This window comes from Arthrobacter russicus, assembly GCF_031454135.1.
GTDB classification, from domain to species: domain Bacteria; phylum Actinomycetota; class Actinomycetes; order Actinomycetales; family Micrococcaceae; genus Renibacterium; species Renibacterium russicum.
Genome location: NZ_JAVDQF010000001.1, coordinates 1534882 through 1592552 on the forward strand (window position 1 = coordinate 1534882; position 57671 = coordinate 1592552).

The following is a 57671-nucleotide window of genomic DNA, read 5'->3' on the forward strand; positions in this document are numbered from 1 at the left end:
GGCGCTGCTCAGCGCGCTGGCCAATCCGGTGCAGCCGAGCCGCTGGCATCCGGAGCAATCGACGCTCACGGTCACGGTCGCTAGGACCGGGTGCCGGGCGGGCGAAGAACGGGTTTTCCCGCTCTGCGGCGAAGCCCCCGAGCTGAGCACGGTTTCGGATAGCCGCTCGCACTTCGGATAGCCTGCTGCGCGACAAAGCGCTAGCCAAATGTCAGGTCGCTATCTGGAAGCCCCGGCAGCAGGTCCAACCGAGGTTGAGGCACGCCGAAGCTTGCGGCTGAGGAATCCCAGCCGATTCTCCCGGCCGATAACGGCTAAAGTGAGGGCTGACCCGAGGAGAGAACGTGTCTGCACACCCAGCCCAACCCAGCCCCGGACCAGCAGCCGAGCCGGAACCCACTCCGGCCCAAATCCGCCGCTGGCAGACCTACCTGGCCGACGAGCGGGCCGAAGCCGCGGTCTACCGGGCGCTGGCCACCAAACGCGAAGGCGAAGAACGGGACATCCTGCTGGCCCTCGCCGAAGCGGAAAAACGCCATGAAGCGCATTGGCTCCGGCTTCTCGGCGAGCACGCCGGAAAAACCCGCAAGGCATCGCTGAACAGCCGGATGCTGGGGTTCCTGGCCCGGCACCTCGGCTCGGTCTTCGTGCTCGCCCTGGCGCAACGTTCCGAATCGCATTCGCCGTACTCGAAGGACTTGGACGCGACCGCGACCATGGCCGCCGACGAGGCCATCCACGAAGAAGTGGTCCGCGGTCTGGCGACCCGTGGCCGCAATCGCCTGTCCGGCACTTTCCGGGCCGCCGTCTTCGGCGCCAATGACGGCCTGGTCAGCAATCTCTCCCTCGTGATGGGCATGGCCGGAGCCGGGGTCGAAACCCATCTGGTGCTGCTGTCCGGCATTGCCGGGCTGCTGGCCGGTGCGCTCTCCATGGGAGCCGGCGAATACGTCTCGGTCCGCTCGCAACGCGAGCTGCTCGACGCTTCACGGCCGACCCGGATCACGCTGACTGCGGCCAAGGCACTGGACATCAACGCCAATGAACTGGTCTTGGTCTACCGGGCCCGCGGGATGAGCCAGGCCGAAGCCGAGCACCGTGCGGCCGAACGGATGGGCACCTTCGATTGCGATTGCAATCCGAGTTTCTCACTGCAGCCCGACGACGAGTCGGAAGCGCCCGCCCACGAAACCATCGGCACCGCGTTCGGTGCCGCGTCGTCGAGCTTCTGTTTCTTCGCCTCCGGAGCGATCATCCCGGTTCTGCCGTACATCTTCGGGTTGAGCGGCTTCACCGCGATCATCGTCTCGGCGGTCTTGGTCGGCCTGGCATTGTTGGCCACCGGCGCCGTCGTCGGCCTGCTCTCCGGTGCACCGCCGCTGGCCCGTGGGTTGCGCCAGCTGCTGATCGGGTACAGCGCGGCGGTCGCGACGTACCTCCTGGGGCTGCTGTTCGGCACGGTGACCGGATAGCCGCGGTGCGGCCCGGCTGGATTCAGTCGGCCGGGCTGAAGTGCGCTGCCAGGTTCTCCAGGGTGCGTTCGATGTTCGCCGGGTTGCGCCGGGTGAACCCGGTGATCCGCAAGCCCAGCCGGCCCCGCATCCGGTGGGCATCCCATTCTTCGGTCACCAGGGTGCCGCCGTCGGCCGGTTCCAGGATGTAACGCCAGACGTGGCCGTAGAAATGCCGCCAGCCCAAGCGTCGCCCCTCTTCGAACTCGACCACGTAGTTCATGATTTTGTAGGGTGCGCCGATTTTCATGTCCATGCCGAACTTCGCGCCCGCGCTGAGCCGCTCCGGCCCGTTGGGCTGGACCCCGGTCACGGTATCCGAGCCGTCGATCAGCGGGTGCATCGCCGGGGTCGCCAGCAGTTCGAAAATCTGTTCCGGCGGCGCCGGGACGAATCGGGTGCGCGAGATGAAATACGGATCAGCCATGGCCGAAGCTTACCGGTTCAATCTGCTGGCCCGCCCGGTGCTGCGCGGCTGGCCAGATAATGCGCCGCCGCTTCCTGGATCCGGCGTTCCTGCTGCAACCGTTCCTGGAGTTCGCGGAGCTCGTGCGCCGCCTGGGATTGGGCTGCCGCCAAGCGCTGCTGTTCGCCGGCGATCATCTGGACCTCGGCCATCGCACTGCTCAGTTGGAGCTGCTGTTCGGCCAGCAGCCGCTGCGTCTGCGCCATCAGCTCAGCCGGAGTGCGCTCCGCCGTCGTGGCGGTCAGCAATCCCGGGGCCGGCAGCGGACGCGCAACTCCGGCTTCCCCGGAACGGCCGGGCAGCTGGGCCGGTGCAGCATTCACCCCTGAGTTGAGCACCTCGGCGAACTCGCGGTCGATGTCGTCCTGCTGGTTCGGGAGCTGCGGATCGTCCTGTAGTTCCACGGTCCGGCGCAGGGCGCGCTCTTTGATGAACAGCACGGAAATCAACGCGGCCACCGCGATGATCGCCGAGATCGTGAAAATCAGCGACGTGGCATCGCCGTAGGCGGCTCGGATGACCTCGCGGATCGGGGCCGGCAGGTCCACCAGATCGAGATTGCCGCCGGATTGCTGCGCCGAGGCGGGGACCCCGAGCTTGCTCAGTCCGTCGCTGGACAAACTGCTGACCCGGTTGGCCAGAACCGCACCGAGCACCGAGACCCCGACGGCGCCGCCGAAGGACCGGAAGAACGCCACCGAAGAACTCGCCGAACCGATGTCTTCGGCCCGCACCGTGTTCTGCACCGCCAGGACCAGATTCTGCAGCATCAGCCCCAGGCCCAGGCCGACAATGAAGATGAAGATCCCAACCAAGGTCAGATCCGTGGTGTGGTCGATGGTCCCGGCCAGGCCCAGTCCGCCGATCAGCAGCACGCCCCCGCTGACCAGGAACCGCTTCCATTTGCCGAAGCGGCTGATCAACTGGCCGGAAACCACCGAGCCGATCAGGTTCCCGCCGATCAACGGGAGCATGAGCAAGCCTGCCTCAGTGGGCGTCGCACCGCGGGAAATCTGGAAGTACTGGCCCAGGAACGTGGACGAACCGAACATCGCAACACCGACGGCGACCGAGGCCGCGATGGCCAATGCGGTGGTGCGCTGGGTGACGATCTTGAGCGGGATGATCGGCTGGCTGACCTTGGACTCGACGAAGAGCATCACGACCAGGAGCAGCACTCCCCCACCGGCCATCAAGGCGCTCTGCCACGACCACCAGTCGTAGTATCCGGCCTTGCCGGCGAAGGAGATCCAGATCAGGATCAGCGAGACGCCAGCGGTCAGCAGGATCGAACCGGCCCAGTCGATCTTCGCCGCCCGACGCACGTGCACCAGCTTGAGCGTCTTCTGCAACAGGACCAAGGCGATCACGGCAAGCGGCACGCAGATGTAGAAGGTCCAGCGCCAACCGAGCGTGCTGTCCACGATGAACCCGCCCAGCAGCGGCCCGCCTGCCGTGCCCACCGCCATCACGGCGCCCATGTAGCCCGAGTACCGGCCACGCTCCCGGGGCGCGATCATGGTGCCGATGATCGCCTGGGCCAGTGCGGTCAATCCGCCCAGGGCCACGCCTTGGACCACCCGGGCGGCGAGCAGCATCGGGATGCTCTGGCTCAGTCCGGCCAGCACGGATCCGACGACGAAGATCACGATGCTCAGCTGCACCAGGAGCTTCTTGTTGAACAAGTCGGCCAGCTTGCCCCAAATCGGGGTGGTGGCCGCGTTGGCCAGAAGCGCCGCAGTGACCACCCAGGCGAAATCGGTCTGCGTGCCCTTCAAATCGGACATGATGGTGGGCAAAGCATTGGCCACGATCGTGCTGCTCAAAATCGCCGTGAAGAACGCGGCCAGCAAACCGGTCAATGCTTCCATGATCTGGCGGTGCGTCATCTGCGCCGAGTCGGCCGGCGCCGCCTGGCCCGCTTTCGGAAGAATCCCGACGGACGCCGGCGCGGCCTCCGCTGAATGGTTCGCCACGTGACGGCTCCTAATCTGTGTGCATGGGGATCCCGCGGGCGGCCTTTCGAGCAGCCTTCGCGCGGATTGAATGGTCAAAAGTCGAAGCAAGTTTTTCCAGCAACGAAGCGGCCTGGGCCGCTTCGTCTTCCGCCCAGCCGGCGAGCGCCTCGGCGATCACCGCGGCCCGGCGCGCCTGGGCGACGCCGAGTTCCTCCCGGCCGCGGCCCGAAAGCGTGATCAATTGCGCCCGTCCGTCGTCCGGATCAGGACGCCGCTCCACCAGGCCGACCGCGTGCAGGTCGGAAACTTGCCGACTCAGCACCGAGGCGCCGACGCCGAGTTGTTCGGCCAGATCCGATCCGCGGGCTTCGCCGGCTTCACTGATCATCCGCAGTACCCCGATCAGCGCAATCCCTTGGTCCGCAGGTGTCACATGGGCTGCCGAGACGCAACGCACGGCCCGCTGGAAATCCACGATCCGGTTGACCAGGCGCTCCGCGGTTTCCGGTTCGACCGACACGCGACCCTCCAAATACTTGCTTGCTTAAGGCAACCATATCTTAATAAACATGCTTCGGTCAACTAAATATTCTACTGCCCGGCGCGGCCATTCCCCACAGCCTCCTGCGGCTCCGGCAACGCCGCGACCGGCAGCCGCGGGGATCCGGCCGGATCCCCGGCATCGCCAGCACGGGAGCCGCGAATTTCCCGCCAATCACCCGGCCGGCCCAAGTCCAGGCCTGGTTCGGCGCATTGGGCGTGATCCCAGCCAGAGCGCAGCCGACCTCCCCGCTGCCGGCACCCGCTCCTCCCCGGACGGGCTCCGCCTTCCACAGGCTCAAAGCTATTGATTCGGTTCTCCGATTACGCTGCGACCATTTGTCATCTTGTCCTGACAATAGGACTGCTTCTTGCTAGGCTCGGGAAGAACCCGCCAAGGAGGTCCCGTGCCGCTGAACATCCCGATCGACCGGTCGTCGCCGATCCCGCTCTACCACCAGGTGGTCCAGGGCATCGAAGCCGCCGTGGAATCCGGCGCCCTGGTCGCTGGCAGCAAGTTGGACAACGAGATCGAACTCGCAGCCCAGCTCAAACTGTCCCGCCCGACCATGCGCAAAGCGATGGACGAACTGGTCCGGGCCGGATTGCTGGTCCGCAAACGCGGCGTGGGTACGCAAGTGGTGTCCCGACAGGTGCGCCGACCGTTGGAACTTTCCAGCCTGTACGACGATTTGCTCCGCAACGGCAGCAAGCCGGCCACCCAGGTCATCGACTTCGCGCATCTGGAAGCCCCGGAAGCGGTGTCGCAGCAGCTCGGATTGCTGCCCGGCGCACAGGCCTACCATTTCAGCCGGCTGCGCAAAGTCGGCCGGAAACCGCTCGCGTTGATGGAGAACTGGGTTCGGGACGACCTCACCGCGCTGGACCCGGCGATATTGAAGGCTCAGGGCCTGTACGCGGTATTGCGCGCCGCGGGAGTGAATTTCTCCTTGGCCCATCAGCGGATCGGCGCAGCCGTGGCCAACGAATACCAGGCGGCGCAGCTGGACACCGAGGTGGGTTCCGCTCTGGTCACCATGGAACGCACTGCGGTCGACGACACCGGCCGGGCGATCGAGACCGGCCACCACGTGTACCGGGCCGACTCCTACAGTTTCGAACTCACCCTGGTGCAAAGGTAAAACATGGCTGACTGGATATACCCCCGCGGCACCGCGGCGCACCGCGAATGGGAGCTTTCCCTTGGCGCCTTCGACTCGAAGCTTCCGGCCGCCGGCTGGCAGCACACCGGACTGAAAATCTGCACGCTCGAAGCCGGGGACGCGGTGCAGATCCCCGGTGCTGCCGAGGAACGCCTGGTCATCCCGCTCAGCGGCTCGTTCAGCGTCCGGCTGGCCGGCGACGAGGGCCTGGAACAGTTCGAGCTGGCCGGGCGCGAATCGGTGTTCCTTGGTCGCAGCGATGTGGTCTACGCCGGGATCTGGACCACGCTCACCGTCGGTTCCGACGGCGGCGGCCGGGTCGCCATCGCCAGCGCGCCGGCGTCGGCGTCGTTCCCGGCACGCCGGATCGGCGCCGAGGAGATCCCGGTGGAACTGCGCGGAGCCGGGAACTGCTCACGGCAGGTGCACAATTTCGGCACCCCGGCGGTGCTGGATGCGGATCGCTTCATCGTCTGCGAAGTGCTCACCCCGGCGGGGAATTGGTCCTCCTACCCGCCGCACAAGCACGACCTCGAAGGCGAGCACGAGAGCGCCCTGGAAGAGATCTACTACTTCGAAACCCGGCCGACTGCGGGCGCCCCGGAGCAGGCCGACGCGGTCGGCTACCAGCGGGTGTACGCCTCCGACGAGCGGCCGATCGAGGTCACCGCCGAGGTCCGCAGCGGCGATGCGGTCCTGGTGCCCTACGGTTGGCACGGCCCCGCGATGGCCGCACCGGGCTACGACTTGTACTACTTGAACGTGATGGCCGGCCCCGGGCCGGTGCGCCAGTGGCTGATCAGCGACGATCCGCACCACGGCTGGGTGCGCGCCACCTGGGATGCCCAGCAGATCGATCCACGCTTGCCGTTCGGCGGCTAGCGGTCCCCGATCTTCGATTAGGCTTCATCATTGTGGGGAAGAAGATGGTGCAAAGCCGGGCGTGGGCGAAACAGCAGCTCATTTTGAATGCGGCACTCGAGGTGCTCTACACCGGGGGGCCTTCGGCCATCACCTATCGCGCAGTGGCCGGCAAAGCCGGGATCCCGGTCTCCGGAGTTTCCTACTACTTCCCCACCTTGGTCGAATTGGTACAAGCTGCTTTCGCCCATTATTTCACTCTCTTAGTCTCGAAGATCACCGGAAACATCTTGTCCGGCATGGGCGAGAGCCGCGATCTGAAACTTTTGGCGCGCCTCTTCACCGATGAAATCTTTGCCCGCGACAAGCCCTCGCTGCTCCCGCTCTACGAAACTCTGCTCATGGCTGCCCGGCACCCCGAGCTCTATTCCGCCGCGACGGACGCGATAGCACAACTTCCGCGGGCCGTGACTGCAGGCCTGAACAGCATGGAGGTGCCGGAAAGCGAGGTCTTGGGCCCCGCGATCATCGCCATCATCGACGGATTCAGCATCCGCGGAATCCAACCCGGAAACCACACCCCTTGGAACCGGGAAGCCTTCCAGCGGAGTCTGGAGTTCCTTTTCCTGGGCGCACTCTCCGGACGCTGAGTCCGACTGCGGGCGAGCGGCAAATCGCCCGTAACTTTTTGTACACCCGTACAACTTTTGCTAGAATCTTCGCTGGGGGGACAATAATCATTGCCTCAAACTGCAATCAACTCTTGAAAGGGTCGTCACAGCATGAGGCGAATACGGATCATCAGCACCATCGTCGGGACACTGGCCTTGGCTGCAGCCAGCTTGGCCGCCGCAGCACCGGCGCAAGCCGCTGAAATCGCGATTCCGGATGCAAATCTGAAGTCCTGCATCAACGAGCGACTGGGACAGCAGCCAAACGACCCAATCACCGACGCCCAAGCCCAAAGCATCACCTCGATGTCCTGCTTCCAGCGCGGGATCTCCAGCCTCGAAGGAATCAGTGCGCTGAGCAACCTCGAGTGGTTTGAAGTAGGCGTCAACAACATCTCCGACACAGCCCCGTTGAGCGGGCTGGGCAAGCTCAACGACCTCTTCATGAACAGCAATCGGATCTCCGATCTGACCCCGCTGGCCAGCCTGAAGACCTTGACTCAGCTCCAAGTGAGCGGCAACCAGATCAGTGACGTGACACCGATCAGTGTGCTGAGCAATCTGAAGTTCCTTTCCTTGGCCAGCAACCAGATCACGAACTTGGCCCCACTGGCCCAGTTGACCCAGCTCGACACCCTGTGGTTGCACCAGAACAAGATCAGCGATGTGGCACCGGTGGCCGGTTTGCCGTTGCTGCAGCGCTTGCTGCTCACCGGCAACGCGATTTCCGACGTATCCTCGCTAGGCCCCATGGCGAACCGGATCGCGAACGCCCCGGACCAGTACCTCACGGTGACCGACCAAACGGTCAGTCTTGAGAACATTCTGACTGACGTGAGCCAAAGCAATCCCTTGCGGGGGTTCAATGGCGAAGTCATTGCGCCCGCACCGGGAGCCGTTCCGGTGACTTTCGCGGCTAACGGGGAATCCTGGACGTACAGCGCACCGGGCTACAGCGTCATGTCGTTCACCCGAGCGAAGACCCACGATGCCGCAGTCACTTTTTCGGGGCGTATTGGCCAGAGCGTTCTCCCCGCCCGCCCGACCCTGAAAAACGACTTCGCCACCACCCGGCTCGAGACACCGGTGACCGTCGACGTACTTGCCAATGACGGAGCTCCCGGTGAAAGCCCGCTGGTTCCCTCCACCCTTGAAGTACTGGACGCCGACGAGTACCCGATCGACGTCTTGGTCACCCCGCAAGGGAGCTATCAGGTGGTCGATGGCAAAGTCCTGTTCACACCGGCCAAGGGCTTCACCGGCACTGCCCCCGCGGTGCTCTACCAGGTATTCAACGAAATAGGCGGCTTCAGCAACGCTTCGCTGACGGTCACCGTGACCGCTGAAGATCCAGGCACCCCGGTCGACCCGACTCCGGGAACCGGCTTGCCGGGCACTGGGGCACCGGCTCCGGCGGAACGGCTGGCCAACACCGGAACCGGTGCTGAACCGTTCCTCGGCCTGGCCGGCCTGCTGCTGCTCGGCGGCGGGGCACTGGCAGCAGCCAGCCGGCTGCGCCGCAAGCCCCGCCGGTCCCGCTGATCGACGGCGGCTGAACCCTCCGACTCAGCCCCACTCGCGCGGGATCGGGAGCGGATTCTGGATCGGGATCGGGTTTTGGAGCGGGTTCGGAGCCGAGCGGGTTCGGGATCGCTGGACCGGTCAGCGGTACAGTTCCGGCTTGGTCTCGAGGACGACGGCGGTTCGCTCCCCGGTGCGCTGAGCCGCGACTCCCGCTTCGCAACAGGCCGCGGTGGCGTATCCGTCCCAGGCATTCGGCCCGCCGATCCGGCCCTGCAATGCGGCATCGACCCAGGATTGCACTTCCGCATCATAGGCGGCTTCGAACCGCTCGATGAAACTCGGCGTGACTTCGCCGGATCCGATGTTCTGCACACCGTTTTCGAAGACCGCCTGCGTTGCCACTTCATAGCCGTACCGGGCGTTGACGAAGATTTCCACGTCGGCCAAGATCCCGGATTCGGTTTCGATCAGCACCTGCTGCGGATCCTTGATCCCCTCCGGAGCCAGGCTGGACCGTTTGCCCTTGCGCACTTGCACCGAACTGATTTCTTCGCCGGTCAGAAAGCGGATCGCATCGAATTCGTGCACCACGGAATCATTGATCAGCATCGCCTCGGTGAAACCGGCGAGGGTGTCCGGATTCCGATGCACGCAATGCAAGATCAGCAGGCCGCCCGCGGCACCGCCTTCGATCTCGGCTTTCAACGCCTGGTAGCCGGCATCGAACTGGCGCATGAATCCCACCTGGATCCGTTGCCGGCCCAGCGCCGCCTCGGCTTGGACCACTTTCCAGGCCGAGGCCGCATCCGGCGTCATCGGCTTTTCGCAGAGGATCGGCAGATCCCGCTCCAACGCCCGGTACAGCGCCGCCTCGTGCAGGAATCCCGGGGTGGCAATCAGCACCGCGTTCACCCCGTCGACCTCCAGTGCGGCCTCGAGCGACGCCACCGCCACCGCACCGACCGGCTCCGCGACCGCAGCGGCACGATCCAGATCGATGTCCACGACGACGGCGACGCTCGCGCGCTCCGTGACCTCGTGCAGTCGCCGGACGTGATCGGCCCCCATCCGTCCGGCACCGACAACAGCTACCTTCAAACTCATCGACCGGTCCTCCAATGCATCTGGCCTTTCAAACGATCCGGGTCCGGGACCCGCAAGCGAGCAAATAGTCTTTGGTGCGCCCGGCGATGGGCATCGGCTTGCTGAAATCGCAGGGGTACATGTCCTGCTCCACCACTCCGAAGATCGGCCGCTGGAGTTTTTCCACCGCATCGATCACCTCGCCGAGGTCCGGCAGCCCGGACGGCGGCTCGGTCATCACGCCGGCCAGATTCGCCGCGGCCCAGGTCAGGTCCTGTTCCCGCACGGCGGCCAGGACCGCCGGATCGATTTGTTTCAGATGCAGGTAGCCGATCCGTTCGGGATACTTTTCGATCAGTTCCAGGCTGGACGCGCCGCCGTATTCGGCGTGCCCGGTATCCAGGCAGAGCGTCACCAGCGCGGGATCGGTGTGTTGCAACAACCTCTCGATGTCCGGTTGCGCGCAGACGTGCGAATCGGCATGCGAATGGAACTGCTGCTGCAGGCCGTACTCCTCGCTGAGCACCTTGCCGAGCCGATTGTGACCGTCGAAGAGGTCCTGCCATTGCCGGTCGGAAAGCTCGCCGCTCTCCACGGCCTCGCCGGTGACGTCGTCGCGCCACATCGCCGGAATCACCACAATGTGCTCGCCGCCCATCGCCGCGGTCAATTCGGCCACCCTGCGGGCCGGCTGCCAGGCGGTTTCCCATTCCGCCACTCCGCGGTGGAACGCGGTGAACACGGTTCCGGCGGTGATTCTCAAATCCCGCTGCGCCAATTCGTCGGCCAATCGGGCCGGATCGGTGGGCAGATAACCGTAGGGACCCAACTCGATCCACTTGTAGCCCGACTCGGCGACTTCGTCGAGGAACCGCGGCCAAGGCGTCTGCAGCGGGTCATCGGCGAACCAGACGCCCCAGGAATCGGGCGCGGTGCCGATGGTCAAAGCATTTTCGATCACGGTTTCCTTTCCGTCCCGCCCAACAGCGGCCGTTGCTTGTGCTTGTTTTCCAAGTAGGCCCGGTAAGCCTTCTTGGTGCTTTCCAACTCCGATTCGGCCGCGACCGGAACATCCCACCAGGACTCCGAACCGGGCGCGTCCAGCAAAGGATCGGCCTCGATCTGGATCAGCACCGGGCCGCCGGTTTCAGGCAATTCCTTGGCTTCGGCGATCGCTGCCGCCAATTCGGCCAGCCCCGGGGCCTTGAGCACCCGGACGCCGAGCGAAGCGGCATTCGCGGCCAGGTCGACCGGCAGCACCGGCCCGTCGTCGAAGCTGTGCGCGGCCTGGTCCAAGGCCCGGTATTTGGTCCCGAAACGCTGCGAACCGAGCGATTCCGACAAGGCCCCGATCGAGGCGTAGCCGTGATTCTGGATCAGGACCACGATCAGTTTGATGCCCTCGGCGACGGCGGTGACCAGCTCGGTGTGCATCATCAGGTACGAACCGTCGCCGACCATGACCACGACGTCGCGCGGTTCCCCCGCGGCGAGCACCGCACGCTTAACGCCCAGACCGCCGGCAATCTCATAGCCCATGCAGGAGTAGGCGTACTCCACGTGGTAGCCGAAAGGATCGCGGACTCGCCACATTTTGTGCAGATCTCCGGGCAAGGACCCCGCTGCGCAAACCAGCACGTCCTGGTCCGCCAGCGCCGCATTGACCGTGCCGACGATCGCGTTCTGGCTGTTTCCACTGGTCGGCCGTTCATCGAAAGCACGCTCCACGATGACGTTCCAGCGTTGCTTCTGCCGATCGGTCTCGGCCAGTTGCCCGGGATCCACCCGGAATCCGGCCAACGCTTCGCGGAGTGCGACGAGCGCCTTCCGGGCATCGGCGACGATCGGCAGCGGACTGCCCAGTTTGTAGGCGTCGAAGGCTGCGACATTGATGTTGACGAACCGCACCCGCGGATGTTGGAAAGCAGTCCGGGAAGCCGTGGTGAAGTCTTCATACCGGGTCCCGATGCCGATCACCAGGTCGGCTTGGGCCGCGGCCGCATTGGCCGCCGTCGTGCCGGTCGAGCCGACTGCGCCGACGGATTGCGCATGGTCCCAGGCCAGTACCCCGACGCCGGCTTGGGTATTGGCCACCGGAATCCCGGTCTCCGCAGCGAGGGCAGCCAACTGGTCTTCCGCATAGGCGTACAGCACGCCGCCGCCGGCGATGATCAGTGGGCGCTCCGCCGCGCGGATCAGCCGGGCGGCTTCGGCGATGTCTTCCCGCTCGGCATCCGGACGGCGGATCCGCCACTCCCGTTCCGCCAGGAATTCCAGCGGAACCTCGAACGCTTCGGCCTGGACGTCCTGCGGCAGGCTGATCGTCACGGCACCGGTTTCTGCCGGATCAGTGAGCACTCGGAGTCCGTTCAACATGGCCGATGGCAATTGTTCCGGCCGGGACACCCGATCGAAATACTTAGACACCGGGCGGAAGGCATCGTTGACCGACACGTCGCCGGCGTCGGGCCGTTCCAGTTGCTGCAGCACCGGATCAGCGACTCGGCTGGCGAAAATGTCCGAAGGCAACAGCAAAGCGGGCAACCGGTTGGTGGTGGCCAGAGCGGCACCGGTGACCATATTGGTGGCTCCGGGGCCGATCGACGTGCTCACCGCGAACGTGGCGCGCCGTCGGGTATGCCGGGCATACCCGACCGCTTGGTGGACCTGCGCCTGTTCGTTGCGCCCCTGGTAGTAAGGCATGGTCGCCGGATCGGAAACCTGGGCCTGTTTCAGAGCCTGGCCGATGCCGGCCACATTGCCGTGCCCGAAGATGCCGAACATTCCGGGAATCAGGCGGGCCCGGTATTCTCGGCCGTCGATCCGGTCCACGGTGTATTGGTTGGCCAGAAAGGCCACCAGGGCTTGGCCTACCGTCAGCTTCATCGGCCGGTCTCCTTCTGCAAAAGCGCGGCTGCGGTGGCGACCGCGGCGGCAACGTCGTCATCGGGCGGATAGAGCAGGCTCCGGCCGACGGTCAGCCCTTGGACCCCGGGCAGGGCCAGGGCTTTCTGCCAGCGGGCAAAGGTCTCGTGCTGGTCGCCGTCGGGGTCCCCGCCGAGCAGCACGATGGGCAGCGTGGTCGCCGCGACCACGCGTTCCATCTCGGCCACGACCGGGATCTTGAGCCAGGAGTACGCGCTTGTCGAGCCCAGCCCGGAGGCGATCGCCATCGACTTGATCACGGCGTCGGGGCGCAGGTCATTGCTGATGCTCCGATCCCCGTTGCGGACCGAGATGAAAGGTTCGACCATCGCGATGAGCTGTTCCTCCGCGAGCGCGTCGATGGCCTGGGCGCACGCCTCCAGAGCCTTCGGAGTGTCCGGATCCTGGAAACAGATCCGGGTGAGCATTTTGCCGCCATCCGCGCCGAGCCGCTGCAGCGCGCGGGCCGTGTGCGCAGTGAACCGGTCGTCGATCTCATTGACCAACCCGGCGAGGCCGCCGCGGTTCATCGAACCGAAAACCAGTTTGCCGTCGAGTGCGCCGAGCAGCAGCAAATCGTCCAGGATGTCCGGTGAGGCCAGGACCCCGTCGACGTCGGGGTCGGCGAGCGCGGTCTGCAATCGGTCCAGCAAATCGCCGCGGTCCGCCATCGCGGCCGGGTTCGCCCCGACGGCGAGCGCACCGCGCGCGGGATGGTCTGCCGCGACGATGAAATTCTGCCGGCCGGCCGTGATCCCGGGGTGTTTGCGCCGGGAGCACGCCGCCCGTGATACCGCGGCGGGGTCTTCCAGTCTGATCCGGGTGAGTTCTCGGTAGTCGGCCATGCTCAACTGGCTCCGGCGCCGTGAAGCCGGCCGCGTTCGGCCAGCAACGAGTTGACCTCGGCCGACGTCGGCATGGCATCCGCGCAGGACAGCCGGGAAGCTACGATCGCGCCCGCTGCGTTCGCGAAATCCAAGGCCCGGCCGAGCGGCCAACCGGAAAGCAGTCCGTGGCAGAAAGCGCCGCCGAAGGAGTCTCCGGCACCCAAACCGTTCAGCGTCTGCACCGGAACCGGAGCCGAGACCACCCGCTCGGTGGCGGTTTTGGCCAACACGCCGTCCGCGCCGAGCTTGACCACGGCGATCTGCACTCCGGCGGCGAGCAAGCGGTCCGCCAATTCGTCCGGAGTCCCCGGGCCTACCGCCACGGTGCACTCCTCGACATTTCCGATCGCCACCGTGGCCCGGCCGAGGACCCGGTTGATCTGTTCCCGGGCATCCGCCGCGGAGGGCCAGAACATCGGCCGGTAGTCCAGGTCGATGATGGTGTGCTGGTCTTCGGCCAGTCCGTCGCGAGGCCGTGCATCCAGTGCGAACAGGTGTGAATCCCGGCTGGGTTCTTGGCAGAGTCCGGTCACCGTGAACCAGAAGATCCGAGCCGCCCGGACGGCATCGGTGGGAATATGCTGCTTTTCCAACTGCAGATCCGGAGCCGTCGGTTGCCGGTAGAAATAGAGCGGGAATTCGTCGGGTGGCTTGATGGCGCAAAAGGTGACCGGAGTGGGCCAGCGCGGATCGGTGACGAGGTATTCGTCGGATACGCCGAATTTCCCGAGTTCCCGGTGCAGGTAGTGTCCGAACGGATCGGCTCCGGTGCCGGTGATCACCGCCGAGGCCCGGCCGTGCCGGGCAGCGGCCACTGCGACATTGCTGGGCGACCCGCCCAGGTATTTGCCGAAGCTGGACACGTCTTCGAGGTCCACGCCGATGTCATTCGGATAGATGTCGACGCTGATACGACCGATGGTCAGGAGTTCGTGTGGCACACCACATACTTTGCCGCAGAACACATGTCCTGTCAAAGGTTTGTCAGGACATACTGACATCGCTACTTCTCGAAAGTAATCGCCATGCGCCGCACCCCTCGCCGAGGCAGGCCGATCGACCCGCGGCCGCCATCTGGAAGTCCGCTTTCACATAAAGTTATTTGCGGATTTTCCTACTAACCGCTTGGATCTAACGAAAATTTCGTAAGCCTTAAGTATCGTTACCGCTTTGTTATCTTATTTTGAGCAAGCTTCCAGCATTTTTTACTCGAATTGGTATCGTATCAAGATCTCATCACCGATCACGGCTCAGACCGTCTGATGATAGACAATTGGGGATTCATTGAAAATGGCAATCGGCTGCGATACGACAAGTACAACTTTGGCGACTCTCTGTCGCATTTTCTAAATTTTCCCATCCCGGGTATTTGATTTCGGCGTACTCGTGGACTCCGCCAGGTCATCGTGACCAAAATTTTTAGGCGACTTTTCCTGGCAAGACAATGGCCATTAGTGCGCCCACTTACCCTCATCTATTAAAGCAGGCGTCGATCGGTGTAATGAGTGAATTTATCATCAACTTTTCAAAAATATAACTAGTAGAGGGTTGAAACTACCGATGAAAGCCTACCTACCAAATAAAATTGGCGTTTTTGGACTGACCTGCCTACTCGCTCTGGCTTGGACTCAGACAGCAGCGGCGGCCACTACCCCAGAGACGGCGCCTCCTCCGCAACAAGCGCAGGCGGCTGGCTGTCCCAGCTGGCAGACACAGTTGAGCGAGCTGACAACGGGCGCCATCAAAAACAACGACAAGGTCGTTACAGCCCGGCATCGCGGCGAATTCACCGACTCGATCCCAGAAAACAGCCTCGCCGCATTCGCCGGTGCCTACCAGAATTGCCGTCCAGCGGTGGAGACTGACGTACGCTCCACGAGCGATGGGAACATGGTCGTCTTCCACGATGCAAACGTCGGCAAGATGCTCGAACCCGCGTACGATCCAATCAACGATTCCGGTCCGAACGAAAAAATCAACAACCTCAATCTCCTCGACCTTCAAAGTAAACGGTTGGTCGACGTAAATACTCGTCAACCAACCGCAGAGCGCGTACCCACCGTGACGCAGATGTTGCAGGACTACCTCGACAAAAACGGCCAATCCCTGATACACCTCGAAATCAAGGAAGCCGCACTGATCATGCCCGCTGCGAAACTGATCACCGAGATGGACAGAGCAAATCCCGGCAAAAATTTGAAGCAGCGAATCATCGTCAAGTTCAATATGGCCGAGTATCCAAGCCCGCAAAAGTGGCAGGCTGGGCTATCGGGCGCTGGAGCAGCGACAGACATCATGGGCATGCCCGTCATCACGCCTTTCGCGGCAGAACGCATCAAAGACATTTCGCTGCCGAACCCGCCAGATAAAAACTATGTGTCGAATGTAGAAAGGGCCGTGGCCTTGTGGTCCAGCGCTCCTGGCTCGGTGGCGCCAATCGTCGAAGTCCTGATCAAAGACAGCACCGACTTCGTTAAGACGGAAAGGAAGTCCGGACCGCAGGGACTCTATACGGCACCCGCCAACCTCGACTACGGAAATGCCTTGACCGACTCGATGGCCGATATGGTCACCATCGTCAAGCGGTACCAAAAACCCCTTGGCGTCTTCGTACCGGTGCCGGACTACATCATGTGGCGGACCGGCGTCGTTACCGGATTCACTGTACCGAACACCTTCGGTGACAAAAAGCCAATGGATGTGGCCACGGCGTTCTTCAACAATACGTCGTCATGTTGCTACCGGCTCCCGGATCGCCTCGGCGACGTCGGCGCCACACACGAACGTGAAGACCTACGAATGAATCTTTCCTGGAACCGGGATATCGGCGCCAACATGATCACCGCCGACGACACGGACTCAGTGGACACTTTCTACAGCCGGGACGGGGCTCTGGACACCGCAACCACGCCCTCGGCCAAATCGCCTTCGCCCCGAATGCAGTCCACACTCTCCTGGCAGCTCGGTTACGTCCCCAACCCCGCCCCGCAAAAGATCAGCCTCAAAGGATGGAACGGGGCTTCCTCAGGTTTTTGGGGTGGCCAAGTATGCATCTACAACAATCCTTACGGAAATCACTATGCCTGGGTCTACAACTGCAATAACGGCAGCGCTACCGAATCTGGCTACAGCGATATTCTGACGTCCGAAGTCGTTGGCGACAAGATCCGCATCCGGGATCCGGAAGGAAAATGCCTCAGCGATAGCAGTGAACGCGACGATATCTTCTGGTCAGACAGTTGCCAAGATTCGTGGTCACTGCTCAGCTACAACAGCAAAGGAAACATCATCAACAAAGAAGGCAAGTACGCTGCTTTCCAGACTGCGAAGTTGCTTTACAAGGGCCAGCCCTATTCGAAGATCTACTGGGTCTCGAACCCCGAAGACTACGGAACCTGGACACTGTGGAAAATGGATCTGCGCTGATCACCGAAGGCTGACAAGACTCCGCTGAACAAAGTCAGAAACTCGGGTAGCCGGGTCCGTCAAGACGGGCCCGGCTACCCCTGCGCACCTTAAGAGCCGGCGCAGCTGCCTAAGTAGGTACTATCCACATTTTTGTGCAAATCGGTGAAAATACCGCACGGGCTCTTGAAAAGGCCCCCCTGGAACGAAAGACTTTTGCTAACAATCACCGCACTTCAGGTAAAACCCATTCTGACCTCATTTTGAATGTTCGAAAGGATCACCTGCAGTGAAGAAACTCCTCGCCCTGCTGACGGCATCCGCAGCCGCAGCACTCCTCCTGGCCGCCGCACCCACGGCCGCCCAAGCAGCAACGACCGGCACGATCACCGGCATCGGCGGCAAATGCATCGATGCAGCCGCCGCCAAATCGGACAACGGCACCGCAGTGCAAATCTACGATTGCAACGGCACCAATGCCCAGCAAGTGACCATCGGCGATGATCAGAGCATCCGGATCCTCGGCAAATGCCTGGACATTGCCGATCGATCGACCAGCAACGGAGCCAAGGTCCAGCTGTGGGACTGCACCGGCAGCGCCAACCAGAAATGGGCGTTCTCCAACGCGAGCGACATCGTCAACCCGGCCGCGGACAAATGCCTCGACTCGACTGATCAGAGTTCTGCCAACGGCACCCGGCTGCAGATTTACACCTGCTCCGGCAACGCCAACCAGAAGTGGACCGTGCATCCCGGCGGCAATCCGCCGTCGAACGCCGGGTTCCCGATCAGCGAAGCGCAATTCAACCAGCTCTTCCCGAACCGGAACGCCACCTACTCCTACCAGGGCCTAGTCAACGGCGCCAAGAAATACCCGGCCTTCGCCACGACCGGCGATGACGCCACGAAAAAGCGTGAAATCGCAGCCTTCTTGGCCAATGTGCAGCACGAGACCGGCAGCTTGCAATACTTGCGCGAGTTGAACACCGCGAACTACCCGCACTACTGCGACCGCAGCCAGTCCTACGGCTGTCCGGCCGGCGGCGACCAGTACTACGGCCGCGGCTCGCTGCAACTGAGCTGGAACTACAACTACAAAGCCGCCGGAGATTCCCTGGGCTACGACCTGTTGAACAACCCGGATCAGGTGGCCACCAATCCGACGCTCGCCTGGGGTACCGGACTCTGGTACTGGAACACGCAAAGCGGTGGCGCCAGCACCTCAAGCCACAACTCCATGGTGCAGAACCGGGGCTTCGGCGAGACCATCCGCTCGATCAACGGCGGCCTGGAATGCAACGGCAACGGCGCGGATTCCCGCAATGCCCGGATCAACTACTACAAGAACATCACCAGCATGCTCGGCGTCGACCCCGGCGGAAACCTGGGCTGCTGACCCTTCCAGCCCGACGAAAAGGTGCGCTGAACCTCAGGTTCAGCGCACCTTTTCGTGATTCGGACGTCCGCCCGTCCGTACCGGACCGGTTACAACGACGCTTTGCTCTGCGCTTCCACATCGTCGATGTCGGTCTCGCCGGCGAACTGCGACTGGTAGAGCCGGTAATAGGCCCCTCGTGCCGCGAGCAGATCGTGGTGGCCGCCCTGTTCCACGATCCGTCCGGCTTCCATCACCAAAATGGTGTCCGCATCGCGGATGGTGGACAAGCGGTGTGCGATCACGAAGCTGGTCCGATCCGTGCGCAACGCCGCCATCGCCTTCTGCACCAGCACCTCGGTCCGGGTATCCACCGAACTCGTCGCCTCGTCCAGGATCAACAAGGACGGATTGGCCACGAACGCCCTGGCAATCGTGATCAGCTGCATCTCGCCGGCGCTCACGTTTTCGCCTTCGTCGTCGAGCACTGTCTGGTACCCGTCCGGCAGAGCCCGGACGAACCGGTCCACATAAGTGGCCTTGGCCGCCTCCATGATCTGCTCTTCGGTGGCGTCCAGATTCCCGTACTTGATGTTGTCGTAGATGGTTCCGCCGAAGAGCCAGGCGTCTTGCAGCACCATGCCGACCTTGGAACGCAGTTCGGCCCGGCTCAGCTCGGTGATGTCGACGCCGTCCACCGTGATCCGGCCGGAATTCAACTCGTAGAACCGCATCACCAGGTTGACCAGGGTGGTCTTCCCGGCCCCGGTGGGGCCGACGATGGCCACGGTGGCACCTGGCTTCGCCGAGAACGAGAGGTCCTCGATCAGCGGTTTGTCCGCGGTGTAGCTGAAGGTCACGTTTTCGAACTCGACGTGGCCATCGGTTTTCGCCGGGAGCCGGCGCCGGGCATCCTCAGGCTCTTGTTCGTCCTCGTCCAGGAACTCGAACACCCGCTCAGCCGAGGCGACACCGGACTGCAGCATGTTCGCCATGCCGGCAATCTGGGTCAGCGGCTGGTTGAACTCGCGCGAATACTGGATGAACGCGGTGGCATCGCCCAGGGTCATCTGGCCGGAGGCCACCCGCAGGCCGCCGATCACCGCGATGCCCACATAGCTCAGGTAGTTGACCCACTGCATGATCGGCATCATCAGGCCCGAAACGAACTGGGCGCCGAAGCTCGCCCTGTACAACTCTTCATTGCGTTCGTCGAAGCGCTCGAGCATGTCCTGCTCCCGGCCGAACAGGGTCACCAGGGCGTGCCCGGAAAACGACTCTTCGATCTGGCCGTTGAGTGCACCGGTGCTCTTCCACTGCGAGGCGAAGAGTTTTTGGCTCCGGGTTCCGATCACCCCGGCGACCACCCCGGAGAGCGGGATCGCGATCAACGCGATGAGCGCCAGCTGCCAGGAGACCAAGAACATCATCACGGTGAAGCCGGCCAGCAGCAGCACCGAACTCACCAGTTGGGAGAACGCCTGCTGCAGGCCTTGCTGCACATTGTCCACGTCGTTGGTGACCCGGGACAGCACATCGCCGCGCTGGCCGGTGTCGAAGTAGTTCAACGGCAAGCGGTTGAGCTTCGCCTCGACGTCGCTGCGCAGTTTCCGGATTGCCCGCATCACGATCACGTTCAGCACATAGCCCTGGAACCAGTTGAACACCGAGGCGACCAGATAAATCGAAAGCACGACGACGATCAGGAAGGAGAGCGCGTTGAAGTCGACGCCCTTCCCCGGCACCACGTCCGATGCCGCGAGCATGTCCGCGAAATTGTTGTCCCCGCTGGCCCGGGCCCCGGCGATGACCTGGTCTTTGCTGACCCCCGCCGGCAACCCGGCGCCGATCACGCCGTTGAAGATCACGTCCATCGCCCGGCCCAAGATCTTCGGACCGATCACGGTGAGCACCACGGATACCGCGACGGCGCCGAAAATGGCGGTCAACGCCAGCCATTCGTGCCGGAGCAGCCCGACCAGCCGCTTCGCCGAGGGCCAGAACGCTTTGGCCTTCTTGGCCGGCGCACCGCCGAACATGTCGCCGTCGGCTTCGGTCGGTTTGAATTCTTCCTCGACGAAATCATCGTCGTCGAGCAGCGCCGTCTGGGCTTGCTCGGTCTGGGCTTCGGGCTTCGCCGCGCCTCGCCGGGGTCTCCGTCCGGGCCGCGTCGGCTCGGCCGCGGCTTGCCCGTCCTCAGCTTGCTTGCTCATGCTGCATCCTCCGCACTGATCTGGGAAGCAACGATTTCCTGGTAGGTCTCCGAGGTGTCCAGGAGCTCCTCGTGGGTTCCGCGAGCCACGATCTCACCGTTGTCCAGGACTAGGATCTGGTCGGCATCGGTGATCGTTGCCACCCGTTGCGCGACGATGATCACCGTGGCGTCGGCGGTCTTCGCCTTGAGCGCCTTGCGCAGTTTCGCATCGGTGGTCACGTCGAGTGCGGAAAACGAATCGTCGAAGAGGTACACCTTGGGTTCGGTGACCAAAGACCGGGCAATGCACAGGCGCTGCCGCTGCCCGCCGGAGACGTTGGTGCCGCCTTGGGCCACCCGGGAATCGAGGCCACGGCTCTTCTGCCGGACGAAATCCGCGCCCTGGGCGACGGTGAGCGCCTCCCAGAGCTCGTCGTCGCCCGCATTCGGCTTGCCGAAGCGCAAGTTCGATTCGATCGTGCCGGAGAACAAATACGGTTTCTGCGGCACCATCGACACCCGTGAGGTGATCGCTTTGCGGCTCAGTTCGGTGACCGGCACGCCGTCCAGCAAGACCTCGCCGGAGGCCACGTCGTAGAGCCTCGGCAATAGCGAAAGCAGCGTCGTCTTGCCCACCCCGGTGGCTCCGATGATCGCGACGGTCTGCCCCGGGCTGGCGGAGAACGAGATGTTCTTCAGCACCGGTTCCTCGGCTCCGGGGTAACTGAAGCTGACATTGCGGAATTCCACTTCGCCGCGGCTGGCCGCTGGCTCGGTGGGGGTTTCCGGAACTTTGATGCTCGCCTCGACGTCGAGCACTTCACCGATCCGCTCGGCGCAGACCACGGCCCGCGGCACCATCATCGCCATGAACGTGCCCATCATGACCGCGGTCAGGATCTGCAGCAGGTACTGCAGGAACGCCGTCAGCGAACCGATCTGCATCTGCCCGGCGTCCACCCGCTGGCCGCCGAACCAGAGCACCGCGGCGGTCGCCAGGTGCAGAATCATGGTGATCAGCGGGAACATCAGCACGAAAATCGAACCGACCCGGAGCGAGACCTTGGTCAGATCGTCGTTGGCCGCGTCGAAACGTTTGGTCTCGTACGGCTCGCGGACGAAGGCCCGGACCACCCGGATGCCCACGATCTGCTCCCGGAGCACCCCGTTGATCTTGTCGATCTTCGCCTGCATCGATTGGAACAAGGGCATCAGCAAATAGACCAGATAGCCCACCACTACCAGCAGCAACGGCACCGAGACCCAGACCAACCAGGACAAGCTGAGATCTTCGCGCAACGCCATGATGATGCCGCCGATGCACATGATCGGTGCGGAAACCATGAAATTCAGCCCCAGCAGCAGAACCATCTGTACTTGCTGGATGTCGTTGGTGCCCCGGGTGATCAGCGTCGGCGCACCGAATTTGCCCAGCTCCTGCGCGGAGAAGCCGGAGACTTTGCGGTAGACGCTGCGCCGGAGGTCACGGCCGACCGCCATTGCGGCTTTGGAGCCGAAGTAGACCCCGGCGATCGCAGCGAGCACCTGGACCAGGGCCACGCCGAGCATCACGCCGCCGACGCGCCAGATGTAATCGGGGTCTGCTTTGGCAACGCCCTGGTCGATGATCTGGGCGTTGAGACTGGGCAGGTAGAGGGCGGCGATGGTCGCCGCCAATTGGAAAACGAAAACAGCGATGATGTACGGCACATACGCCCCACCGTATTGCCGCAAAAGCTTGATCAGCATAAGGATTCCTCGTCGCAGATCTGCGAGTATTCAAGATTGGATAGCAATAAGCCTAGACGAGGATACCGACAATATGTCACAAAAAACAGGTCCAAGCCGGTGAAACAGGTGCAAACATCGACCTGTCTCACCGGCTTGGACCTGCCAAACGCGAAGAGTTTTAGAGCGCGGCGTAAACCTCGCGCAGCAGCTTGGCAGTCTCGGACGGCGTCTTGCCGACCTTCACGCCAGCGGCCTCGAGCGCTTCCTTCTTGGCCTGCGCGGTGCCGGCAGAACCGGAGACGATGGCACCTGCGTGGCCCATGGTCTTGCCTTCCGGCGCGGTGAAGCCGGCGACGTAGCCGACAACCGGCTTCGTGACGTTCGCCTTGATGAAGTCTGCGGCACGCTCTTCGGCGTCGCCGCCGATTTCGCCGATCATCACGATCGCCTTGGTCTCCGGATCGGCTTCAAATGCAGCCAGCGCATCGATGTGCGTGGTGCCGATGACCGGGTCGCCACCGATGCCGATCGCGGTGGAGAAGCCCAGATCGCGCAGTTCGTACATCATCTGGTAGGTCAGGGTGCCGGACTTGGAGACCAAGCCGATCGGGCCCTTGCCGGTGATGTTGTTCGGCGTGATGCCGACCAAGGACTCGCCCGGAGTGATGATGCCCGGGCAGTTCGGCCCGATGATCCGGGTGACCTGGTTCCCGTCGGCGTCGAGCTTGGACTGGGCCAGCGCCCAGAACTCAGCCGAATCCTGCACTGGAACGCCCTCGGTGATGATCACGACCAGGCCGATGCCGGCCTCGATCGCTTCCACCACGGCGTCTTTGGTGAATGCCGGCGGGACGAAGATGATCGACACATCAGCGCCGGTCTTCTCGATTGCTTCAGCCACGCCACCGAAAACCGGCAGTTCGACGGCGTTGCCGTCCTTGTCCGTGTGGCTCACCGTGCTGCCGGCCTTGCGTGCGTTCACGCCGCCAACAACCTGCGTGCCGGCCTTGAGCATCAACGCGGTGTGCTTGGTGCCCTCGCCGCCGGTGATGCCCTGGACGATGACCTTGGAATCTTTGTTGAGGTAAATAGACATCTTCTGCTATCCCTTACTTCGCAGCGTGGGCGAGCTCGGCAGCCTTGTCAGCGCCCTCGTCCATGGTTGCAGCCTGAGTCACCAAGGGGTGATTGGCCTCGGTCAGAATGCGGCGGCCTTCTTCGACGTTGTTGCCGTCGAGCCGGACCACGAGCGGCTTGTTCGCCGCGGTGCCCAGGATTTCCAGAGCCTTGACGATGCCGTTGGCCACTGCGTCACAGGCGGTGATGCCACCGAAGACGTTCACGAACACGCTCTTGACCTGCGCATCGTTGAGGATCACGTCCAGGCCGGCCGCCATCACCTCAGCGGAAGCTCCACCGCCGATGTCCAGGAAGTTCGCCGGTTTCACATTGCCGCGGCTCTCGCCGGCGTAAGCGACGACGTCCAAAGTGGACATCACCAAACCAGCGCCGTTGCCGATGATGCCGACCTCGCCGTCGAGCTTGACGTAGTTGAGGTCGTTCTCCTTGGCCTTGGCCTCGAGCGGATCAGCAGCGTCTTTGTCTTCCAGCGCTTCGTGGTCCGGGTGCCGGAAATCGGCGTTGGCGTCCAGGGTGACCTTGCCGTCGAGGGCCAGGATGCGGCCGTCTCCGGTCTTGACCAGCGGGTTGACCTCGACCAGGGTGGCGTCTTCCTTCTCGAAGACGTCCCAGAGTTTTTTGATCGTCTCGATCACGCCGTCGCGCACATCCGCGGCGAAGCCTGCGGTGTCCACGATCTCTTCGGCCTTGGCCTGGTCGATGCCCACGGCCGGGTCGACGGCGATGCGAGCCAGCGCCTCGGGACGCTCAACCGCGAGGACCTCGATCTCCATGCCGCCTTCCACCGAGCACATGGCCAGGTAGTTGCGGTTCGCGCGGTCCAGCAGCACCGAGAAATAGTATTCTTCGGCGATGTCCGCGCCCTGGGCGATCATGACTTTGTGCACGGTATGGCCCTTGATGTCCATACCGAGGATGTTGCCGGCGTATTCGAACGCCTCGTCTGCGGTCTTGGCGACTTTGACGCCGCCGGCCTTGCCGCGGCCGCCCACCTTTACCTGTGCTTTGACAACGGTCACGCCACCGATTTTCTCGGCTGCGGCCTTGGCTTCTTCTGCGGTGTTGGCGACGATGCCAGCGAGCACGGGGACTCCGTGTGCTTCAAACATGTCGCGCGCCTGGTATTCAAACAGGTCCACGGGCTCAAGTCCTTCTACGTCGAAGTAGTTTTCGTTTCAATCGGGTGATCATCTGCACCTGACCCAGGGCATGTTGCAATGCCCCATGGGGAACTTTAGTGCAGCGGCCTAAGCGGCCGCCTCCAGAGTACCTGTTTAGTGAGTAACCCCACATTCCGGGCCGCTACTGTTGCTTGCCGCCGAAAAGCTGGTATTTGTCCTGGGCTACGAAGAACCCGGCGCCATTGCCCAGGTTGGCGCAGGCCACTCCGGAATCCATCGGGACGCAACGGTAGCCTTTCGCGTCCAGGGCGGATCCCTCGGCGAGCACCGGCAGCCCGGCCAGGAGTTTTTTGCTGCTGCTGGCGTCGTCGCCGGAGGCTTCGATCCCGGTCAACCCGGCCCGGCACGCACCGTAAACCGCGCCGTCCGGTGCCAGTTGGGCCACCCCGCCCAGGTATCCGATCCCGGTGCCGCCGCAGTCGTCACGGATATCTTCGGCCCGCGGGGCCGGATACTTCGCCAGCTCGCAGAGCACCACCGGGATCACCGGCTGCGGCTGATTCGCGGCATCGGCGAAGTTGTTCGGTTCGAACGGGGTATTGACGTGCCCATTGCGCGAATCGGTCAGCACACAGGCGATCCCCCGATCCGCGACGGCGAAGCCGCTGACCCCCTCGGCGAGGGTCTTGGCCGCCGAAGCCGTCGGCTCGACGGCCTTTGCGGCCTTGAGTCTTTCCAGGTACGACGGCGGCGGCCCGGAAGCAGCGTTCGGGTCCGGACTGCTGATCGAGATGCACCCGGTACTTGCCAGCAGCAGCGCCAGCACACCGAGGAGCACACTGGCCACGGTCCGGGGTGCGCGGTTCATGCCCTTAGACTGCCGTACGAATTCCGCGGGTGCAAACAGTGTGAAGAGGTTCCGCTGTCCACCAGTTTTTGCCGTTTTCAGCCGCCCAACCCATGGTCAGACTTTGCTCAGCGGCGCATAGCGCAACAGCAGCCGCTTTTCCTCGCCGGCGAAGCGCACTTTGGCCACTGTCTTGTCGCCGGCGCCTTCGAGCGCGATCACGGTTCCGGTGCCGAAGCTGGTGTGTTCGACCTGGTCCCCCACGGAGAGCTGCGGAACTTCTTTTTGCGGTTGCACCCGGGCCGCCCGGGTGGAAAGACTCGGCGGAAGCTGCCCGGAGTCTCGGCCGCCGACCGCTGAACCGGCACCCCAGTAAGAGCCTTCGTAGCGGTCCCGGCCGAAGCCCGACGATCCGATCGACGGAATCATCCGGGCGCTGCCTTCGCGCTTCCATTCGATCAACTCCGCAGGCACTTCGTCGATGAACGGACTGGCCGGGTTGTACTGGCTCTGCCCCCACAGGCTGCGCACCTCGGAGCGGGTCAGGTACAACCGTTTGCGTGCCCGGGTCAGCCCCACGTAGGCCAGCCGGCGCTCCTCGGCCATTTCCTTGGCGTCGGTGGCCGAACGGGCATGCGGGAAGATCCCGTGTTCCATTCCGGTGAGGAAGACCACCGGGAACTCGAGGCCCTTGGCAGTGTGCAGCGTCATCAGCGTCACCACGCCCAATCGACGGGCCTCGGCGACCGCGGCTTCGGTATCGCTGCCCGGGGCGTCGGGGATCTGATCGGCGTCGGCCACCAGGGCCACGCCTTCCAGGAAATCGGTCAGCGAGCCCTCCGGGTTGTCCCGCTCGTATTCGCGGACCACCGCGACCAGTTCGGCCAGGTTCTCCACCCGGGATTCGTCCTGCGGGTCGTTGCTGGCGCGGAGCGTTTCCAGGTACCCGGTCTGCTCCAAGACTGCTTCCAGCGCAGTCGCCGCTCCGGAGGTCTCCGCAACCTGGCTCAGGTCATCCATGAGTTTGACGAAACCGTTGACCGCGTTCAAGCTCCGGGTAGCCATCGCCGGCGCTTCATCGGCTCGCCGCAAGGCCGCCATGAAGGAACTGCGTTCCCGTTCGGCGAGGGCCGCGACCGCGCCCTCGGCCCGGTCGCCGATGCCGCGCTTGGGCTCGTTCAGGATCCGGCGCAGGTTGACGTCGTCGTCCGGGTTGACCAGCACCCGCAGGTAAGCGAGTGCATCCTTGATTTCCTTGCGTTCGTAAAACCTGGTGCCGCCGACCACCCGGTACGGCAGACCCACCCGCATCAGGATTTCTTCGATCGAGCGGGACTGCGCATTGGTCCGGTAGAAAATCGCCACGTCGCCCGGGCGCAGGTCTTCGTCGTCTTGCAGCCGGTCGATCTCCTCGGCGATGAACCGCGCTTCTTCGTGTTCGTTCTCCGCGACATAACCGATGATCTTCTCGCCGTCGCCCTCGGCGGTCCAGAGCCGCTTCACCGGCCGGTCCGGATTCTTCTCGATCACTGCGTTTGCGGCGCTGAGGATGGTCTGCGTGGAACGGTAGTTCTGCTCGAGCTTGATCGTCCGAGCGTTCGGGTAGTCCTTCTCGAACTCGACGATGTTCCGGATGTCCGCACCCCGGAAGGCGTAAATCGACTGGTCCGAATCGCCGACCACGGTCAGCTCGGCCGGCACCTGGTCCGGGCCTTCGCCGGGCCCGACGATTTCCTTGACCAGCGCGTACTGCGCGTGGTTGGTGTCCTGGTATTCGTCCACCAGAACATGCCGGAAGCGGCGCCGGTAATAATCCGCGACTCCGGGGAAGGCCCGGAACAACCACACGGTCTGGGCGATCAGGTCGTCGAAGTCCAGGGCATTGGCCTGCCGCAACCGCTGGGTGTATCCGCGGTAGACCTCTGCCACGCCTTGTTCAAAAGGATCGGTCGCCGTCGAGGCGTAGGCATCGTCGTCGATCAATTCGTTTTTCAATGCGGAGATCTTGTGCTGCATGGCCTTCGGCGCGAACCGCTTGGGGTCCAAGCCCAGGCCTTTGGCGATCAAGGTGATCAGCCGGAGGCTGTCCGCCGAGTCGTAGATCGAAAAACTCGTACTCAAACCCACGGTGCTGGCCTCGCGGCGCAGGATCCGCACACAGGACGAGTGGAACGTGGAGATCCACATGTTTTTCGCGGTGTCACCGATCAGCGCACCGATCCGATCGCGCATTTCCGCCGCGGCTTTGTTGGTGAAAGTGATCGCCAGAATCTGCCCCGGGTGCGAACGCCCGGTGGCGAGCAGGTAGGCGATCCGGTGGCTGAGCACGCGGGTTTTTCCGGATCCGGCGCCCGCCACGATCAGCAGCGGCGAGCCGGTGTGCACCACAGCCGCTTCCTGCTGCGGATTGAGTCCGTGCAACAACTCTTGGGCGTCGATCTGCGGGTTGCCGGATTCCTGGGGCGCACTGCGGCCAAAGCGACCGGCGTCGAAGAGCATGTCCATGATCAGCTAAGTCTAGTTGTCGGCACCGACAGCCGAGGCATCGCCGGCCGCCGGGGATGCCCCGGGGCCCAGCTCCCCGGATGCCAGCGCCGCGCGCAACCCGGCGACTGCGGCGGCTCCGCCGGCGACGAACCAGTTCAGCCCGTTCACCCGCAGGACCTCGGTGACCCCGCCGGCTGCGGTGACGATCGCTTTCCCGGGCAGCCAGTCCCAAAGCGGCGTCGAGTGTTGGAACCAGCAGCCCCATTCGCCTTGGGCCACCCTGGAGAGATCGCAGGAGCCCGAGCCTAGCAACCGGAAAGTCGCCAGCTCGGCGACTGCGGCAAGCCACGGGGCAGCAGCTTCCGGGCGGGCCAACCAGGTCGGGTGCAGATAGGTCGCGGCGCTGAGCTGGTCCAGTGAGGCCTGCGACGGAACCGGCAAACGCTCGCCATTGAGCGTCGCCGGAATCTGCTGCCCGCCGAGCCAGAGCTTCTCTTCCTGCGGTTGGTAGACCGCGCCGAGTAAGACCTGCGGATCGACCGGGTCCCCGCCGTCGACCCGCAGTGCGATCGCGGAACACCAATAGCTCGAACCGGAGAGGAAATTGTAGGTGCCGTCCACCGGATCGATCACCCAAGTGCGTCCGGAGCTGCCCGTGAACTGGGCGCCCTCCTCGCCCAGGATCCCGTCCTCAGGACGGCAGTTCCGCAATTGCTGCAGCACGTATTTTTCCGCAGCCTTGTCCGCCGCAGTGACCACATCGGACACCGACGTCTTCCGTTCTCCGTTCAGTCCTTCGGCGCGCATCGCCAGCGCCATCCGGCCGGCATTGCGGACCAGCGCCGAAGCCAGCTGGGCATCATCGAGGGCAGGGTCGAGGTCTTCGTAGACTGGCATGCTTCCACTCTACTTATCCACAAGCCGGAACTCCCCATGTACCCTCAGGGCGGCCCCGGACTATGCTCGTCTCACTTTTCCGCGACTCCTGGAAAGGGCTTCTGATGGGCACCGCCGAATCACCCCGGAACCCGGCCGACGGCGCGGTATCCGACCGGATGTCCGGCTTGCGGAGCCGCGATGTCCGCAGCCTGGCGGCAACCATGGAAAGCCTCGCAGAGGACTTGGATTCGACGTCGGGCCGGCTCGGGCGCGGTATTGCCGGCTGCGCTTGGGCCGGTCCGGATGCGGCCGGGTTCCGCGAGCGCTGGGCGGGCCGGCAGCGCCCGGCGCTCGGACTGGCCGCAGCCGACCTGCGCCGGCATGCCGAAAACCTGCTCGGGCAGGCGGCCGAGCAGGAATACACCAGCCGGGCCCGCGTGCTGGCGCAGTCCGGAACCGATCGCAACGTCGAAGGCCCGAACGGATTCCTGCCGACCGCCGCGCCATGGGACGGCTCGGCCACGCCGGCTCCGCGCGGGCCCGGAGACGGGACCGCCCCGCAGCCGCGGCACGCGATGCAGAACATCGCGGCGGCGGGGCGCCAAGCCGCAGCGGATCAGGTCTATCTGGCGGGCATGCTCGCCCGAATGGCCCGCGGCGAACCGGTCCCGGTGTCCGCTCTGGCCGCAGCGAAACTCCTGGCTGCCCAGGCGGCTGCGGAATTCAGCACGGTGCTGGCCAGCGGCGGAGCCGCGGAACCGATCAGCAGCAGCCTTCCGCAGTTGGGCGAACCGCTGCCGGTATCGGCCAACCGTGCCGGGATTCCGTCCAGCCGCACCCCCAGAACGGTTTCCGATCTGCTGAAACTGACCACCGACGCCTATGCGCTCACCGGGCGTCCCGGAACTTTGGAGGGCGCGCTCCGGATCACCTGGGTCTCCGCTGCGGGCGGCCGGGGCCGCTACATCGTGAGCATCCCGGGCACCCAGCAGTGGGCCACGGTCGGGAACCCGAGCGCTTTCGGCATGCGGGGCAATCTGGTCACCGCCTCCGGACAACGATCGGTGCTCAGCCAGGCGGTCATCGATGCGGTAGGCGCCACCGTTCCACCGGGTTCCGAGTTGCTGCTGACCGGCCATTCGCAAGGCGGGATGACCGCGATGAATCTGGCCGCCGATCCGGCCGCGCTCGCCGGGTACCAGCTCACCCATGTGGTCGTTTACGGCAGCCCGGTGGACAACGACCGGCCGGATCCCGGAGTCACGGTTTTGGCCTTCGAACACGCCAACGACGTGGTTCCGAAAACCGACCTCGGAGGTCTGCTCAGCAGCGGACTGCGTCATCCGTTGCCGAGCAATCTGCACAAAATCCAATTGCCCGACCCGCCGGGAGTCGACCGGCTGGACGTCGCCGGGAATCACCAACCGGGCGGCTACACCGCTTCGGTGCAAGCCATGGAAGACTCACCCGGTGCTGCCGGGCTGTTCGGCGTGCCATCGCTCGCCGACTACCTCGGCGGCGATCCGGCCGAGACCAGCGCGGTCGATGTTCCGGTCCGCAGCCGGATCCGGCATTGAGCTGCCGGCCGGGTCTGTGCCGGGCCCGGATTCAGCCGGCCAAAACCTGGTCGATCGGATTTTTGAGCGTGGCATAGTCGCTGGAGTCCACCGAAAGCAGGCTGCCATTGAGCACCACGGACGGGGTGCCCTTCAAGCCCAACGCCGTAGCGTCCTGCAGGTCTTGCGCGACCCGGTTCTGGACCTTCGCCGAGGCGAAGTCCGCATCGAAGCGTGCCATGTCCAGGCCCAGCCCCTGAGCGAATCCCCGCAAGGTCTCACGCTGGCCTTCGGTCGCCTTCGCCCAACTCTGCTGGCCCAGGAAAACCGCCGAGGCCATGGGTTCGAGTGCCCCCTGTTCTGCAGCAGCCTCCACGGCCTGCGCGGCGAGCGGGGCATTCTGGTGCATCGGCAACGGGTAATTCCGGACCACGATCCGCACCGAATCCGCGTATTCCGCCTTGGCCTTCTGGATCAGCAGGTCCATTTTCGCGCAGTACGGGCATTGATAGTCGGTGAACAGCACCAAGATGGCCTTGGCACTGGCTGGGGCGTTGACCTCACGGGAGTCCGCGCGGACCAGTTCGGTCGGCACCGCCTTGGCCGTGGCAGGCTGCGGTTGGCTGGCCGAACTTTGGCTGCTCGCGCTTTGGCCGCCGGACGCTGCTGTCTGCCCGCAGCCGGCAAGCAGCACTGCGGTCAGCCCGGCTGCGACCACCGAAGCAGCGATTTTCACACGTGTCATCTCATCCCCCGAAGTAGATCTGCAATCTGGGAAAGCCTATCCGCGCCCGGCCGGGGACACCTTGTTTCGTGATCGGCCTAACAACTGCACCGCGATGCCCGGCGCCCGGACACAGCCGGGGATGCCAGAATGGAGGGATGGCGAAAACCCCTGCCCAACGCGCAAAAAAACATGGCGACAATGCTAGCCCCGGCCCAGGGCTGCCGGCCCGCGCCGGCGGCAATCCGTCGACGGCGCGCACCCCGGAAAAAGCAAAAAGCAACGGGAATCTGATCGTGATCGCCGGGGTGGCGGCAAGCGCTTTCTTGTTCTGGTACTTCCATCTGCTGACGCTCAATCAGATGACCCAACTCACCGACGGCTTGGCCATGCCCGACTCCATGGTCTTCGGCTTCGACGCCGATTATGTGGCCACGCTCAAAGGCCTGCTCAACGCCGACGGCCTGGGACAGCTGCAATACGTGCACAAAACGGCGGGCACGCTGTTCCCCTTGATCTTCGGTTTCAGCTGGCTTTTGCTGATCGGCCTGAATGTCGCCTCCCGGAAATTGCGTTGGATGCTCTGGGCCGCCCCGGTGCTGTTCGCCGTCGTACAACTGGTGGCCAATGTCCAGATCGATGCGATGCTGGCCAGCCCGACGACCGACGCCGGCCAGGTTGCTTGGACCAGTATTTTGGTAGTCGCCTCCTGGGCGCTCCTGGTGCTCTCGCTGATCGCGGCCGCGATCGCCATGTTCGGCCGCCGGAAGAAGTCCAAGGCCGCGGCCGCGGAGGCTCAGCCCGAGGCTTGAGCCGCTTGGGCCTTCCGTTCGGCGCGGACCCCGCGGGCCACGGTCATGCCCACCACCGCAAAGCCGATCACCACTGGATAGACGATCAACCGCTCCACCAAGCCGCCCGGGAACCCGGGGACATCGAGCCAAAGCGAAAAGACCGTGAACAGGATTGTCGCAACGACCGCGACGATGCCGCTCAGCAGCAGGATCCAGCTTGACCAGCTGCGGCGGTACCAGATCCACCAGAGCAAGAACTGGGCGATCGAACCGCAGACGAAGAACAACGCCGCGCCGAGGTAGTGCAACGGGCCGATGGTGTCCTCCGGAAAGATCCCGACCGCCATCACGCCGATGCCGCAGACCACCAGGAATCCCCTGACCCAGTGCGCGGCGCGCAGTTGCGGCGGCTCCGCCCCATGGAAGTGCGCGGCAACGCCCAAAAGCGTGCTGCTGAGCAGCAGGCCGCCGAGCAGCATGCCCAAGCCCTGGAGCACGAACGAACCATTCATCACCCAATTCAGCGGCGAGCACACCGAGCGTCCGTTGTAGATCCCGCAATGCGCCGCCCCCAAATCGCTGATCACATTGAAGATCGGGCTATACGCACTGCGGCCCGCCCAGGCCAGGCTGACCACGAACTCGGCCAGGAAAATCTGCAAAACGCTAATCACCGACCAGGCGCCGAATAGCGCCTTGGTCGTCGATCTCGTGTCGAATGCCCGGTCTGGGATGCTTCGCGGCGCGTTCATGATTCCAGCCTAACCAGCCAGGCTGACAAAACTCCTGCGGCCGGACCGCAGCCGTGGCGGGTGTACTGTCGGGGTACGGAGTCACCGCGGCTCCCCGATGAGGGAGCAACCATGGCCGATAAATCACCCAGACAAAGCGCGGCTAAAAAATCCGGCAAATCGATTAAAGAAAAACGGGCCGATAAGCGGGCCACCGAGGCCGGCAAGAATGCCGCCACCCTCGCGGAAAAGCTGACCCAGCCCAAGAAGCGCTGATCCGTGGTTGCGGATTTGTCCCTGGGCGTCATTGCGGGATCACGCAAGCCGGACGAACGGCGGCTGCCGATCCACCCGCTGCAACTCGAACGGATCGACGAGGCATTGCGGATGCGGATGCGCCTGGAAACCGGGTACGGCGAACGGTTCGGCGTATCCGACGCCCAGCTGGCTCCGCTGGTGGCCGGACTCGAATCGCGCGAAAAGCTGATCGAGACCTCGGACATGGTGCTGCTGCCGAAGCCGCAGGTCTCGGATGTCGCGGATCTGCGCGACGGACAAGTCCTCTGGGGCTGGCCGCATTGCGTGCAGGACCGTGCGCTCACCCAGTTGGCCGTGGACAAGAAGCTCACCCTGATCGCGTTCGAGGCGATGAACCATTGGGCTTCCGACGGCGGCTTCGGCCTACATGTCTTCCACAAGAACAACGAATTGGCCGGCTACTGCTCGGTGCTGCACGCCTTCGCGCTCCGCGGCATCACCGGAGACTACGGCCCCCGTCTGCGCGCGGTCGTGATCGGTTTCGGGGCCACCGCCCGCGGCGCGGTGACCGCCTTGAACGCGCACGGCGTCCATGACGTCCAGGTCCTGACCAATCGCGGCGTCGCCGCAGTCGGCTCGCCGATCCACTCGGTGCACATCGTGCAATTCGACCACGATGAAAATGCCCCGTTCCTGAGCCATGCGATCACCGACGCCGGACGGGTGCCGCTGGCTCCGTTCCTGGCCGACTTCGACGTCGTGGTCAACTGCACCCTGCAGGACACCGCGGCGCCGCTGACCTACTTGGACTTGACGGACCTCGACGGATTCCGGCCCGGAAGCCTGATCGTGGACGTCTCCTGCGACGAAGGCATGGGCTTCAGCTGGGCCCGGCCGACGTCGTTCCAGGAACCGATCTTCGAGGTCGGCGACCACATCAGCTACTACGGCGTGGACCATAGCCCGTCCTATCTGTGGAACTCGGCCAGCTGGGAAATCAGCCAAGCCTTGACGCCCTTCCTGGAACCGGTGCTGTCCGGCCCGGAAGCCTGGGCGGCCAACGAAACGATCAGCCGGGCGATCGAAATCCAGGACGGCCGGATTGTCAATCCGGCGATCCTGTCCTTCCAGCACCGGTCCGCGGAGTACCCTTACCTTCCGGAGCCTTCGGCACCATAGACTCTTGGCATGCCCAATCCAGCGATCCTCCTCGTTTCGGACCAGTACGCCGAGATCCTCGAAACCCAGTTCTGGCGATATCAACGCGAGTACGATCTGCACGTCGCGCACAGCGCGGAGGAGGCCATGGCGGCGACCGAACGGATCCACGCCGCCGGCGGACAGGTGGCGCTTTTCGTGGCCGATTCCAGACTGGCGGACGTGCATGTGCTCAAGGCATTCCACGATTGGCGCTCGATTGTGCCAACGGCGCGGCGCTTGGTCACCGCGAGCTGGGAAAACTTCCTGGAAGATTCAACCGCCTTCCGGCCGGGCCTGGCGAAGGGCAAATTCGATGCTTTCCTGCTGATGCCGCGCGGCATCAGGGATGAAGAGTTCCACACCGCGATCACCGAGATGCTCTCCGACTGGGGATCGACCAGTGCCACGCCGGAGGTCGATTCGGTGCGGATCGTCACCCCCACGGTCGACGGGTCAACCTTGTCGATCCGGGACTTCCTGTACCGGATGGGCATGCCGACCCGGACCTACGGTCCGGAGAGCCCGGTGGGCCAGGAAATCCTCGCGGAGCTGGCCGACGCCGGGGTGTCCGGTACCGAGGTGCGCTTTCCAGTAGTGAAACCGATGAACGGCACGCCGGTTTGTGCCCCGACGGTGCATGATGTGGCGATTTCGATCTATGGCGCACCGAGCGACATCGACGTCGACCAAGTGGTGGATTTGGCCATTGTGCGCGGCGGCCCGGCCGGCCTGGCCGCCGCGGTCTACGGAGCTTCCGAAGGGTTGAGCACCGTGGTGGTCGAGGCCGAGGCGATCGGCGGCCAAGCCGGCACCAGCTCGATGATCCGGAACTACCTTGGCTTCCCCCGGGGCATCTCCGGGATGCGGCTGGCGCAACGGGCCCGCAGCCAGGCGATCCGTTTCGGCACCCGATTCTTCACCGGGTGGCCGGTGGAGAAACTGACCCTGGGCGAGGACCACCACGTGCTGAGCACCGGCGGCGGCGAATTGCGTGCCCGGAGCGTGGTGATCGCCAGCGGCGTCGCTTACCGGAAGCTCCAAGTGGAAGCTGTGGACTCGTTGGTGGGACGCGGCGTCTTCTACGGCGCGGCGATGACTGCGGCACGGGAAATGGAAGACCGCGACGTGTTCGTCGTCGGCGGCGGGAATTCCGCCGGCCAGGCTGCCGTGCACCTCTCCCGTTTCGCCCGTTCGGTGACCATCCTGATCCGTCGCCCGTCATTGGCGGAGACCATGTCCAGCTACCTGATCAATGAAGTCGAGTACAACCCGAGAATCACCGTCCGCGGTTGCGGCGAAGTGGTCGACGGCGGCGGTGAAGGCCAGCTGGACTGGATCGAGATCCGGGACACCACCAACGGCACCCTGAGCCGACACCAGGCCGGTGGGCTGTTCCTGCTGCTCGGCGCCGAACCGCACTGCGAATGGCTTCCGGACGGCGTAGTCCGCGACGCGAAAGGCTTCGTGCTCACCGGGCGCGATGTGCCGAAGGAAACCTGGGTCAACGGTTTGCCGCCCGGAAACTTGGAAACCACCGCGCCCGGGGTGTTCGCGGTCGGCGACATCCGGGCGGACTCGATGAAACGGGTGGCCTCGGCCAGCGGAGAGGGCGCCAGCGTGGTCCCCTTGGTCCATGCCTGGCTGGAGCCGCGGCGCTGAGCCGACGCCACTGGACCGGAAGCTTCGCCTGCCGCACCGGCACTCCTGTAAGCTGAATCCTGTTGTTTGACCGGGTTGGCCGCCGCCGCGCAGCCGCCCTGGCCTCTGTAGCTCAGCAGGATAGAGCGTCCCTCTCCTAAAGGGAAGGCCGCCGGTTCGAATCCGGCCAGGGGCACTTGCCACCGCTCGGCCGGAGCATTCCGGTCCGGCCAAGCGGCAGGCCGACGCCGATGAATCGTTCAATGGGAACCTGCCACTCATGTTCGCAGCAAGGCCAAACCAGGGGGACGATTGGGAAACACCATTGGACCGATGGTCGCGGGATTGTTTGCGATTGTCATCGGATTTTTGGTCTTCAAGTTCCGAGAAAGAATTGGCACCCTGCAACACGAGGCGTTGCAGATAATCCCGCTTTACCGGACTCTGTACAAGGAAACTCTTATTCTCTGGTGCGGATTCGGTTCCGTGATGTTCATGATTTTCGGAGCCGTCTTCATCGTTTTGGGCATAGCGAATGCTTTTCGATAGGGCATCGAGGATTTAAAGGTCGGCCGCCGTCGGCCTTGTCCGTGACGATGCCTGGAACCCGGATGTCTGGCCTAATATGTCCTCATGACACCAGCACGCCGCCATGGGGACACCAGCGAGCTTGCTGACCGGTTGCCGGGGTTGCGGGATCTGAGCGTATTCCTGCAGGGCAGTTGGCGCGTCGAGCGCAGCGTGCTGGACCGCAGCCGCAGCCTCAGTGGCGGCTTCAACGGCAGTATCGACTTTTCGCCGGCCGATGGCGGCCTGCACTATCGCGAAACCGGGCTATTGTCCTGGAGCGGATCGATCGCTCCAGCGACCCGGGAGTACTTCCTGCGACGGACTGGAGACCCCGCCGGCCTGGACTGGTATTTCGTCGACCCGGACGGATCGCCGAGCTATTTCTTCCACCGCATGGACCTGCGAACCGGCTCCTGGCAAACGGAGCACCCCTGCTCCGCCGACCTCTACCGGGTGGACTACGCCGTAGCGGACCAGAACACTCTGTCCGCGGTCTGGGACGTCTCCGGACCGAGCAAGGATCAGCTATTGAGCAGCAGCTGGCATCGACTCGGCTGAGCCGCTAGCCCCGCCGGTTCCCTGATCGGCCTGGGCGAACTGGGTTTCGTACAGTTCCGCGTAGCGGCCCTGCGCAGCCAGCAGCTCGCTGTGCGTACCGCGCTCCACGATATTGCCGCCTTCCAGCACCAGAATCGCATCGGCCTCGCGGATCGTGGACAGCCGGTGTGCGATCACGATCGCCGTGCGGCCGCGCAATGCCTCGCCCAGAGCTGCCTGGACTGCCGCTTCGTTCGTCGAGTCGAGCGCCGCCGTGGCCTCGTCCAGAATCACCACCGCCGGTTGCACCAGCAGCAGCCGGGCTATCGTCAAGCGCTGCCGTTCACCACCGGAAAGCCGGTAACCGCGTTCGCCCACGACGGTGTCCAAGCCGTCGGGCATGGATTCGATCAGCGACTCCAATCGCGCCCGGCGCAAGGCCGACCACAGATCGGCTTCACTGGCCTCCGGCTTCGCGAGCAGCAAGTTCGAACGGATCGTCTCGTGGAACAGGTGCCCGTCCTGGGTCACCATGCTCAACGCGGAGCGCAACGAATCGAAGGTCGAATCGCGCACGTCGAGGCCGCCGATCCGCACCGCACCGGAATCGACGTCGTAGAGCCGGGCCAGGAGCTGCGCGATGGTCGACTTGCCGGCGCCGGAGGAACCCACCAGGGCAATGGTCTCCCCCGGTTTGGCCGTGAAGCTGATCCCGTGCAGGACTTCTTCGCCCCCTCTGGCGTCCAGAGTCGCGACGTCTTCGAGCGACGCCAGGGAGACCTTGTCCGCTGCCGGGTAGCCGAACCGGACATTGTCGAATTCGACGCCGAGCGGACCGGTTGGGAATTCCTTCGCCTCCGGCTTCTGGTCGATCAGCGGCTTCAGATCCAGGATTTCGAACACCCGGGCGAAGCTCACCAGTGCACTCATCAGATCCACCCGGGCACTGGCCAGCGCGGTCAGCGGCGCGTACAACCGGGTCAACAGCAGCGCCAAGACCACGACGTCGCCGGCTGCCAGATCGCCGCGCACCGCATAGAACCCGCCCAAGCCGTACACCAGGGCCAGCGCCAGCGCGGAGACAAAAGTCAAAGCCGTGACGAACACGAACTGCATCATGGTCGACTTCACGCCGATGTCGCGCACCCGGGCAGCGCGCACGAAGAACTCCTTCGATTCATCCGCGGGACGGCCGAAGAGCTTGACCAGGGTCGCCCCGGGCGCGGAGAAACGCTCGGTCATCTGGGTGCTCATGTCGGCATTCAGATTCGCGGCTTCTTTGCGCATGCTGGCAATCCTGGAACCGAACCGCCGGGCCGGGATCAGGAAGATCGGCAGCAGCACCAGAGCCAGCACGGTGACTTGCCAAGAGGTGCCGAGCATCACGATCAAGGTGAGCACCAGGGTGACCAGGTTGCTGACGATGCCGGAAAGCGTGCCGCTGAATGCTTGCTGCGCCCCGATCACGTCGCTGTTGAGCCGGCTGACCAGAGCCCCGGTACGGGTCCTGGTGAAAAACGCGATCGGCATCCGCTGCACGTGGTCGAACACCGACTTGCGCAAGTCCAGGATCACATCCTCACCGAGCTGCGAGGAGATCCAACGGACCAAGAGCCCGACGCCGGCTTCGGCGACTGCCACCAGGGCAATCATCCCGGCCAGGAAGATGATCAGTTGCAAATCGGTCCGGGCCACGATCGCATTCACGATCTGCCCGGCCAACAGCGGCGTCGCAACCGCGATGAAGGCCGAAATCACCGAAAACACCACGAAAACCACAAGCCGGGCCCGGTACGGCTTCGCAAACGCGATGGTGCGCCGCACCGTTTGCCGGGTGACACCGCCGTTGTCTTTCTGCGCACCTGCGGTGCTCCACAGCGAATGCCAAGCAGCGCCTTCCATGCTCATGACTGAAACTCCTCCTCGATCGCCCCGCGATCCCTTGTGTCCGCCTACCCTAGCGCCGGTTACTGACAGTTTGTTCCCATAGAATTCGGGGCACAAGGAAGGGCCGCCTGAGCCCGCTCCGTCATCCGGGGAAATACAACCGGGGCCGCTAGGCGTTTGGCCTGGTAACGTCGAAAAGCTAGACCGCCAAGAACAAAGGAATTCTGCATGAAACGCCGCCAGATCGCCCTCCTCGGCCTGCTCACCAGCCTCGCGCTCCTGGTGGCCGGTTGCGGTGCCTCATCGAGCGGATCGAGCTCCGGGGCCGACAGTTCGTTGAGCGATGTCCAGCGCAAGGGCGAATTGGTCATCGCCACCGAAGGCACCTATAAGCCGTTCAGCTTCCATGAGAACGGCGGCTCCGGGGCGTTGACCGGTTACGACGTGGATGTCGCCCAGGCGGTCGCGGACAAGATCGGTGTGAAGGCGAACTTCCAGGAGACGCAATTCGACGGCATTTTCGCGGGCTTGGACGCCAAACGGTTCGATGTCATCGCGAACCAGATCTCGATCAACCCGGAACGCCAGCAGAAATACGAATTCTCAACCCCTTACACGGTCTCTACCGGCGTAGTGGTGACCAAATCGGACAATTCCTCGATCACTTCCGTCGCCGACCTCAAAGGCAAAACCACGGCGCAGTCGTTGACCAGCAATTGGTACAAGATCGCGACCGATGCCGGCGCCAACGTGCAGGGTGTGGAAGGCTGGGCGCAGTCGGTGGCACTGCTGCAACAGGGCCGGGTGGACGCCATCGTCAACGACAAGCTGACCTATTTGGATTTCGTCAAAACCACTCCGGATTCCGGGCTCAAGATCGCGGCTGAAACCACGGACAAGTCGCTGAGCGCATTCGCCTTGTCCAAGGGTGCCAGCACGCTGACCGCAGCCATCGACAAGGCCCTGTCCGAACTCGCCGCGGACGGCACGCTGGGCAAGATCTCGGACAAGTACTTCGGCACCGACGTCTCCAAGTAATCCTTGGCGTACAACCGGCTGGGGCCGGGTTAGGCTGAACCATGAATTGGGACTTGGTCTTGAGTTCGCTCGGGCCGCTTCTGCTGGGCGCAGTGACTGCCACGATCCCTTTGGCGATCGCCTCCTTCGCGATCGGCTTGGTGCTGGCATTGGCCGTGGCCTTGCTGCGGTTGAGCCGGAACGCGCTGCTCGCCGGCATCGGCCGGTTCTATGTCTCGGTGATCCGCGGCACTCCGCTGCTGGTCCAGCTGTTCGTGATCTTCTACGGCCTGCCGAGCCTCGGCGTGCGCTTGGAGCCTTGGCCGAGCGCGATCATCGCATTGTCCCTGAACGTGGGCGGCTACGCGGCCGAAGTGATCCGGGCGGCGATCCTCTCCGTGGCCAAAGGACAATGGGAAGCTGGCCATATGATCGGCATGTCCCGCGGGCAGACGCTGTTCCGGATCATCCTGCCGCAGGCTGCCAGAGTGTCCTTGCCGCCGCTGTCCAACACCTTCATCTCTTTGGTGAAGGACACCTCATTGGCTTCGTTGATCCTGGTCACCGAACTTTTCAAGGAATCCCAGAAGATCGCCGCGGTGAGCGGGGACTTCATGGTGCTGTACCTGGAGGCAGCGTTGATCTACTGGGTGATCTGCCTGGTCCTCTCCACGATCCAATCGCAACTCGAGAAGAGACTGGACCGTTATGTCGCCCACTGAACGGATCGCCCGGGATCAGCCGTCCACCGGAGAAACCGTGCTGTCGGTTTCCGGGCTGCGCAAAGTCTTCGGTGCCAACGAGGTGCTTAAAGGCATCGACCTGAGCGTGCGCCGAGGATCCGTGGTGGCCCTGATCGGACCCTCCGGATCCGGCAAGACCACAGTGCTCCGCTCGCTCAACGGCTTGGAAACGCCCGACGCCGGAGTGGTCGAGATCGGCGATGTCACGGTGGACTTCGCCGGCAAGCCGGGCAAGCGCGAAATCGCCGCCTTACGGGACCGCTCCGCGATGGTCTTCCAGCACTACAATCTTTTTCCGCACAAGACCGTGCTGGAAAACATCATCGAAGGCCCGGTCCAGGTCCAGAAACGGCCGCGGTCCGAGGCGGTCGCCGAGGCCGAATCATTGTTGTCCAGGGTCGGTTTGCTGGCGAAGAAGGATGCCTACCCGTTCGAGCTCTCGGGTGGTCAGCAGCAGCGCGTGGGCATCGTCCGGGCTTTGGCCCTGCGTCCGCAACTGCTGCTCTTCGACGAGCCGACCTCGGCATTGGACCCGGAGCTCGTGGGCGATGTGCTGACCGTGATCAAGGAGCTGGCTCTCGAAGGTTGGACCATGGTGCTGGTCACCCACGAATTGGCTTTCGCCCGGCAAATCGCCGATGACGTGGTGTTCATCGATGGTGGAGTGGTCGTGGAACACGGCCCGGCCGGGCAAGTATTGGTGGATCCCCGGGAGGCCCGGACCCGGCAATTCCTGAAACGGATTTTGCGCGAGGACTAGACGCCGAGCATCGGCACCAAGTACTTGGCCACCATGCCCTGCACTTCTGCTTCGTCGTTGAAATCGACCTTGATCGCCGGAGTGATCACGAAGGACACGGTCAACCGAACCAGCAGCTCGGCCACTACATCGACTTCCAAATCCGCCGGTAGCCTGAGCGTTTCCTGCTCCCGACGCATCAGCCGGGCCACGAAATCGATCACGAAGACGATGATCGATTCGTCATAGGAACGGCCCTGGACTTCGGCGTCGGGACCCTGCCCCCAGAGCAGCGCTTCCTTGTACAAGGGATTGCCGTTGATCGAGCGGAGGATGATGGCCACTCCGTCCACCACCACGTCGGCGGCTTTCCCCGGCTTGGAGACCGCGTCTTCGAATCCGGTCATCAGCTTCTGCAATTCACGGATGATGACCTGCTCGATCAGCACGTCCTTGTTTTTGAACCGCCGGTAGACCGTGATCCGGGATACCCCGGCGCGCCGGGCGACATCTTCGACGCTCGATTTGCGGATGCCCTGAGCACCGAACTGTTCCGATGCGGCAGCGAGGATGCGATTGCCGATCAGATCCGTCACCGGTTCGACGGCCGGTGGTTGGACGCTGTCCAGGTCTCCTAATACGTTCATTATTGCCGAAGTATATCCCCAGGTGGCATCGCGAGTCCTGGTCCACGCCGGAATATGACCCGGGCCGATTTCACAACCTGTGAGCTGCGTCATATTCAAAAGCGCCGCGAAAAAGTCTTGCCTGCCTGGTTTTCCTGATTGATACTTAGAAACACTTGTTGTGTCAATGTGTCATCAACATTGGGGTTACGAGCTCTGCAACGTACATGGGATCAAGGAGGAACCTATGAAAACCAGCACCAGCTCTGCACGTGGCGGCCGCACCAAGTGGCGCCGTTCGGCCGTTCTCTTCGTACCATCCATCGCCGTCGTCGGCGTCTTGGCGGTCGGCATGGCGCAAGGCGCCTTGGCCGCTTCGTTCGGCGTCTCCGGCGGTAACGTCAAGCTGACTGCCGAGTCCGTCTCGGCAGACGGCATGTCCGCCTATATGGGCACCGCAAGCAGCACCACGGGGGCCGGTCATCCGGTGATGCTGGCCGGCATCACCTCGGCCAGCCTGCGGAACATGTGCGCTTCCGCTGTCGTGGACGTGCCGATTTTCGGCCCGGTTTCCATGAATCTCTTCGCCGGCAAGGATGCTCCGGTGGAAGGCAGCACGATCACCGCTGATGCGTCATCGCTCCTGGGCGGCGACGCCTCGGTTTCCGGCATGCAGGCCGGGCGGGATGCTTCGACCCTGGATGCCGCACCGGGCTTCACCGGCACCCCGGGAGCCTTCGGTTTCCAGGCCAAGAACTTGAGCGCCAACAACTTCAAGGCCACCGCCTGGCAAGCCACCGGCGGCACCATGAAGATCTCCGGACTCGAGCTCTCGATGAGCGCAGGCGTCAAGGAATGCTACTGAGCCGGCAATGAATTGCCGCTAGCCGATTGGACCAGGAGGGGGTGCGGAGCTTCGAATCCGCACCCCCCTTCCGGTTCGACCTTGATCCAAGGCAACAACTGATCGAAGGATTGTACCGATGTCGCTACGTTCCGCAGTCAACACCGTCAAAGAATCCAGGGTCCGCGCCGCCGACTGGTTGGACCGGATCCTGCCTTTCCCCCGCGCCCGTCACTGGTTCCGCGAATGGCGGCGGAGCCGTCCGTTTTGGGCCGGGATCTACCTGTTGATCAGCGGCGGCATCATCCTTTCCTTGCCACTGGCGCCGCTGCCCATCATGTTGACGGTGGGCATGGCGGCGATTTCCGGTGCGGCCATCGGATTCATCATCATCGTCGCCGGCCTCTTCGTCTGGTTCGCCCCGCAACAACGCAGCTTCATCGCGGTCGTCGCGGCGGTATGCTGCGCGATCTCGTTCGTCACCTCGAATCTGGGCGGCTTCGGCATCGGCTTGATCTTCGGATTGCTCGGCTCGAGCATGGCCTTCGGCTGGCAACCGCCGGAAAACTCTGCCGAGGGACGGCGCCAGGCAGCCCGCCGTCGGGCCATTGTTGCCCGTCGCGCAGCCCGCCGGGCCGCGGCGACCGAACCCGACGCCGCAGTCGAAACCGCTGCACCGACCATGCCGTTGTCCGTGGCAACTGCCCAGGTACCGGCGATTTCCGCCGCAGCGGAGACCGCTGAATCCGCGGTCTTGGACCCGGAGCCCCTCGATCCGGAGACCGTCGAGGAGGAGACCGATCCGAGCCTCGAGGCCGCAGACGACGGCGTCCGGCCGGATCAGGAACCCAAAACCGGACGCAAACACCGGGTGTTGCCGCTCGCAATGCTGCTGCTGGCCTCGACAGTGACCGCCGCCTTGCTGGTGCCCCTCGGCGTGGCTTCGGCCCAAGCCAGCACCTCGAGCGCGGCATGGCCCACCTGGTGGCCGACCTGGCCCACCTGGCCCGGCCAGAGCAAAAGCCCCTCGCCGAGCACCCCGGCCCCGACACCGCGGCCGACTTCCCCGCCGACCAATCTGCCGACTAATCTGCCGAAGCCTTCGGTGCCGGGTACTGGGCCTTCGGTGCCGGGCACCGCACCTTCGGCGCCGGGCACTGGGCCTTCGGCTCCCGGAACGCCCGGAGCCTCGCCGGATCCGGCCGCAAACGAGCAGGGCGCCCCGGCGGCGGACTCGCCGGACGATTCCACCACTGCGCCACCGGTGATTTCCGCTGCGCCGGCGCAGGAAACCGTCAACGTGAACATCTCAAAAGTGACGGTCAAGAACCTGTCCGCCGATCTCTTCACGGTCAAAGGCAGCAAATACGTCAATACCGTCAATGGACCGCTCAAAGTTCTGGTCTTGACCGCGAACTCCCTGACTGCCAAGGCCTACTCGCTGGCCAGCACCGACGCCGGCCCGAGAGTTACCTGGAACAGCGATATCGTGGGCCGGAACATGGAAGTCTACGTGACCCAGCTCGATGCCTGGGTGGGCGTCCTCGGGTTGCCGGTCGCGCCGATTAGGCTGACTCCGGATTCGGTGCCGAGTTGGCTCAGCGTGCCGATCCCGCTGTTCGTGGCGAGTGATATTTCGATGGACCAAGTACTCATGAAGATCGACATCAGCAGCGCACCGAATCTGAAGATCAACGTCCTGCCGGCCGCCTGACCACGAACTGGCCGACCCAGAGCACCAGCAGCGCCAAGCCCGAAAGCAATGCCGCCGCGACGCCGGCTGCAGTGCCCAGCACCAGCAGGGAAAAGAAGTTCCCGGGTCCGAACCCGCCCACGAAGGAAAGCCGTTCCAACGGCAGCCCAACCGCGACGACTTTCGACTGGATGTCGGATTCCGCGATTGTCCCGGACTGGTTCTGCAACTGCGCCCGGGAATCCAACGAAGCGTTCCGGTTGTCGCCCAGGAGGAAGACCCGGCCGGCCGGAACTTGCGCCGTGAACGGAGTCGCAGATGCCACGGTCGGCTGGCCCGGCACCTGATTCAGGTAGGGCTCGGGCACCGCCTGCCCGTTGACCCCGAGTTGCCCGCCCACGGAACAGCAGCTCACGGAATCTCCGGCCACCGCGAGCACTCGCTTCACCTCGGTCGAGGCAGCTGCTTGGGCCCCCCAGTCCCTCGCGTTGAAAATTACGAGGTCGCCGGCCTTCGGACTCCGGTCCCAGGTATCGGCGATCATCCGGTCCCCCACTTGCAAAGTGGGGACCATCGAAGGACTGGGCACCACGTAAACCCGGTAACGCACGAAGAAAAGCACCGCACCGGCCAGGCAGAGCACCAGCCCGCAACCGAAAACCACACCTAACCAGACCGGCGCCCTGCGCTCATTGCTCGATTCCATCTGGCCTCCGATCATCCCGGCAAAGATTCTCCGGCTCCCACGAGCTATTCCAGAATACCGGTCGGCGAGCTGGAACACTTCTGCACCGATAATGTGACTGAAGTTTCCAAAGTTGTTGCCGAGACCAATTTCCTCGGCTCCAAGTAAGCCATCTGTGCAGATCTGTTCTCGCAGGTCTGAAATACTCGGCGTAAATCAGCGTTTGAAGCGCAGGGTCACCAACTGGAACGGCCGCAAGGTCAGTTCCGCCGAATCCGCCCCGAGCACGACGCCGGCCGGCGGGTCCACGCGGTCTTCCAGCAAGTCGGTGACGCTGACCTCGGAGACCGGGAAATTGGCCCGCAGCAATCCCGTCGAGCGTTCCCCCAATGCCTCGTAGAGGCGCACTACCACGTCGCCGGATCCGTCTTCGGCGAGCTTGACCGCTTCGATCGTCAAGGCCGCGTTGAAAACCGAGAACAGCGCCTCCACCGGCTGTGCCCCGGAGACCACACGGGGGGCGAGGTTGGTCCGGTAACCCTCCTCGACCGCATCCGCGATGCTGGCGCCGGGTCGGATCGAGACCGTCAGTTCATGCGCTCCCTGGTCCGCGGTGGGGTCCGGGAACTTCGGAGCGCGCAGCAGCGACAGCCGTACCGTCGTCGTTGTTCCGTGGTCCGCACCGCGCACTGCCCGGGTCACATCGTGCCCGTAACTGGAGGCGTTGGAGACCGCGACCCCGTACCCGGGTTCTGCCACGTGGATCCAGCGGTGCGCGCAGATCTCGAACTTCGCAGCTTCCCACGAGGTGTTCGTGTGGGTCGGTCGGAAAATGTGGCCGAATTGGGTCTCCGAGGCGCTGCGCTCGGCCCGGACGTCCAGATCGAAGCCGAGTTTGAGCAGTTTCTCCCGTTCCTGCCAGTCGATCCGGTTGACGATGGTCAACGACGGCGATCCGGCGGCCAGGCTGATCCGCTGGGTCATCGGCGAGGATCCCACCAGCCGCTCGACCACCACCACGGCGTCCCAGCCACCGCGTTCCAGGGTGACCGAACGCACGTCCGAGCAGAAGCTCACATTTCGCCGGTAGAACTCGTCGATGTCCCAGCCGTCCCAAGCATTCGGGGTGTCCCGGTGCAGTTCGAGTTTGTTGCCGGCCCCGCCCGGAGCGATCGCCTCGCGACCGGTGGCGAAGTCCATCAGGGAAGTCACCAGGCCGCTGCTGTCGATCACGGCGCGGATGATCCCGTTGTCCAGCACATAACCGCCGTCCAGCTCGGTCACCTGCACCGGGGACTCGCTGCGCACTGCGGGAGCGGCGGCGAGCGCCGGAACCCCGTCACGTTCGTGCGGAGCGGCGTTGAAGCTGAAATCGGTATCCCCCTCGCCGACCAGCGCCTGCATCGAGTCCGCGATGATCTGCTCCAGGGAAACCGCGATCGCGGCGTAGTTCCGCTCCGCATCCTGATGGACCCAGGCGATCGAGCTGCCGGGCAGGATGTCGTGGAATTGCTGCAGCAGCACCAAGTGCCAAAGCCGCTTGATTTCCGCCGCCGGGTATTCGGTGCCGCAGCGCACCGCGGCGGTGGCGGCCCAGAGCTCGGCTTCGCGGAGCAAGTGCTCGCTGCGCCGATTGCCCTTTTTGGTGTTCGCTTGCGTGGTGTAGGTGCCTCGGTGCAGCTCCAAATACATCTCGCCCAACCACACCGGTGGAGCCGGGTAGTCAGCTTGGGCCTGCTCGAAGAAACTCTTCGCACTGGCCATCCGGACCGCCGGGGATCCCTCAAGGTCTGCGGTGCGCCGGGCTGCGGCGACCATTTCCCGGGTTGGTCCGCCGCCGCCGTCGCCCCAGCCGAACGGCACCAGGGAAACGTTGCTGCGCCCCTTCTCCCGGTAATTGCGCTGCGCGTGCGCCAGCTCGCGGCCGTTCAACTCGGAGTTGTAGGTGTCCACCGGCGGGAAGTGGGTGAACAGCCTGGTACCGTCGATGCCTTCCCAGAGGAAGGTGTGGTGCGGCATCACGTTCTCCTGATTCCAGGAAATCTTCTGGGTCAGGAACCAGTCGATCCCGGCCGCCGCCACGATCTGCGGCAAGGCTCCGGAGTAACCGAAGGAATCCGGCAACCAGGCCTCTTTCGCGTCCACGCCGAACTCGTTCCGGAAGAAGCTTTTGCCTTCCAGGAACTGCCGCGCCATGGCCTCGGAACCGGGCATATTGGTGTCCGATTCGACCCACATGCCGCCCACCGGGACGAACTGGCCCGCAGCGACCTTTTCCTTGATCCGGCCGAACAGCTCCGGATAGAAATCCTTGATCCATTTCAGCTGCTGCGCCGAGGAGCAGGAGAACACGAAGTCCGGGTATTCGTCCATCAGGGCGATCACGTTGGAAAAGGTGCGCGCGCACTTGCGGATGGTTTCACGGACCGGCCAGAGCCAGGCGGAATCGATGTGCGCGTGGCCGGTCGCCACCAGCTGGTGCGCCGAAGCGTATGCGGGTTGCGCCAGTACCTGGGCCAACTCGGCCCGGCCGGCCGCTGCGCTGCCTGCGACGTCGTCCGGGTCCAAGACGTCGAGCATCCGTTCCAGCGCGCGCAGGATTTCGTGCCGCCGCGGCAACTCGGTGGGCAGCTCGTGCATCAGTCCGGAGAGCGTCCAGATGTCCTGGCTGAGCTCCCACACTTCGGTGTCCAGCTCGGCGAGCTCGATCCGGCCGATCCGGTAGATCGGATCCGTGCCGGAGGTGGCTTTGTCGCCCAAGGCCGTCGGTTGAAACTGCCAGTCGCCCGCGACATTCGGATTCGCCGCTGCTTCGACGAAGAAGTCGATCGTGCCGTCCGTACCCTTCAGCAGCTCCAACGGCACGTACTTGTTGCGCGGCGAGAGCGCCTTGACGATGCTGCCGTCGCGCCGCCAAGCAATTCCTTCGCATTGGAAGCCCGGCATTTCATTGTCATAGCCGAGTTCGACGACGACTTCGGCCTTGCTGCCCGGGCCGCCGAAGCCCTCGGGAACCATGCCGGTGATGTGCAGCCACTTGGTGCTCCAGGCCGCACCCCACGCTTCGCCTTCGGCAACCGGCGCGAAATCCTGCCCGACGGCTTCGTCGAACGGTACCGGTTCTCCGGGGACATCCCAGCCGGTGACGGTCAGGGGAACGGATTTGCGGTAACGGGCCGGGGCGATCCGTTCCCGGACGAACCGGTCCAGACGCGCTTCAGTCAGCCGACGATCGTCGTGCACGGATTCTCCTCATTTGGCCAAGGTTTTGAATTATTTGTCTCAGGTTTTGACTTACAAAGCCTAGCGGTGCGCATAACCGCTGCCAAGCCTGCGGCGACTGATTTGGAATCCTTTCCACGGTTGCTTCGAGTAGATCCCGAACCGCTGCCGCCTTACCTGCGCTTCAGAGAGCAACCCAGCCCTGCGCTAGCAAGAAGACCAGTCTTCTTGCTAGCGCTCGAGGGACCCGACGCTGGCTTCAGACTGCTGCGGCAGAGCCCCCGCGTACACGTTCAGCGAGCTGCCCCGGTTGAATCCGATCAGGCCGACGCCGCTCTCCTGGGCCAGCTGGACGGCCAACGACGACGGCGCGCTGACCGCGGAGAGCAGCGGGATGCCCGCCATCGCGGCTTTCTGCACGAGTTCGAAGGATGCCCGGCCGGAGACCTGCAATACCGTATCCCGCAACGGCAGCCGCCCTTCCCGCAACGCCCAGCCGATGACTTTGTCCACCGCATTGTGCCGGCCCACGTCCTCCCGCAGGCAGAGCAGCTCCCCATTGCTGCGGTACAGCCCCGCCGCGTGCACGCCGCCGGTCTTGTCGAAGATCCGTTGCCCGGTACGCAATTGGTCCGGCAGAGCCAGCAGCATTTCCAGCGCGAACCCGGGCGCCGCTTCGGCCGGAGCGAACCGGGACGATTTGCGTACCGCATCGATCGATGCGGTACCGCAGATTCCGCAAGAACTGGTCGTGTAAACGTGCCGGTGCAGATCCGGCAACACCACGTCCGGGCGCAACTGCGCCTGCACCACGTTGAAGGTCTGTCTGCCGTTTTCATCTTCCCCGGCGCAGAACCGGAGCGAAATCAACTCGTTGGTGGCCGCGATCACCCCCTCGGAGACCAGGAACCCGGCCACCAGGTCGAAATCCGCACCCGGGGTGCGCATCGTGACGCTGAACGGCTCGTCGCCGATCCGGATCTCCAACGGCTCCTCGGCGGCCAGCACGTCTTCACGCCGTCGCGATCCGCCGTCGGCGTTCATTCTGGTGACTTTGCTTAGCGAAGTGAGCCTGCTCATGCCTCAAGCCTAGGCCCACGCTTACTATGGGGTATGAGCAACGCTCCCGATGAAGGCATCAACGAAGCTGACCTGAAGGTCGGCGAACCCAAAACCAAGGCCGCCGGCGTTCCGGGGGTGCTGCACGCGATGGAGATCGCGCTGAAGCAAATGGGGCCGATCCGCACCGCTGAGACGCTGTTGCGGTTGAACCAGAAAGACGGCTTCGACTGCCCCGGTTGCGCTTGGCCGGAAGCAGACAAGCGGCACCTCGCCGAATTCTGCGAAAACGGGGCCAAAGCAGTAGCCGAAGAAGCCACCAGGCGGCGGGTTTCGCCGGAGTTCTTCGCCGAGCATTCGATTGCCGATCTGCTCGAGCGCGATGATTACTGGCTCGGCCAGCAAGGCCGGCTGACCCACCCGATGCTGCTCGACGACGTCGGCGCAGCGGACCCGGAACGGCATTACCGGCCGATCGAATGGGCTGAGGCCTTCGCCCTGATCAAGTCCGAGCTGCAGGCCATGGACTCGCCGGAACAGGCGATTTTCTACACCTCCGGCCGGACCAGCAACGAAGCCGCTTTCCTCTACCAATTGCTGGTCCGCGGACTGGGCAGCAACAATCTTCCGGATTGCTCGAACATGTGCCACGAGTCCTCCGGCTCGGCGCTCGGGCAGACCATCGGCATCGGCAAAGGATCGGTGTCGCTGGAGGACATCCACGAGGCGAAATTGCTTTTGATCGCCGGCCAGAATCCAGGCACCAACCATCCGCGGATGCTCTCCGCCCTGGAGAAGGCGAAGCGCAACGGCGCCCGGATCATCGCGATCAATCCGCTGCCCGAGGCCGGTCTGCTGCGGTTCAAAAACCCGCAGAACATCAGCGGCGTACTGGGCGACGGGACCGAAATCGCGGACGAGTTCCTGCAAATCCGGATCGGCGGCGACCAAGCGCTGTTCCAGTTCTTGGGCAAGCTGCTACTGGAAGCCGAGGCGGCCGGCCGCGAGGTCCTGGACCACGGGTTCATCAAACAGCACACCACCGGTTTTGCGGACTATTCGGCGGCGGTAGCGGATCTGGACTTGGCCACCGTTTTGGCAGCCACCGGCCTGACCGAAGAGCAAATTCGCTCGCTTGCCGCCGATCTGATCGCCTCCGACCGGACGATCGTCTGTTGGGCGATGGGCCTGACCCAGCACAAACACTCGGTCGCCACCCTGCGCGATGTGGTCAATCTGTTGCTTTTGCAAGGCAATATCGGCAAGACCGGCGCCGGCGTCTGCCCGGTGCGCGGACACTCCAATGTGCAAGGCGACCGCACCATGGGAATCTTCGAGAAGATGCCGGAATCGTTCCACGACGCGCTCGACGCGGAGTTCGATTTCGCCTCGCCGCGGAAACACGGCTTCGACACCGTCGCGGCAATCCACGCCATGGAACAAGGGAAAGCCCGGGTTTTCATGGGCATGGGCGGCAATTTCGTCCGGGCCGCCCCGGATACCGACCGCACCGAAGCGGCACTGCGCAGGACCGCGCTGACCGTGCAGGTGTCCACCAAGCTCAACCGCTCCCATCTGGTCACCGGAAGCCGGGCACTGATTCTGCCCACCCTGGGCCGGACCGAGCGGGACCGGCAATCCGGCGGAGACCAGAAGGTCACCGTGGAGGATTCGATGAGTGCGGTGCACGCCTCGCACGGACGGCTCGCCCCGGCCTCGGAGCAATTGCTTTCCGAAGTGGCGATCATCGCCCGGCTCGCGCAAACCATGTTCCAGGACGACGACGGCGCCCGGTTGCCGAACACCCCGGTGGCGGACTGGGCGGCTTTGAGCGGGGACTACACCCGGATCCGGAAACACATCGCCGCCGTGGTACCCGGATTTTCGGACTACGAGGCGAAGATCGAGCGGCCGGGCGGCTTCGTGCTCCCGCACGGCCCGCGCGACGGGCGGCGGTTCGCAACGCCCAGTGGGAAGGCCGTGTTCACCGGGAATGAGCTGGAATTCCCGGAGATCCCGGCCGGGCGCCTGTTGTTGCAGACCCTGCGTTCGCACGACCAGTACAACACCACGATCTACGGCAAGGACGATCGCTACCGCGGCATCTACGGCGGCCGTCGGGTGCTCTTCATCAACGAGGTCGACCTGGACACCCTGGGCTTCGCCGAGGGCGATGCGGTAGACCTGGTCTCCGAATGGACTGATCCGAAGACCAGAGTCTGCACGGAGCGCCGTGCCGAGGAATTCCGCCTGGTCGCCTACCCGACGCCGGTGGGCTGCGCGGCAGCCTACTATCCGGAAACCAACGTCCTGGTGCCGCTGGAATCCACCGCGGACGTGAGCGGCACGCCGACCTCGAAATCAGTGATCATCCGGTTGGCAGCCAGGACTCCGGTCGCTGTCGGCTAGTTCCAGGGAAAGCTGAACGCAGGAACCGCTTCGCCCAGTTTGACCCCGTGCGGCGGAACCACCAGGACGCCTTCGGCCTGCGCCAAACCGTGCAGCATGGCGGATTCGGTCTTCGCCACCGGTGAGGCCAAACCATAGAAATCCCGGTACGGCAGCAATCGGCTCCGGCCGGGGTCCGGTTCGTGGGCTGCCCCGGAAAGCACCTCGATCGCGGCCGGGCGGGGCAACCCGGCCAACCCGGCGAGCAACGGCTGCGCTACCGTGGCCAGAGCCATGAATGCGGCCAAAGGATTTCCCGGCAAGCCGACCAGGAACCTGCCGCCGGGCAATCTGGCCAAGAACACCGGCCCGCCCGGTCGCATTGCGACGCCGTCGATCATCAAGTCCGCGCCGAGTTCGTCGATCGCCCGGCGGACTTGGTCGGCCGCGGAACGCCCGGTACCGCCGGTGCTGATGAAGACTTCGGCGTCCGTCGCGGAAAGCGCGGCGACGGTTTCCGGCAGCCGATCCGGCAGCCTCGCCTCGCCGACGACCTCCGCGCCCAGCGCCAGCACCGCTGCGGAAAGCTGGGGAGCGAACACGTCCCGGACCCGACCCGGACCCGGGATACCCGAATCGACCACTTCGTCGCCGGTGAACAGCAGCCGGACCCGGGCCCGTCCGGCGACGCTGAGCGAGTCGGCACCGGACAGCGCCGCGAGGGCGAGCCGGACCGGGTTCAGGATAGTTCCGGCGGCCAGCAGCTGCTCCCCGGCGACGGCCTCTTTGCCGCTCGGCCGGATGTGCTGCCCGGCCCTGGGTTCGCCCGGCTTGGCCTCGGAACTGAGCTGCAGCACCGGCAGCCCTTCGGCATCCGCGGACACCCGCCCGCTCTCGCTGCGCAATACCGCCTTCGCGCCGGGCGGGACCAAGCCCCCGGTGAGGATGTCGCTGGCCTGCCCGGGGTACAGCCGTTCACCCGGGGAAACGAAAATCCAGGGCGCCGAGCCGTTGACCGCCCAACCGTCCATCGCCGCGGAGTCGAAATGCGGAATGTCCTGCAAAGCGACTACCGGTTCGGCGAGCCTCCGCCCGCACAGATCCGGACCGAGCGGCAATGCCGTTTCAGGCACCGGTTCGGCGGCGTCGAAGGCTGTTTGCCGGGCTTCCGCCCAGCTGTGCCGGATCCGGTGCTCACGCATCAGGTGCCGCAGCGGCCTTCCACGCGACGATCCGATTCGCGGCGGCGATCGCGGAGCTCAGGGACACCGCATCGGTGGCCTGGCCGCTGCCGGCAGCCAGACCCGCGGCGTAACCGGCGATGAAAGTGGTCAGCGGCGCCGCCGGCCGGACCACGGTGTGGGCGGCTTTGCCGGCCAAGGCCAAGACCGCATCGATGTCGACGGGTGTGTCCGCGATCTCCAGCTGCGCCAGCAATTCGGCACACCACGCTTCCAATACCTCGGCTTGGTTCATGGTGTTCCTTTCGCAATTCCCCACCGGGCCGCGTCAGCCCAGTCGTCGATGTCCGCGGTGGCCTGCTCCGGGGCAGGAATCCGGGCCAGTTCCAGACTAGCAATGACGCTGCGCAGGCTCGGCCCCTTGCCCGGGTGCGCACCGGTACCGGACCCCGCGCGTTGCACTGCGTCGCGCAATGGCGCGACCCGATAGCGGCCGAACAGCTGTTGCTCCCGTCCGGCCACGTCCACCAGCAATCCGCCGTCCGGCCCGGGAACGGCCTGGAACAGCGCCTGCAGCCCCGCCGCAGGCTCCGGGAGGTCGGCAGCCAGCAAGAGCAGCCAGGGCTCTTGGATCAGCTCCAGTGCGGCCTGCAGGCCGGCCACCGGTCCACCGAACGCCGGTTCTTCGCGGGTCCAGCGGATTTCGGCCGCCCCCGGCAGCTTTCCGGTCAATGGCTGCAATCGCCCGGGATCACCGACCACGACGGTCGGCAGTCGCCGGTCGGCGATCCGCCAGACGGCAGCGATCACCGAAGTCAGCAGCGGCATCCCTCGGTATTCCAGCGCCGGTTTGAGTTCGCCGTCGAGCCTGCTGCCCCGGCCCCCGGCGAGCACTACCAGAGCGGTCGCTTCTGCAACGGCTGTTCGTTCAGGCAGCGGATTCACTCAGGAACGGGTCCCAGTCCGGCGTCGGGCGCTCCAACTCGCGGATCTGCCAATGCCCGCCGCGCGGCGGCTTCGGCACAATGCGCAGCCGCCAGCCCATTTCGCCCGGAGTATGGTCGCCCTTGAGGTTGTTGCAGCGCAGGCAGCAGGCCACCAAGTTCTCCCAGCTGTCCACACCGCCGCGCGACTTGGGCTGTACATGGTCGATGGTGCTGGCGGACTTTCCGCAGTACGCGCATCGGTGTTCATCCCGACGCAACACCCCGCGCCGGCTCACCGGTGACTCCCGGTCGTACGGCAGGCGGATGTATCGATTGAGCAAAATCACCGAAGGACGGCTGAGGATTTCCTGCGGTCCGATCACCGGGTCATCGCCTTCCGCGAGGATCGAGGCCTTCCCGGCCAGCACAAGGATCAGCGCCCGGCGGAAGGTGACTACCGCCAGCGGTTCGTATCCAGCATTCAGCACAAGGGTTCGCATATGCGTTCCTCATTCAGGCTGACCCGGAGTCTTCTCGGCGGAGCCGGCTGCCCTGCCGCAGCCCCGGGTCGTGAACTCAATCCAAGCCTAGGCCGAACCCGCGCATTTGAGCGAATCCCCAGTCCGGAACGGTCCACGTGTCGGGAAGAATTCACCCCGCGGCAACCTTCACCGGCTTTGCTGCCGGGCAGTGGAACCGGAACGTTCTGTCCCACTGAGTTCGCCAGCTCGGTGGGACATACCCGCTTTGTCCCACTGAGTTCGCCAGCTCGGTGGGACATACCCAACCGAAAAACTAGCCAATACGCCAGCAGGCCCGCACCGTTGCCGGTGCGGGCCTGCTGATGGAATAAGCGGACTAGCGTCCGATGGCGATGTAGTAGTCCGGCGGGCCGGTCGGGATGTTGACCGAGGCGACAACCGTCTGGTTGCCGAGCCAGCCACCGTGCACGGCCTGGCCGTTGCCGATGTAGATGGCCACGTGCTGTCCGCCGTAGCCGTTGTTCGAGTAGTAGGCGACGTCGCCCGGCTGCGCTTCGGCGGCGCTGATGACCCGGCCCAAAGACGCGAAGGCCGAGGGGCCCATCGGGGTGGTCGGCAATCCGGCAGACCGCAGGGCGGTCCGCACCAACGCGGTGCAGTCCTGGGTGACGCCGAGCTGGGCGAGCGCCGAAGCAACCACCACAGCGCCGGCACCGCTCGCCGCGACGTTAGCCGGGGCAGCTTGGCTGGGCGCCGGGGCTGCCGGTGCAGCCTGGCTGGCGGCGGCCGGAGCCTTGCTCGCGGTGTTGCTCTGCGGCGCCACGGTCTGCTTGACCTTCACCGGAGCGGGCGCCGAAGAAACCGTGGGGCTTTCGAACGCGATCTGGACCGCAGCCGAGGCGGTGACCGCCGGAGCCGTCGCGATGTTGAGCGTGGTCGGAGCCGACTCGCGCTGGCCGACGGTCGGCTCTGCCGCGTTCGCGGCGATACCGGTGGTCAGGACCAAGCCGGAAGCGGCGGCGATGACAGCGGCCTGGCGACCCACTCCACCTGCGTTTTCGCTGACCGCTTTCGCGATCACTGCGATGGAGTTGGTTTTGGTGTCCGCGCGGTGCCGCGCAATTCCTACTCGACTGCCCATTGAGTTTCCTCTTTCAATTTACTCAGTTTTGGTACTTCCCGGCGGTTGTCGTAGCGGGTCGCCGGCCCCGTGCTGAAGCTTTGCGGTTAGCGCAGCGTGTAGAAAACCGAAGATCCGACTTCGGCGACCGAGGTGATCAAGGTGCCCTGCGAGGGGTTGAGTGCGCCGATCTCCATGCCGTTGCCCAGGTAAATGGCAACATGGCTCCCGCCGTTCTGCACCACCAAGTCGCCCGGCTGCGGGGTGGAAGTCTGCTTCATCACGTTCCACTGGTTGGTCCGCGGCAACGAGATCCCGGCCTGGGCATAGGCCCAACCGGTGAAGCCCGAGCAGTCCCAGCCGTTGGGTGTGGTGCCGCCCCAGACGTAGGGCTTGCCTTTTCCGCTCAGTGCATAAGCGACGACGGCAGCAAGGCCGGCACCTGCCTGGACATCAGCGGCTTCCGTGGCAACGGGCTTCTCCGCCGTGGCCGTGGTGGTGGCAACCCGGTCCGACTGCACTGCGGTCCGCGTGCTGATCGCCGGCTTCGGCGTAGAGCTCGTGGCCGGACGGTCGAAGACTACCGTGGCGTCTGCTGCTGCGGTGACCGTCTGCGCGGCGATCTTGAGGCTGCTACTGGCGTTCTCCGCAGAGGCCCGACCGGTGTCTGCGGCTTCAGCCGGCAGACCCAGGCTGGTCACGAGCCCGGTGGCAACCACTACTACTGCGGCCTGACGGCCGAAGCTGCCCGCATTGGACGCTACTGCTTTTGAAACTGCAGTCAGCGGATTAGTGCTGACGTTGGCCGCGCGATGGCGACCGATAGACGTCTTAGACGACACGTTTAGCCTCTCCCAAAGCCTGCGAGGTAAGCTGTCGGATTCGGATGGGAGTCACCCGGCCGCATCAGCTCCTTCCGGAGCATCTGCGACTTCACCCCAAGGACTTCCTAAGAAGCCCGCATGTGGTTCCCCCGCCTCTGCCAGACGAATGTTGCGAACGGACCTCGAGCGGTGGCAGAGCTAGGCAATCTGCTCGAGGACACCAGCTTCTGGAAACGCCGGTGCAGATAAGACGCTACAGCAGTTTCCATCGAATGTCACATTCCGGTTACGGAAATTTCATTCCAAGGGATGATTTCGTGACCTATCGTTATTTAGTACAGTGGGCAGCGCAAATCCGCCCGGCATGCGGCCGGCCAAGGGAGCAGCTGCTCAGAGCCAGCCTTGCGGGTCTACGGTCTTGTCATTGACCATGACCTCGAAGTGCAGGTGGCAGCCGGTCGAGTTGCCCGTGGTTCCGGTCAGCGAGACCACATCGCCGCGACTGACTTTCTGGCCCACCTTCACCTGCAAGGACGAATTGTGGTTGTACGTCGTGGACAGCCCGTTCCCATGGTCGATCACCACCCGGTTGCCACCGCCGAAGGGATCCCAGCTGGCGAAAGTCACGGTGCCGCCGGCAGCGGCGTAAGCCTGGGTGCTGCATGCGGCGACCAGATCCTGGCCGGTGTGCAATTCCCCGCTGGCTCCGGTCAGCGGACTGACCCGGTACCCGAACGGCGAGACGACGGTCATCGACGCGAGAGGCGCGGACAGCGTTCCCTTGGCGGCAGCCGGCGCCACCTTGCTGGCCGAGGCGGAAAGCAGCTGACGCAGTTTGCCGTCCGGATCCGCCTTGCTCGTGGTTTTGGTTTCGCTGAAGTCCAGGACCGCATCCGCCGCGGCGCTGATCGGCGCGGAACTCAGCGGAACGCCGTCGGCCACCGGCACCGTGGCCGGCGCGGTTCCCACCGTGCTCGGCGCCACGAACGCCAGCGCCAAACCGGCTGCGGCCAGGGCGATGCCGCCGCGTTGCGCGGTTTTGGCCGAACGCAGACCGGGCCGGGACGCCGGGACGGCCGCCCGGCGTCGGACCCGGCGCGCTGCTGCCCGATTCAACTCCTGGGCGGCCACGCTGGGCGTGGCAAGAGAGCGGTTGGAGTTCGACGCCGGTGCGGTGGCCGGCGCAGGCGGGATCACCGGCGCCGGACGGCTGCCGGCTTCCGGCGCGATTGCGCCCAAGCGGGCCCGCCGGGCAGCGTCCCGGGGGCGGAGCCCGGAAGCGCTTGCCGTCGCCTGGAACGGAGTCTTCGGAACCTGCGCGACGGGTGCGGTCACCGCCTCGGCCGCGGCGAAGGGTGCCGTTTCGGAAAGTGGCTGCGCCGCGCTGCGCCGCCCTCGCGGGCGGAGCTCCTGACTGCTCACTGACATGGAATCCTCTCTCAGGCACTTGCGAGGTTAG

Annotated in this window: 49 protein-coding genes, 1 tRNA gene and 2 riboswitches (2 of these 52 only partly in view); of the genes, 21 read left to right on the forward strand and 29 right to left on the reverse strand. The window is 64.3% G+C overall.

The annotated features are described in order from the left end of the window. Both JOE69_RS07205 and JOE69_RS07210 read left to right on the forward strand, forming a co-directional pair. Positions 1–181 carry the 3' portion of a hypothetical protein gene (locus JOE69_RS07205; protein ID WP_309797340.1) on the forward strand. 104 nt of this gene lie to the left of the window's left edge, so the window shows 181 of its 285 coding nt (coding positions 105–285); its start codon lies off the left edge, out of view; the stop codon is at positions 179–181. A gap of 163 nt (positions 182–344) precedes the next feature. Beyond that, entirely contained in the window at positions 345–1472 is a 1128-nt protein-coding gene (locus tag JOE69_RS07210) for a VIT1/CCC1 transporter family protein (RefSeq protein ID WP_309797342.1), read from the forward strand. Positions 1473–1494: 22 nt separating this feature from the next. Here JOE69_RS07210 and JOE69_RS07215 read toward each other — a convergent pair whose 3' ends face one another. From JOE69_RS07215 to JOE69_RS07225, 3 genes are all read right to left on the reverse strand, one after another. Then, positions 1495–1938, reverse strand: a complete 444-nt coding sequence (locus tag JOE69_RS07215) for an SRPBCC family protein (protein ID WP_309797344.1) — start codon at positions 1936–1938, stop codon at positions 1495–1497. Positions 1939–1955: 17 nt separating this feature from the next. Next, positions 1956–3866 carry an MDR family MFS transporter gene (locus tag JOE69_RS07220; protein WP_309801203.1) on the reverse strand — a complete coding sequence of 637 codons (1911 nt, stop codon included), beginning with the start codon at positions 3864–3866 and terminating at the stop codon, positions 1956–1958. Positions 3867–3963: 97 nt separating this feature from the next. Then, entirely contained in the window at positions 3964–4455 is a 492-nt protein-coding gene (locus JOE69_RS07225) for a MarR family winged helix-turn-helix transcriptional regulator (protein WP_309797347.1), read from the reverse strand. Positions 4456–4882: 427 nt separating this feature from the next. Here JOE69_RS07225 and JOE69_RS07230 point away from each other — a divergent pair, with 427 nt between their 5' ends. From JOE69_RS07230 to JOE69_RS07245, 4 genes are all read left to right on the forward strand, one after another. Next, positions 4883–5617, forward strand: a complete 735-nt coding sequence (locus JOE69_RS07230; RefSeq protein ID WP_309797349.1) for a GntR family transcriptional regulator — start codon at positions 4883–4885, stop codon at positions 5615–5617. Positions 5618–5620: 3 nt separating this feature from the next. Further along, on the forward strand, positions 5621–6520 hold the full coding sequence (iolB, locus tag JOE69_RS07235) for a 5-deoxy-glucuronate isomerase (protein ID WP_309797351.1): 900 nt from the start codon (positions 5621–5623) through the stop codon (positions 6518–6520). A 32-nt stretch (positions 6521–6552) separates the two neighbouring features. Beyond that, positions 6553–7149 carry a TetR/AcrR family transcriptional regulator gene (locus tag JOE69_RS07240; RefSeq protein WP_309797353.1) on the forward strand — a complete coding sequence of 199 codons (597 nt, stop codon included), beginning with the start codon at positions 6553–6555 and terminating at the stop codon, positions 7147–7149. Between the two features lie 132 nt (positions 7150–7281). Beyond that, the gene (locus JOE69_RS07245; protein ID WP_309797355.1) at positions 7282–8712 is read left to right on the forward strand and encodes a leucine-rich repeat domain-containing protein; all 1431 of its coding nucleotides are present in this window, start codon (positions 7282–7284) and stop codon (positions 8710–8712) included. Positions 8713–8832: 120 nt separating this feature from the next. On the opposite strand, the gene JOE69_RS07250 is transcribed toward JOE69_RS07245, so the two are convergent. From JOE69_RS07250 to iolC, 5 genes are read right to left on the reverse strand one after another with little or no spacing between them, the layout of a single operon-like run. After that, positions 8833–9798, reverse strand: a complete 966-nt coding sequence (locus JOE69_RS07250; RefSeq protein ID WP_309797357.1) for a Gfo/Idh/MocA family protein — start codon at positions 9796–9798, stop codon at positions 8833–8835. A gap of 28 nt (positions 9799–9826) precedes the next feature. Further along, positions 9827–10738 (reverse strand): sugar phosphate isomerase/epimerase family protein, encoded by a 912-nt coding sequence (locus tag JOE69_RS07255; RefSeq protein ID WP_309797360.1) that lies wholly within the window; start codon positions 10736–10738, stop codon positions 9827–9829. Next, on the reverse strand, positions 10735–12663 hold the full coding sequence (iolD, locus tag JOE69_RS07260) for a 3D-(3,5/4)-trihydroxycyclohexane-1,2-dione acylhydrolase (decyclizing) (protein ID WP_309797362.1): 1929 nt from the start codon (positions 12661–12663) through the stop codon (positions 10735–10737). Before iolD ends, JOE69_RS07255 begins: the two co-directional genes overlap by 4 nt. Further along, positions 12660–13547, reverse strand: a complete 888-nt coding sequence (locus JOE69_RS07265) for a Cgl0159 family (beta/alpha)8-fold protein (protein WP_309797364.1) — start codon at positions 13545–13547, stop codon at positions 12660–12662. The genes iolD and JOE69_RS07265 overlap by 4 nt, the downstream gene beginning before the upstream one ends. A gap of 2 nt (positions 13548–13549) precedes the next feature. Beyond that, positions 13550–14530, reverse strand: a complete 981-nt coding sequence (iolC, locus tag JOE69_RS07270) for a 5-dehydro-2-deoxygluconokinase (RefSeq protein ID WP_296364452.1) — start codon at positions 14528–14530, stop codon at positions 13550–13552. A 619-nt stretch (positions 14531–15149) separates the two neighbouring features. On the opposite strand from iolC, the gene JOE69_RS07275 reads away from it, so the two are divergent. Then, positions 15150–17015 carry a glycerophosphodiester phosphodiesterase family protein gene (locus JOE69_RS07275; protein ID WP_309797367.1) on the forward strand — a complete coding sequence of 622 codons (1866 nt, stop codon included), beginning with the start codon at positions 15150–15152 and terminating at the stop codon, positions 17013–17015. Positions 17016–17283: 268 nt separating this feature from the next. Beyond that, positions 17284–18390: a glycoside hydrolase family 19 protein gene (locus JOE69_RS07280; protein ID WP_309797369.1), complete on the forward strand. Its 1107-nt coding sequence runs from the start codon at positions 17284–17286 to the stop codon at positions 18388–18390. An 89-nt stretch (positions 18391–18479) separates the two neighbouring features. Here JOE69_RS07280 and JOE69_RS07285 read toward each other — a convergent pair whose 3' ends face one another. The 7 genes from JOE69_RS07285 to JOE69_RS07315 all read right to left on the reverse strand — a co-directional run bounded on the left by JOE69_RS07285 (position 18480) and on the right by JOE69_RS07315 (position 28786). Continuing rightward, the gene (locus JOE69_RS07285; RefSeq protein WP_309801204.1) at positions 18480–20408 is read right to left on the reverse strand and encodes an ABC transporter ATP-binding protein; all 1929 of its coding nucleotides are present in this window, start codon (positions 20406–20408) and stop codon (positions 18480–18482) included. Positions 20409–20578: 170 nt separating this feature from the next. Continuing rightward, positions 20579–22312, reverse strand: a complete 1734-nt coding sequence (locus tag JOE69_RS07290) for an ABC transporter ATP-binding protein (RefSeq protein ID WP_309797371.1) — start codon at positions 22310–22312, stop codon at positions 20579–20581. A 160-nt stretch (positions 22313–22472) separates the two neighbouring features. Beyond that, positions 22473–23390, reverse strand: a complete 918-nt coding sequence (sucD, locus tag JOE69_RS07295; RefSeq protein ID WP_296364447.1) for a succinate--CoA ligase subunit alpha — start codon at positions 23388–23390, stop codon at positions 22473–22475. A gap of 13 nt (positions 23391–23403) precedes the next feature. After that, positions 23404–24573 carry an ADP-forming succinate--CoA ligase subunit beta gene (sucC, locus tag JOE69_RS07300; RefSeq protein WP_309797373.1) on the reverse strand — a complete coding sequence of 390 codons (1170 nt, stop codon included), beginning with the start codon at positions 24571–24573 and terminating at the stop codon, positions 23404–23406. A 163-nt stretch (positions 24574–24736) separates the two neighbouring features. Then, on the reverse strand, positions 24737–25423 hold the full coding sequence (locus JOE69_RS07305; RefSeq protein ID WP_309797375.1) for a hypothetical protein: 687 nt from the start codon (positions 25421–25423) through the stop codon (positions 24737–24739). A gap of 96 nt (positions 25424–25519) precedes the next feature. Beyond that, positions 25520–27907 (reverse strand): DNA helicase PcrA, encoded by a 2388-nt coding sequence (pcrA, locus tag JOE69_RS07310; RefSeq protein WP_374709684.1) that lies wholly within the window; start codon positions 27905–27907, stop codon positions 25520–25522. Between the two features lie 12 nt (positions 27908–27919). After that, positions 27920–28786: an inositol monophosphatase family protein gene (locus tag JOE69_RS07315; protein ID WP_309797378.1), complete on the reverse strand. Its 867-nt coding sequence runs from the start codon at positions 28784–28786 to the stop codon at positions 27920–27922. A gap of 62 nt (positions 28787–28848) precedes the next feature. On the opposite strand from JOE69_RS07315, the gene JOE69_RS07320 reads away from it, so the two are divergent. Next, the gene (locus tag JOE69_RS07320) at positions 28849–30345 is read left to right on the forward strand and encodes an alpha/beta hydrolase family protein (protein ID WP_309797381.1); all 1497 of its coding nucleotides are present in this window, start codon (positions 28849–28851) and stop codon (positions 30343–30345) included. A gap of 31 nt (positions 30346–30376) precedes the next feature. Here the strand turns inward: JOE69_RS07320 and JOE69_RS07325 are convergent, their stop codons facing one another. Beyond that, the gene (locus JOE69_RS07325; RefSeq protein ID WP_309797383.1) at positions 30377–31069 is read right to left on the reverse strand and encodes a DsbA family protein; all 693 of its coding nucleotides are present in this window, start codon (positions 31067–31069) and stop codon (positions 30377–30379) included. Positions 31070–31206: 137 nt separating this feature from the next. Between JOE69_RS07325 and JOE69_RS07330 the strand changes: the two genes are divergently transcribed. After that, positions 31207–31860, forward strand: a complete 654-nt coding sequence (locus tag JOE69_RS07330) for a hypothetical protein (RefSeq protein ID WP_309797384.1) — start codon at positions 31207–31209, stop codon at positions 31858–31860. On the opposite strand, the gene JOE69_RS07335 is transcribed toward JOE69_RS07330, so the two are convergent. Then, positions 31845–32594, reverse strand: coding sequence for a DUF998 domain-containing protein (locus tag JOE69_RS07335; RefSeq protein WP_309797386.1), 750 nt, complete (start codon positions 32592–32594; stop codon positions 31845–31847). The two genes, JOE69_RS07330 and JOE69_RS07335, sit on opposite strands and share 16 nt — an antisense overlap. A 111-nt stretch (positions 32595–32705) precedes the next feature. Here JOE69_RS07335 and JOE69_RS07340 point away from each other — a divergent pair, with 111 nt between their 5' ends. From JOE69_RS07340 to JOE69_RS07360, 5 genes are all read left to right on the forward strand, one after another. After that, positions 32706–32849, forward strand: a complete 144-nt coding sequence (locus JOE69_RS07340; RefSeq protein WP_296364438.1) for a hypothetical protein — start codon at positions 32706–32708, stop codon at positions 32847–32849. Between the two features lie 3 nt (positions 32850–32852). Then, a complete protein-coding gene (locus JOE69_RS07345) occupies positions 32853–34010 on the forward strand; it encodes a N(5)-(carboxyethyl)ornithine synthase (RefSeq protein WP_309797387.1) in 1158 nt (385 codons plus the stop codon). Positions 34011–34019: 9 nt separating this feature from the next. Beyond that, positions 34020–35690: an NAD(P)/FAD-dependent oxidoreductase gene (locus JOE69_RS07350; RefSeq protein ID WP_309797389.1), complete on the forward strand. Its 1671-nt coding sequence runs from the start codon at positions 34020–34022 to the stop codon at positions 35688–35690. A 101-nt stretch (positions 35691–35791) separates the two neighbouring features. After that, a tRNA-Arg gene (locus JOE69_RS07355) sits at positions 35792–35865 on the forward strand. Between the two features lie 437 nt (positions 35866–36302). Next, positions 36303–36797: a DUF6314 family protein gene (locus JOE69_RS07360; protein ID WP_309797391.1), complete on the forward strand. Its 495-nt coding sequence runs from the start codon at positions 36303–36305 to the stop codon at positions 36795–36797. Here JOE69_RS07360 and JOE69_RS07365 read toward each other — a convergent pair. Beyond that, entirely contained in the window at positions 36765–38684 is a 1920-nt protein-coding gene (locus tag JOE69_RS07365; protein WP_296364434.1) for an ABC transporter ATP-binding protein, read from the reverse strand. The genes JOE69_RS07360 and JOE69_RS07365 overlap by 33 nt on opposite strands. A 207-nt stretch (positions 38685–38891) precedes the next feature. On the opposite strand from JOE69_RS07365, the gene JOE69_RS07370 reads away from it, so the two are divergent. From JOE69_RS07370 to JOE69_RS07380, 3 genes are read left to right on the forward strand one after another with little or no spacing between them, the layout of a single operon-like run. Beyond that, positions 38892–39701, forward strand: coding sequence for an amino acid ABC transporter substrate-binding protein (locus JOE69_RS07370; protein WP_309797393.1), 810 nt, complete (start codon positions 38892–38894; stop codon positions 39699–39701). Between the two features lie 41 nt (positions 39702–39742). Next, positions 39743–40402 (forward strand): amino acid ABC transporter permease, encoded by a 660-nt coding sequence (locus JOE69_RS07375; RefSeq protein ID WP_309797396.1) that lies wholly within the window; start codon positions 39743–39745, stop codon positions 40400–40402. Beyond that, on the forward strand, positions 40389–41183 hold the full coding sequence (locus tag JOE69_RS07380) for an amino acid ABC transporter ATP-binding protein (RefSeq protein ID WP_309797398.1): 795 nt from the start codon (positions 40389–40391) through the stop codon (positions 41181–41183). Before JOE69_RS07375 ends, JOE69_RS07380 begins: the two co-directional genes overlap by 14 nt. Here JOE69_RS07380 and JOE69_RS07385 read toward each other — a convergent pair. After that, complete coding sequence (locus tag JOE69_RS07385) at positions 41180–41809, reverse strand: TetR/AcrR family transcriptional regulator (RefSeq protein WP_309797400.1); 630 nt, start codon at positions 41807–41809, stop codon at positions 41180–41182. The genes JOE69_RS07380 and JOE69_RS07385 overlap by 4 nt on opposite strands. Positions 41810–42035: 226 nt before the next feature. On the opposite strand from JOE69_RS07385, the gene JOE69_RS07390 reads away from it, so the two are divergent. Further along, positions 42036–42653 carry a DUF6230 family protein gene (locus JOE69_RS07390; RefSeq protein ID WP_296364429.1) on the forward strand — a complete coding sequence of 206 codons (618 nt, stop codon included), beginning with the start codon at positions 42036–42038 and terminating at the stop codon, positions 42651–42653. Between the two features lie 118 nt (positions 42654–42771). Then, positions 42772–44346, forward strand: coding sequence for a DUF6114 domain-containing protein (locus JOE69_RS07395; protein WP_309797403.1), 1575 nt, complete (start codon positions 42772–42774; stop codon positions 44344–44346). On the opposite strand, the gene lepB is transcribed toward JOE69_RS07395, so the two are convergent. The 3 genes from lepB to fdhD all read right to left on the reverse strand — a co-directional run bounded on the left by lepB (position 44324) and on the right by fdhD (position 49312). Continuing rightward, a complete protein-coding gene (lepB, locus tag JOE69_RS07400; RefSeq protein ID WP_309797405.1) occupies positions 44324–45031 on the reverse strand; it encodes a signal peptidase I in 708 nt (235 codons plus the stop codon). The genes JOE69_RS07395 and lepB overlap by 23 nt on opposite strands. A 195-nt stretch (positions 45032–45226) precedes the next feature. Further along, positions 45227–48253, reverse strand: coding sequence for an alpha-mannosidase (locus JOE69_RS07405; protein ID WP_309797406.1), 3027 nt, complete (start codon positions 48251–48253; stop codon positions 45227–45229). 210 nt (positions 48254–48463) lie between these two features. Beyond that, the gene (gene fdhD, locus JOE69_RS07410; RefSeq protein WP_309797408.1) at positions 48464–49312 is read right to left on the reverse strand and encodes a formate dehydrogenase accessory sulfurtransferase FdhD; all 849 of its coding nucleotides are present in this window, start codon (positions 49310–49312) and stop codon (positions 48464–48466) included. A gap of 33 nt (positions 49313–49345) precedes the next feature. Here fdhD and JOE69_RS07415 point away from each other — a divergent pair, with 33 nt between their 5' ends. Beyond that, positions 49346–51700: an FdhF/YdeP family oxidoreductase gene (locus JOE69_RS07415; protein ID WP_309797410.1), complete on the forward strand. Its 2355-nt coding sequence runs from the start codon at positions 49346–49348 to the stop codon at positions 51698–51700. Here the strand turns inward: JOE69_RS07415 and JOE69_RS07420 are convergent. The 7 genes from JOE69_RS07420 to JOE69_RS17850 all read right to left on the reverse strand — a co-directional run bounded on the left by JOE69_RS07420 (position 51697) and on the right by JOE69_RS17850 (position 57634). Further along, the gene (locus JOE69_RS07420) at positions 51697–52881 is read right to left on the reverse strand and encodes a molybdopterin molybdotransferase MoeA (RefSeq protein ID WP_309797412.1); all 1185 of its coding nucleotides are present in this window, start codon (positions 52879–52881) and stop codon (positions 51697–51699) included. The two genes, JOE69_RS07415 and JOE69_RS07420, sit on opposite strands and share 4 nt — an antisense overlap. After that, entirely contained in the window at positions 52874–53155 is a 282-nt protein-coding gene (locus tag JOE69_RS07425) for a DUF6457 domain-containing protein (RefSeq protein ID WP_309797414.1), read from the reverse strand. The genes JOE69_RS07420 and JOE69_RS07425 overlap by 8 nt, the downstream gene beginning before the upstream one ends. Next, positions 53152–53805, reverse strand: coding sequence for a molybdenum cofactor guanylyltransferase (gene mobA, locus JOE69_RS07430; RefSeq protein ID WP_309797416.1), 654 nt, complete (start codon positions 53803–53805; stop codon positions 53152–53154). Before mobA ends, JOE69_RS07425 begins: the two co-directional genes overlap by 4 nt. After that, complete coding sequence (locus tag JOE69_RS07435; protein WP_309797418.1) at positions 53789–54286, reverse strand: HNH endonuclease; 498 nt, start codon at positions 54284–54286, stop codon at positions 53789–53791. Before JOE69_RS07435 ends, mobA begins: the two co-directional genes overlap by 17 nt. A gap of 358 nt (positions 54287–54644) precedes the next feature. Then, a complete protein-coding gene (locus tag JOE69_RS07440) occupies positions 54645–55409 on the reverse strand; it encodes a C40 family peptidase (RefSeq protein WP_309797420.1) in 765 nt (254 codons plus the stop codon). 86 nt (positions 55410–55495) lie between these two features. Then, a complete protein-coding gene (locus JOE69_RS07445; RefSeq protein ID WP_309797422.1) occupies positions 55496–56230 on the reverse strand; it encodes a C40 family peptidase in 735 nt (244 codons plus the stop codon). A gap of 2 nt (positions 56231–56232) precedes the next feature. Then, positions 56233–56396: riboswitch (cyclic di-AMP (ydaO/yuaA leader) on the reverse strand. Positions 56397–56602: 206 nt separating this feature from the next. Then, entirely contained in the window at positions 56603–57634 is a 1032-nt protein-coding gene (locus tag JOE69_RS17850; protein WP_374709685.1) for a M23 family metallopeptidase, read from the reverse strand. A gap of 7 nt (positions 57635–57641) precedes the next feature. Further along, positions 57642–57671, reverse strand: a riboswitch (cyclic di-AMP (ydaO/yuaA leader); it runs 154 nt beyond the window's last position.

Bases quoted from the DNA above. Each gene is read 5' to 3' on its own strand.
- pcrA (WP_374709684.1), bottom strand. From the start codon at position 27,907: ATGGACATGCTCTTCGACGCCGGTCGCTTTGGCCGCAGTGCGCCCCAG.
- JOE69_RS07370 (WP_309797393.1), top strand. From the start codon at position 38,892: ATGAAACGCCGCCAGATCGCCCTCCTCGGCCTGCTCACCAGCCTCGCG.
- JOE69_RS07315 (WP_309797378.1), bottom strand. From the start codon at position 28,786: ATGCCAGTCTACGAAGACCTCGACCCTGCCCTCGATGATGCCCAGCTG.
- JOE69_RS07325 (WP_309797383.1), bottom strand. From the start codon at position 31,069: ATGACACGTGTGAAAATCGCTGCTTCGGTGGTCGCAGCCGGGCTGACC.
- JOE69_RS07265 (WP_309797364.1), bottom strand. From the start codon at position 13,547: ATGGCCGACTACCGAGAACTCACCCGGATCAGACTGGAAGACCCCGCC.
- JOE69_RS07375 (WP_309797396.1), top strand. From the start codon at position 39,743: ATGAATTGGGACTTGGTCTTGAGTTCGCTCGGGCCGCTTCTGCTGGGC.
- JOE69_RS07290 (WP_309797371.1), bottom strand. From the start codon at position 22,312: ATGCTGATCAAGCTTTTGCGGCAATACGGTGGGGCGTATGTGCCGTAC.
- JOE69_RS07380 (WP_309797398.1), top strand. From the start codon at position 40,389: ATGTCGCCCACTGAACGGATCGCCCGGGATCAGCCGTCCACCGGAGAA.
- JOE69_RS07395 (WP_309797403.1), top strand. From the start codon at position 42,772: ATGTCGCTACGTTCCGCAGTCAACACCGTCAAAGAATCCAGGGTCCGC.
- JOE69_RS07250 (WP_309797357.1), bottom strand. From the start codon at position 9,798: ATGAGTTTGAAGGTAGCTGTTGTCGGTGCCGGACGGATGGGGGCCGAT.
- JOE69_RS07415 (WP_309797410.1), top strand. From the start codon at position 49,346: ATGAGCAACGCTCCCGATGAAGGCATCAACGAAGCTGACCTGAAGGTC.
- iolB (WP_309797351.1), top strand. From the start codon at position 5,621: ATGGCTGACTGGATATACCCCCGCGGCACCGCGGCGCACCGCGAATGG.
- JOE69_RS07330 (WP_309797384.1), top strand. From the start codon at position 31,207: ATGGCGAAAACCCCTGCCCAACGCGCAAAAAAACATGGCGACAATGCT.
- JOE69_RS07285 (WP_309801204.1), bottom strand. From the start codon at position 20,408: ATGTTCGGCGGTGCGCCGGCCAAGAAGGCCAAAGCGTTCTGGCCCTCG.
- JOE69_RS07340 (WP_296364438.1), top strand. From the start codon at position 32,706: ATGGCCGATAAATCACCCAGACAAAGCGCGGCTAAAAAATCCGGCAAA.
- JOE69_RS07245 (WP_309797355.1), top strand. From the start codon at position 7,282: ATGAGGCGAATACGGATCATCAGCACCATCGTCGGGACACTGGCCTTG.
- JOE69_RS07385 (WP_309797400.1), bottom strand. From the start codon at position 41,809: ATGAACGTATTAGGAGACCTGGACAGCGTCCAACCACCGGCCGTCGAA.
- JOE69_RS07435 (WP_309797418.1), bottom strand. From the start codon at position 54,286: ATGCGAACCCTTGTGCTGAATGCTGGATACGAACCGCTGGCGGTAGTC.
- JOE69_RS07320 (WP_309797381.1), top strand. From the start codon at position 28,849: ATGCTCGTCTCACTTTTCCGCGACTCCTGGAAAGGGCTTCTGATGGGC.
- lepB (WP_309797405.1), bottom strand. From the start codon at position 45,031: ATGGAATCGAGCAATGAGCGCAGGGCGCCGGTCTGGTTAGGTGTGGTT.
- JOE69_RS07425 (WP_309797414.1), bottom strand. From the start codon at position 53,155: ATGAACCAAGCCGAGGTATTGGAAGCGTGGTGTGCCGAATTGCTGGCG.
- JOE69_RS07390 (WP_296364429.1), top strand. From the start codon at position 42,036: ATGAAAACCAGCACCAGCTCTGCACGTGGCGGCCGCACCAAGTGGCGC.
- iolD (WP_309797362.1), bottom strand. From the start codon at position 12,663: ATGAAGCTGACGGTAGGCCAAGCCCTGGTGGCCTTTCTGGCCAACCAA.
- JOE69_RS07275 (WP_309797367.1), top strand. From the start codon at position 15,150: ATGAAAGCCTACCTACCAAATAAAATTGGCGTTTTTGGACTGACCTGC.
- JOE69_RS07350 (WP_309797389.1), top strand. From the start codon at position 34,020: ATGCCCAATCCAGCGATCCTCCTCGTTTCGGACCAGTACGCCGAGATC.
- JOE69_RS07365 (WP_296364434.1), bottom strand. From the start codon at position 38,684: ATGAGCATGGAAGGCGCTGCTTGGCATTCGCTGTGGAGCACCGCAGGT.
- JOE69_RS07335 (WP_309797386.1), bottom strand. From the start codon at position 32,594: ATGAACGCGCCGCGAAGCATCCCAGACCGGGCATTCGACACGAGATCG.
- JOE69_RS07420 (WP_309797412.1), bottom strand. From the start codon at position 52,881: ATGCGTGAGCACCGGATCCGGCACAGCTGGGCGGAAGCCCGGCAAACA.
- fdhD (WP_309797408.1), bottom strand. From the start codon at position 49,312: ATGAGCAGGCTCACTTCGCTAAGCAAAGTCACCAGAATGAACGCCGAC.
- JOE69_RS07220 (WP_309801203.1), bottom strand. From the start codon at position 3,866: ATGACGCACCGCCAGATCATGGAAGCATTGACCGGTTTGCTGGCCGCG.
- JOE69_RS07360 (WP_309797391.1), top strand. From the start codon at position 36,303: ATGACACCAGCACGCCGCCATGGGGACACCAGCGAGCTTGCTGACCGG.
- JOE69_RS07440 (WP_309797420.1), bottom strand. From the start codon at position 55,409: ATGGGCAGTCGAGTAGGAATTGCGCGGCACCGCGCGGACACCAAAACC.
- JOE69_RS07305 (WP_309797375.1), bottom strand. From the start codon at position 25,423: ATGAACCGCGCACCCCGGACCGTGGCCAGTGTGCTCCTCGGTGTGCTG.
- sucD (WP_296364447.1), bottom strand. From the start codon at position 23,390: ATGTCTATTTACCTCAACAAAGATTCCAAGGTCATCGTCCAGGGCATC.
- JOE69_RS07215 (WP_309797344.1), bottom strand. From the start codon at position 1,938: ATGGCTGATCCGTATTTCATCTCGCGCACCCGATTCGTCCCGGCGCCG.